Genomic DNA, 57,671 nt, shown 5'->3' with positions numbered 1-57,671 from the left:
TTGTTTATTTTGATTATTAATTTTAATCACAAATTCTATTATTTAATAGTTTTAAACTTAATTTTATTATCACTCTCTTTATAATTCTTTATTACATTATTTAATTTATTTACAGAATTTGAGTCTACAAATAAATCATTAATTACTAGATTAATTTCGTTACTATTAGTATCATAATACTTTATAGGTTCTTCTTTATTATTATTGAGTTTAACTTTATTAAAAATGATACTTCCTGTAACATTTCTAGTGAATTTATTTTTTCGATTCAACCAAAAAGATAATCCATATTTAGATTCATTATCTGTAAAATTAGAGATTGTAATCGAAACTTTTTTATTACTATTGTTATCTTTTCTTAAGTTAACTAAGTTTATAAGTAATCCCCAATTTTCATTTCGTTCTGTGGTAATATTATCTAACACAATTCCACTAATTTCATCACTAGAATTATTTGGTTCTATATCTATCCCACTTGAAGGTCCTTTTCCTTTTGAACTAACAAATTTACTATCGCAAACCTTTATATTAATTCCAGATGTTATAGAAAGACCATTCCTTCTACTGTTAGTTACATAACTATTTGATACGACTATATTTTCAGATATTTTTTTATTTAGCCTTCCAATATAAATGCCGTCTCCAAAACAATTATATATTTTTGCATTTTCAATCGTGATATTTTTTGATCCTCTAATACTTATTCCAAATCCCCATTCTCCATTAGTTCCTTTGTGCTGATCCTTATCTCCAACTAAAACTGCATTTATTATTTTTATATTTTCCTTTCCATTGCTATCTAGCATATTGTAACCAGATTTATCATTTGGATCCATTATTAATTTGGATTTACTTTGAAATTTGTAAACTGAATTACTTTTTAATTTTAAACCATTATAATTAATTCGAATCGGAAAATTTGGAAATAAAATATTATTATGAGTATCTATCATTTTCTGAAGATAAGAAGTGTAATCTACACTACCATCTTTTACATAATTTTTAGGCAATGAACTCGTTAAATCTAAATATTTTGTTTGAGAAAAAATAAAATATGGTAGAGTTAATAGGAATAATAAAAATACTTTTTTCATCTTAATTATTTTTTCAATTTGTTCTTAGTTAACTTTAATATGTAATCTGAAACACCAAATAGCCTACCACAATACATTTTCAAAACAATTATTACTTCTTTATACGCTTTTTGATTAAAGTAATCTATTAAGACTAATGCAACAAGTTTATCTAAATATTTTTTTTCCGATTTCGATTTATTTAGATAATTGTATTTTAAGAATCTTTTATCTAATGGCATTACATAATGAGCACTCCTGTTTTCTGCAGCAACAAAATAAATTGTAGTAATAGTATTCAAATAAATCAATGTATATTTTGAAAATAGTTTATACCAGAATTCAACATCTTCACCATATTTAAGACTTTCATCAAATAACCCCGTTTCCATTATTTTTGATTTCTTTACCATTAAAGTAGATGAGTTAAATCTTGGTATTGGAGAAGACATAAATTCAAAATAATCATCAATAATTAGAGGCTTATTTTTTATAAACTTTTTTTCATCAAATATTTTGTTTTCTGATTTATAAAAAGTAGTACCTATTCCTCCTATATCATTTTTATCTAATAATTCAATAGAATTTACTAAGGTTTCTAAATGCGTTTCAAACCATAAATCATCACCATCAAGAAAAGCTATATACTCATTTTGTGAATTCAGTATTCCAACATTTCTTGCGGAAGAAACTCCTCCATTCGGTTTATCTATAATTTTAATTCTCGGATCTTGAATATTACTAACAACTGATAGACTGTTATCTGTTGATCCATCATTAATGATTAATAATTCAAAATCATCATAACTTTGATTCAATACAGAATGTATTGTGTCCAAAATACTATTTTCCTTATTATATAAAGGTATTACGACAGAAACCATTTAATTATTATTTTGTTGCGGTAAAATTAAGACGTGATCTTTCTATTGTATCAATTAAATTGATTGGTACTTCAAATTTTTTGTGAAACAATATTTTTTCAATTTCTGATACTACTTTCCCAACCTCTACTTCAGCATCCATAATTCGATAATCTTCTAATTGTCCAACATCATTTAAAAAATCTGTACACTTACGATGATATTCTAATAAGAAAAATGGTGTATTACTATAACAAGCAAAAATGCTTGCATGTAATCTAGTAGAAACCACAACATCACAAGAAGCAATTAAATGATATGTTTCTTCAACTTTTGATAAATAAGGTATGATTTCAAAATTTAATTTGTCATCGGTATTAAGTTTCGTTATTATTTCTTTTGTTAACTTTTCATCACCCATTGTTAAGTTTCCATTAAAAATGAAAAATCTAAATTTTATACTTTCATTTTTCTTTAATTCGTTAACTAGATCTATAATAAATTTATTTCTACGTTCTTCGTTTGCTAAATTACCATTAGTATAAGATTCGTAATTACAAACACTAATTCCCACGATAGACTCTTTACTCGTTTTTATCTTTTCTTTATTTATATCGAAATTGTATATTTCTGGTAATAATGCAGCTAAATCAAATGCTTTTATGGGTTGATAAGGTAGATTATAACTTTTAGCTAAATCATATGATTTTTTATCTCTTAAGGCTAAAAAATCAAGTGTTTTTAAGTAATCTAATGTATTATTTTCAGCATTAGTATTTTTAAAAGGACCAAGAGAAATCCCAATTGCACCTGTTTTTCCTCCAAATTTTAAGGTCCTTTTTAACTTAGCATAGCTTCTAAGATCTGTTTTTGTTAAAGCAGAATGAAAAGTAGAACCTCCTGCAGAAACAAAAATATCACTTAAAAAAATATCTTTTACTGCTCTCGCAAAATTTATATAGTTTTTATGCGCAAAATAATGTGATGTATCTGTTCTAGTTTCAGGTAACTGATTGGCAAAAAATAATTGCTCATCAGAATTCCAATATTTTTTACTACCCCAAGCTGATACTTCTACAAAGGCATCATCTCCAGAATTCATTGCACCATAATAACCACTAAATATTGCTTTCATATTCTACTATTTTCATTTTAATTTTACCTTCTTGTTTTGTTTTTAGATAAAATTTACCTTCATGTTTTAATTTATCGTACTTATCTAAGTCTCTGTATTTTATAACTTTTCCTGGATTCCCTCCTACTATAGCTCCCTTAGGTACATCTTTAGTAACTACTGCACTTGCTCCAATAATTGCACCTTCACCAATTATAACTCCAGGAAGTATTGTTACATCTCCTCCTATCCAAACATTTTCTTCTATTGTAACTTCTTTAGAAATAGTAATTTCATCATATGGTATTAATTTATCACTATCATAATTATGGTTTCCTGTATATATCTTTAACCTAGGTCCAAAAATAGTTCCTGAGCCTATCTTCACTTTCCCATAAGTAGAAATCCAAGCTCCTGGGCCAATATACACATAATTACCTATTTCCAGGTTTTCTGGTTTGCTAATTGTTATTGGCAAAGATAGCTGTACACCTTTTCCTATTTTGCTGATTCTTTTTAAAGTATTTTTTGTTGTTAACAACCAATATAATTTTATAATTTTTTCAAACATTGTTTATATAATTTAGATATAGATACAATAATAAAACCAACAGTTATGATTGTCACAATAACTCTAATAATCAATTGATTATACATAAAAACATTACAACCTACCAAAATTAGTATTAAAGCCCATAATATAAAATTCCATTTGTTATAAAAGATAATTGACGGTGATATTTTTTGATGAATAAAATATGGTAAAAAAATAAGGTAGTTCATTAAATAAGAGGCCATGTAAGAAAAAGCAAACCCTAATGCTCCATATTCTTTCAAAAAATAAAAAATTAATAGATTAGTAATCGCCCATTGACCCATGCTAAAAACGCTTAGCCACATTTTGTTTTTTATTATAAGGTCTCTTGAAACACCAGCTCTATTAGTAATTATTAAAGTAGCTACTATTGACATACCTAATATTGGAACAATTTTGTCCGTTTCATATTTACTTCCCAAAACCAAAGAAACTAGTTCAGGAAAAACAATCAATGGAAGAGCAATAATTATTGATATAATCCAAGAACCGAAATAATTGAAAAACTCTTTTTTAGGGGATTTTTCTTCTGATTTTGACAAAAAAATTGGTAATAATACATTACTTATTGCTCCATTAAACATCTGTATAGCTGTAGAAAATATGATTACTGCACTATACAAACCTAGCTCTGAATATCCATCTTTTTGATTAACTAATATAGTGTTTAATATCCATATCGTTGGTGCTACAACTATTGTACTTAAAGATGCAGGAATCGCAAACTTATAAATTGTCTTAATATTTGTCTTCCAGTCATTTAAATTAATTTGTATATTAAATTTTTTACTTTCCTTTTTTAATAAGATTTGTAGAACAATTGATACAAAAAAAATCGCAATCAAATTGCCTAGTAAAGCACCTTCAACTCCAAACAAATATCCACCAACAATAAGCCCTATAAATAAAAAAACTCCCTGTAAGATATTAGATAAAGAGTTTTTTTGAAAAGCTTGAAAGCCAAGTAAAGCTCCCATTTGAGTTCCATTTATTGCAATAAATATTAATGTTAAACCTCCTATTGATAAAGGAATTGCTAATTCTTGATTATTCAAAAAAACAATAGCAATATTATTTGAAAATAAACAAACTAACAATGCTACTGATACACCCAAAATTGTAACAAGACTTAGCGATGCTCCCAACATAGAAGAGGCTTTATCTTTGTCAACGTCTTTTAATTCTGACATATATTTTGTCGTCGTGAGTCCTATCCCCATTGAAGCAAAAATTAAAAAATTATCGATTGTGGATTTTACCATTCCAAATTCACCATATTCTTTTAAAGTTAGTATTCTTGCAAGTACTATTGAAGCTAAAGCCAATAACCCTCTTGACATTAAAGTACCGAAGGTCATCCAAAAAGTTCCAAAAAGTAATTTTCTAGCAAAAGAAGAATTAAAAATTTTATTTTTGATGGACATAAGCGCCATATCAATTATACTGTTTCTTATAGTAATTTTTATAATCGCCGGAAGTTACATTATCCAACCATTCTTGATTTTCTAAAAACCAATCAATTGTTTTGGATAAACCCTCTTCAAAAGTGACGGATGGTTTCCATCCCAATTCTTCATTAATTTTAGTAGCATCAATAGCATAACGTAGATCGTGTCCAGGACGATCTTTTACAAACGTGATTAATTGTTCTGAAGTACCTACTTCACGTCCTAATTTTTCATCCATTTGTTTACACAATTCTTTCACTAAATCGATATTTTTCCATTCGTTAAAACCTCCTACATTATAAGACGCTCCATTTTCTGCCTCATGGAAAACTAAATCAATCGCTTTGGCATGATCAATTACAAACAACCAATCGCGTGTATATTTACCGTCTCCGTATATTGGAAGTGGATTATTGTTCAGAATATTGTGAATACACAATGGGATTAGCTTCTCAGGAAAATGATTCGGACCGTAATTATTTGAACAGTTTGTCATCACAACGGGTAAACCATACGTATCGTGGTAAGCTCTTACAAAATGATCTGAAGATGCTTTAGAAGCAGAATAAGGAGAATGCGGATCATAAGACGTTTCTTCCGTAAAGAATCCTTCATCTCCCAATGCTCCAAAAACCTCATCGGTTGAGACATGATGAAAACGTTTTCCCTCAAAATTACCATTCCAAATTGTTTTAGCTGCGTTTAACAAGTTTACTGTTCCGATAACGTTTGTCATCACAAACTCTAACGGATTAGTAATCGAACGATCTACATGTGATTCCGCTGCCAAATGAATAACACCATCCGGTTGATACTGTTCAAAAACCTCTAATATATGTTGTGCATCCACAATATCTGCTTTTACAAATTCATAATTTGGGCGATCTTCAATATCTTTCAGATTTTCCAAATTACCTGCATACGTTAAAGCATCTAAATTGATGATTTTTGTTTCAGGATAGTTTAAGACAAATTCTCGTACGACATGCGATCCGATAAAACCAGCACCTCCTGTTATTAAAATAGTTTTCATAGTTAATTACAACCTATTATCGCTCGCTGTTAAAATTCCTTTTACATCATAGATTATTCCATTTTCTTTTAAATATTGGTTCAAATCTAAATTTGTAAATTCTTTATGAGCAACGGTCAAAATGATCGCATCAAACTTTTCATCTGATAATTCATTGATGATATTCATCCCATATTCATGTTGAACCTCAGTAGGATTTGCCCACGGGTCAAACGTTGTGACGTCTAATGAATAATCTTGTAAGGCCTCGATTACATCTACGGCTTTTGTATTGCGGACATCAGGACAGTTTTCTTTGAATGTAATTCCTAGGTTCAACACTTTGGCACCATTTACTTTGATATTTTTCTTAATCATCGTTTTCACCACTTGTGAGGCAACATATTGTCCCATCGAATCATTCAGACGACGACCTGCTAAGATAATTTCCGGGTGATACCCTTTTTCTTGTGCTTTCTGTGCCAAATAATACGGATCGACTCCAATGCAATGTCCACCTACTAATCCCGGTTTAAATGGCAAGAAATTCCATTTTGTTCCCGCAGCTTCTAAAACCGCATGGGTATCGATGTCCAATAAATTAAAAATTTTAGCCAATTCGTTTACAAATGCAATATTGATATCGCGTTGTGAATTTTCGATCACCTTAGCCGCTTCAGCAACTTTAATCGTTGGTGCTAAATGGGTTCCGGCAACAATCACCGACTTGTAAATATTGTTTACGACCTCACCTATTTCCGGTGTAGAACCTGATGTTACTTTTAAGATTTTCTCAACAGTATGTTCTTTATCTCCCGGATTGATACGCTCCGGCGAATACCCAGCAAAGAAATCTTCATTGAATTTTAAGCCGGATACTTTTTCCAAAACAGGAATGCATTCTTCTTCCGTAACTCCCGGATAAACAGTTGATTCATAAATTACAATATCTCCTTTCGACAATACTTTTCCTACCGTTTCTGAAGATTTATACAAGGGTGTTAAATCCGGACGATTGTGTTTATCAACAGGTGTTGGTACCGTTACAACATAAATATTTGCCTCTTTAATGTCATCCAGGTTATTGGAACAATACAATCCATTTGAATCGCTGGTAAAAGGGTTTTCTTTTACTAAAACAGCTTGTAAAACCTCATTATCAACCTCTAATGTATGGTCCGTTCCTTGGTTTAATTCTTCGATTCGTTGTTGGTTGATATCAAATCCTACTACAGGATATTTCGTTGCAAATAAACGTGCTAAAGGTAAGCCTACGTACCCTAAACCTATAATTGCTATTTTATGTGATGTACTCATTGATTTTTTTTTGTTCGTTTATTTTTTTGGATTATTTCAAATTTTCCCAATACCATTTTACCGCTTCTTTTAAGCCTTTATCTATTGTATGAGTCGGTTCATACCCTAATAATGTTTTTGCTTTTTCAATGGATGCCAATGAATGTGGGATATCTCCCACTCGGTTAGGACCATGTATAACTTCTACCTTGGAAATTTCAGCGTCAAATTCACTTAAATATGCTCTTAAGTATTTGACTAAATCATTCAATGTAGTACGATCTCCTACCGCAGTATTGTATACTGTATTTGTTGCTTCTTCATTTTCGGTTAACATTGCACGTTCATTCATTTGAATAACGTTATCAATATAGGTAAAATCACGAGAGAAATCTCCCGTTCCATTAATTTTAGGCGATTCATGGTTCATAAACTGTTTGACAAATAATGGAATAACTGCAGCATATGCTCCATTCGGATCCTGGCGGCGTCCAAATACATTAAAATAACGTAATCCTATACACGATAAGCCATAGGTTTTACTGAAGATGTCTGCATACAACTCATTTACATATTTTGTAATGGCATAAGGCGATAATGGCTTTCCGATGATTTCCTCTACTTTAGGCAAATTTTCTGAGTCGCCATAGGTAGAAGAAGAAGCAGCATAAACAAATCGCTTAACTCCGGCATCACGAGCTGCAACCAGCATATTTAAAAAACCTGAAACATTCACTTCATTCGACGTTATCGGATCATTAATTGATCGGGGAACCGATCCTAAAGCCGCCTGATGTAACACATAATCTACTCCTGTAACTGCTTTATGGCACGTTTCTAAATCTCGAATATCACCTTCTATCAACGTATAATTCGAATTTTCAAAAAAAGGCTCGATATTATGACGATGTCCTGTTGCAAAATTGTCTAAACAAGTTACTTGATAGTTTTTGCTTAAAAAATATTCTGTTAAATTTGACCCGATAAACCCTGCACCTCCGGTAATTAATATGTGCTTCATTCTGATTTAGTTTCTATTATTTTATAATTTTCATCAAATATTCGCCATACCCACTTTTTTTTAAGGGCTCCGCTATTTTGATTAATTGTTCTTTATCAATGTATCCCATGCGATATGCAACTTCTTCAATTGCTCCAATTTTCATTCCTTGACGCTCTTCAATCACTTGTACAAATTGACCTGCCTGCATCAAAGAGTTAATAGTTCCCGTATCCAACCAAGCTGTTCCTCTGTTAAATACACCTACTTTCAATTTTCCCCTTTTCAGGTATTCAGCATTGATATCCGTAATTTCTAATTCTCCACGAAAAGACGGTCGTATATTTTTCGCAATCTCCACAACATCGTTGTCATAGAAATACAATCCCGGTACGGCATAATTAGATTTTGGTTCTTTTGGTTTTTCTTCAATCGAAACCACTTCATTGTTCTGATTAAACTCAACTACACCATATCTTTCGGGATCGCTCACTTGATAAGCAAAAACTACGCCACCATTTGGATCTGCTGAATCTTGTAGTAATTTAGACATCCCTGAAGCATAAAATATATTGTCCCCTAAAATCAAGGCAACTTTATCATTTCCAATAAAGTCTTCACCCAAAATAAACGCTTGTGCTAAACCATCCGGGGTAGGTTGTTCTTTATAAGAAAATTTACAGCCAATTTGTGATCCATCACCTAATAATTTTTCAAAATGGGGTAAATCATGAGGAGTGGAAATAATTAAAATTTCATGAATACCAGCCAGCATTAATGTTGAAAGCGGGTAATAGATCATTGGTTTATCATACACCGGCATTAGCTGTTTACTTACGGCTAAGGTTAACGGATGTAAACGAGTCCCGGAACCTCCTGCTAATATTATTCCTTTCATATTTTTAACGTTTTACGTTAAACGTTAAACGCTCAACGAGATTTATTAGAGTTTTAGTTGTTCTTATTTTTAAATATTTTAAATGATTGAGCTTCTTGATCTTTGTCCGAAATAATCATTTGATTCATTGGCACTTGCCAGTCTATTCCTAAGTCATTATCTAATGGATGTACTCCATCCTCTGATTCTTTATTGTATCCGTTATCGCATTTATAAAAAAAAGTTGCATGTTCAGATACAACTGAAAAACCATGTAAAAAACCTCTCGGAATAAATAATTGCTTTTTATTCTCTGCCGATAACTCTACTGCCACATACTGTCCATATGTATCGGAACCTAGACGAACGTCTACTGCCACATCTATGACAGTTCCTTCTATAACACGGACTAATTTTGCTTGCGCATGTTCTCCTGCCTGTATATGCAATCCTCGAACAACACCATAGGATGAACGGGATTGATTATCCTGTACGAAAGTTGGTTTATAACCTAAAACATTTTCTAACTTATTCTCATTGTAAGATTCAAAAAAATAACCTCTTGAATCTTCGAAAACAGTTGGTTCTAAAATAAAACATCCCTTCAATTTCGTTTCTGTAGCCTTCATTATTTCTTGTAATATTTCTTATACCAATCCACAAAATTAGAAACTCCTTTATTGACTGGAAATTTTGGATTGTAACCAAATTTATCTTTTAAATCTTGAACATCTGCCCACGTTTGATTGACATCTCCAGCTTGCATAGGATACATTTCTAAAATTGCTTTTTTTCCTGTTGAATTTTCTATTTCTTTAATGAAATCCATCAATTGCACAGGTTTACTATTACCAATATTATAAAGTTGATATCTTTCTATGATTGTATTATCTTCTAAAATTGCATCAATTCCTTGAATGACATCATCAATATAAGTGAAATCACGTGACAAATCACCATGATTGAATACTTTCAGTGGTTGATGATTTAAAATTGCATCAACAAATAAAAACATGGCCATATCTGGACGCCCCCATGGTCCATAAACTGTAAAAAAACGTAATCCTATGGTTTGAAAATGATATAAATGACTATAAGCATGTGCCATTAATTCATTTGCTTTCTTCGTTGCTGCATATAAACTGATCGGGTTATCAACATTCTGCATTGTAGAAAACGGAACATCAGAAGAATTACCATATATACTTGAACTACTTGCATACAGTAACTTTTTGACCTGATGATGACGGCAACATTCTAGAACATTCAGAAAACCAATTAAATTACTTTGACCGTAAGCATCAGGATTTTCAATACTATACCTTACTCCTGCTTGAGCAGCCAAGTTAATCACAACATCAAAGGAATATTGTTTGAATAAATTTGATAAAGCTTGGCGAGCTTCCAAATTCATTCGATAAAAAACCAGTTTTTCTTCATGTATTGAAGAGATTACTTCCTGATTAAAATTAGTAGCCAATTGTTGTTCAATTCCTAGTTCTTTTAATCGATCATATTTTAACTGAACATCATAATAATCGTTGATATTATCAATTCCAACAACCTGAATATCTTTCTTGACTAATTTTTCTGCTAAATGATAACCTATGAAACCTGCTACACCGGTTATGAGTATTGTCTTCATTATTTCTCCTTTTCAGAAGTTGCCACAACCTTTCTCAATCCTGAACTAGAAAAGCGATGAGTACGTTTGTTGTAGTAAATTTGGATATTGTTATCCAAACAATATTGTTTCCCTGTGAAATCTATATGTCTATATTCTTCTCCAATAATTCTAACATTTATTGGCAAAGCACTTAACATATCAAACAAATCTTGCTCTGTCTCGTAAGGAATAATTTCATCAACATAACGACAGCCTTCTAATTGAATGTATCGTTCTACAATTGATTGGGTGGGGCTGTTTTTAGAAGGATCAACAGATGTAGGGTCGGTATTAAGTCCTACAATCAAATAATCGCATTGTCTTTTGGATTCTTCAAGCATCATTACGTGGCCTGCATGAAGTAAATCAAATATTCCGAAAGTAATTCCAGTCGTCATTTATACTAATATTGTTGGAACCACAAATTTAAGGAATAAAATTGGATAAATTTTAAGGAATTGGACATTAAAAAAGCGCTAACTAACAGCGCTTTTTATATTATATTAATTCTGAATTTCTTTTTTCTAAATGCGTGTACACATTTTTAACTTCCTGAGAATATTCTTTTTGCAGAATTAAATTTGCTGTTGGTGTGTGTACAAAAATGGTATTTTGTAACCCCACAAAAGAAGTGTATACACCTGTTCCTATCACCATATTTCCATTTCTATCCACGTAATGACCATTTAACACAAAATAATCATACAAAGACTCAAAAGAACCCAAATCATTCCAAATAAATTTAGCCGGAACTACTTTTATTTTCTTGCTTCGCTCCATCACAGCATAATCTATACTGTTAGAGGGAATATTCATTGAAAGCTCTTCGTTCAACTCTCCATTTGTATTTTCTTTCCAAGCTATTTTTGAATTCTCGTAAATCTCTTTTTCAAATTTCTTCAGCTCCTTCAGTAAAACTTTTGCCTTAAAACAAAACATTCCACTGTTCCATAAAAAGTTACCTTGCTCTATAAAATCTTGTGCTGTAATATGGTTTGGTTTTTCCCGAAAAGAAAGTACATTATCTCCTTTATGCTCAATATATCCGTATCCTGTCTCCGGGCGGGTTGGATGTACACCAAATGTCACAATGTAATCTTTTTGAGCTAAATCAATCGCTTTTTTCATGGCATTTTCATAAGCCTTTAAATCTTCTATCAGATGATCTGAAGGTGTAACAATTAAGATATCATCATCATCAACTGCTAATGCAGCAAATGCAATTGCAGCAGCTGTATTCCGGGGAACTGCTTCTACAATTTTGGTATATTCTACATCAAGATTATTTAAAACTTCTTGACTTAAATGATCATTATCTTTATTTCCGATAACAATTAATTTATCTGCTATGGAACGATTGCGTTGAATCGTTAATTCAAACAATGACTGCTCATTAAACAACGGTAAATATTGTTTCGGATGACTTTTTCTTGAAAGTGGCCAAAGTCTACTCCCTACACCTCCAGACAATATCACATTATAAATACACATAGATTCTTCTAATTCGAACTAACAAAGATATGAAATCAATTTCAGTTTAAACCTGAATTAGAATAATTTATTTTGTTTATTTGAATCAATAAATCTCTATTAATTATTCTTTCTGAATTAGAAAAATACACTATTTCTTTAATAAAAATTACAAAAACCTGTCAACAATTATTTAAACCTCAAAAAGGTCAAATTATAAAAATAAAAAGCGTTCAAAATTGAACGCTTTCTTTATTCTATATATCTAATTTTTTAAATCATCGAAATACGCAATGTATTTGTAATTCCTTTTTCAAATGCCGGCATTGCATTTAAGTTGATAATATAATCACCATAATCAACATAACCTGCATTCTTAGCTAAGATGTTCACTTCTGTTACCGTTTGATCGGTAGAGGTATCTCTCGGGTCATAATTAATAGCTTTTACACCCCACAACAAGTTCAACATACGATTGATTCGTTTACTTGGATTAAACACCAAAATAAATGAATTTGGACGATGTGATGAAATCTGGAAAGCCGTATAACCAGAATATGTTAAGGTTGCGATTGCTTTTGCTCCTGTATCCTCAGCCATTTTAGCTGCATTATAACAAACCATGTCAGTTACAAAGCGTTCATTCTTAATTTTCGGTTTATGCTCAGGCACATGAACATGTTCGTCGTCCTCAACAGTTTGAAGAATCTTCGTCATTTTCTCTATCACTTGCACAGGATATTGACCAACAGACGTTTCTCCAGACAGCATCACTGCATCAGCTCCATCAAAAACTGCATTTGCAACATCTGAAACTTCTGCACGCGTTGGTGTTAAACTCGAAATCATTGTTTCCATCATTTGTGTTGCAACAATCACTGGTTTACGCGCTAATTTTGCTTTATCAATTAATTGTTTTTGGGCTTTTGGTACGATTTCAAACGGAACTTCAACTCCTAAATCGCCGCGAGCAACCATTAAACCATCTGAAAATTCTAAGATATCATCAATATTTTCTAATGCTTCCGGTTTTTCGATTTTAGAAATGATTGGAATTTTTAATGTTCCATTTTCTTTGATAAAATCTGATAAGTCTTTTACATCTTGCCCTGAACGAACAAACGATAATGCAAACCAATCGACACGGTTTTCAATCGCAAATTTTGCATCTTCTTTGTCTTTTTCCGTTAAAGCCGGTAATGATATATTTGTATTTGGTAAGTTAACTCCTTTTTTTGAACGTAATGGACCACCTTGAATAGTTTCTGCCTTTACAGTATCTGTTCCATTTGTTTCAATTACTTTGAAAATTAATTTTCCGTCATCAATCAAGATATTCTCTCCAACTTTCACATCTTGAGCAAATCTTTTGTACGTCATAAAAACTTTTTCTTTGGTTCCTACAACATCCTCGTTCGTAAATGTTAAAATATCTCCCGGATTGATCACGAAATCTTCGTGCTCCATTTTTCCAATACGCAATTTAGGCCCTTGCAAATCCGCTAAAATTGCTGTATTGTATCCATGATCGTTATTTAGTTGATGAATAGTCTCAATTTTACGTTTCACATCTGCATAATCTGCGTGTGAAAAATTGATACGGAACACATCTGTTCCTTTTCTCATCATTTCTAATAAAATCTCTGGACTTTCTGTTGCCGGACCCAAAGTCGCGACAATTTTTGTCTTTTTAAGAAATTGTCTATCGTAAATCATAATTTTTTCCCTTTTTTTATGCACAATATTTTGTTAGAAAACCAATCTATCAGCAACACCAATAAGATCAATCTCTATTTTTTTTATCTTTTTTATAAAATCTTTTTCTACAAATGGAAGTGGAAGATTCTGAATACCATCTTCCCATCCTGATACTTTCACAATATAGTTACAGTCCTTATAATTAGGCACAAGTATAATACTCTCTTTGAAAAGATTTGATAAATCTACTTCATTTTTTTGAGAATCAGATTGATTTGGTGTATTTTTAATGATATGATAATCTATTTTATTTGCTTCATCCAACCATTCATAAGTCTCGAAATAGTAGGTATGATCATCTAACCAGATATCCAAATCATTGATACGCTGAAATCGCGTATCAAAAGTAGAATTAAGATGGAAAATAAATTGTGTTGAAGTATTAAAACTAGAATTTACGCCTATCAGATGAAAATCTATCCAATCATCATATAAGAGTAATTCTGCCATTCTACTATACTTTTTCTATTTTCTTTTGTAGCGAATAATAAGCACGTTTTGCTGCGCTTTCTTCCGCTTTCTTTTTTGAAGTTCCCCTCCCTTTTGAGATGACTTTATCATTGAGACGAATGACAGACACAAAAACCTGAAGATCTTCAGCATTTTGCTCCTCAAACGTATTGAATCTTATCGTATTTCTCGTTTTCTGACTCCATTCCAAAATCAATGATTTATGACTTGTAATGGTATGTTCCAAACGGTCTAAATCCGCATAAGGGTCAATAATTTTGACTTGAATAAACTTCTGCACTGCATCTATTCCTCCATCTACGTAAATCGCCCCAACCAAAGCTTCTAACATGTCTCCATTCACATCTTCTCCTAAGTTATTGTGGTTATTCATTGGATCTAAATAATCCAATAGACCAAGCTGTTTCGAAACAGCATTCAATTGTTTACGAGAAACTATTTTTGAGCGCATTTTTGTTAAATAGCCTTCTTGCTGACCTGGTGCTTTATAGTATAAGTGCATTGCTGCAGAAGCACCAAGTAATGCATCTCCTAAAAACTCTAATCTTTCAAAATTTATACTGTTTCCGTTTTCATCTTTTTTCTGAGCCGATCTGTGCGTAAATGCTTCTTTAAAAACCTCAACATTCTGAGGAGTATAACCCAAAACCGACTTCAAAAATCTCAAAAAAGGATCAGATGAATTTGAATCACCACGATGATTTTTAAAAGAAAATAATTTTTTTAAGAAAGACATTACTTATACTTCTTAAATATCACACAAGCATTGTGACCACCAAAACCAAACGTGTTACTCAATGCGTATTCTACATTTTTCTCTTTGGCTTTGTTAAATGTATAATCAATTTTTGGATCAAGATTTTCATCATCCGTAAAATGATTAATCGTTGGTGGAACAACACTGTTATTGATTGCTCCAATAGTCGAAATCGCTTCGATAATTCCAGCACCACCCAATAAGTGACCTGTCATTGATTTAGTCGAATTGATCTGAATATTGTATGCGTGTTCTCCAAATAATTTTTGAATAGCTTTAGATTCAGCTATATCCCCTAATGGAGTAGAAGTTCCGTGCATATTAATATGATCGATATCTTCTACGTTGATATTTGCATCTAATAAAGCTTCTTTCATCACATTCAATGCCCCAATTCCTTCCGGATGTGGTGCTGTAATATGATGAGCATCTGCTGTCATTCCTGTTCCTACTAATTCAGCATAAATTGTAGCCCCACGTGCAATTGCATGCTCATACTCTTCTAAAACAATACATCCTGCACCTTCTCCCATTACAAAACCATCTCGGTCTTTGTCAAATGGTCTAGAAGCTGTTTGCGGATCGTCATTTCTAGTTGATAACGCATGCAAAGCATTGAATCCTCCAATACTAGATGCTGTAATTGCAGCTTCCGAACCTCCTGTAACTATTGCTTCAGCTTTTCCAAGTCTTAATAACATGTAAGCATCAATAATTGCATTTGTTGAAGAGGCACAAGCCGAAACAGTTGTATAATTAGGTCCCATAAGACCAAATTCCATTGAAATATGACCAGGTGTGATATCTGCAATCATCTTAGGGATAAAGAAAGGATTGAAACGAGGTGTTCCATTTCCTGTAGCATAATTAGAAACTTCTTCTTCAAAAGTTTTAATTCCACCAATACCAGATCCCCATATAACACCTATACGCTCTTTGTTTGCATTAGCAGCATCTAAAATACCACTATGTTTGATAGCTTCTCTTGCAGCCACAATTCCCAATTGGGCACAACGATCAATCTTGCGCGCTTCTTTTCGGTCAAAATGGTCTTCAATATTGAAGTTTTTGACCTCACAAGCAAATTGTGTCTTAAAAAGAGTTGCGTCAAAAAGCGTAATAGGCGCAGCGCCACTTACACCATTCACTAATCCATCCCAATACTCTTGGTATGTATTTCCGATTGGTGTCAGCGCGCCTAAACCTGTTACTACTACTCTTTTTAATTCCATAAAAATTAGGAACTATTACTTGTTTAAGTCTTCGATGTATTTAACAGCTTGACCTACTGTAGAAATTTTTTCTGCTTGATCGTCTGGAATTTGGATGTCAAATTCTTTTTCGAACTCCATGATTAATTCTACAGTGTCTAATGAATCAGCTCCTAAATCGTTAGTGAAACTTGCTTCTAGAGTAACTTCGCTTTCGTCAACTCCTAATTTATCTACGATAATTGCTTTCACTCTTGATGTAATGTCAGACATAATTTTCTAATTTTAATTGTTGTAAACTAGTGCAAAAATATAAAACTTATATTAAATACAAGCTTTTTTTTATATGCACGCATAAGAACTTACAAATATAACGTGAATAAATTTTTACGAAAACGTTTAAGTGAATGACATAAGTCAAATTTTTCACGCTTTTTTTTATTGTAACTTTGCACAAAGTTTTTACCTTTAATCTTATAAAGATACTATAAAATCACAAAAATGAGCATAGAATTGGCATCTTACGGAATAAAAAATTCCAAAATCAACTATCAATTATCTCCTGAAGAACTTACCAAGAAGATGGTAGAGTTAGGACAAGGAGAAATTACTTCTTCTGGAGCAGTGAATATGCTTACAGGAGAATTTACAGGACGATCGCCTAAAGATCGTTTTATTGTAAAAGACGAAATTACAGAAGATAACGTATGGTGGGATGGAAATATTAATATTCCTTTCGATTCTGAAAAATTTGATGCGCTGTATGACAAAGTTGTTGCTCACTTAAGTAACCGTGAAGTTTATGTACGCGATGCTTTTGCTTGTGCAGATGACTCATACAAAACAAAAATCAGAGCGATTACTGAAACTCCTGCAGCTAATTTGTTTATTTACAATATGTTTATCCGTCCAACAGAAGAAGAGTTAAAAAACTTCGGAGATTCTGAATGGACGATTATTAATGCGCCAACTTTTGTTGCAAATGCAGAAGAAGACGGGACAAGACAACACAATTTCTCGATTCTAAACTTCAAACGCAAAATCGTTTTGAATGGTGGAACAGGCTATACAGGAGAAATGAAAAAAGGAATTTTTTCTGCATTAAACTTTATTATGCCAGTATTTAGAAAAACTTTGCCAATGCACTGTTCTGCTAACTCTGGTGAAAACGGAGATACAGCCATGTTTTTTGGTTTATCCGGAACAGGTAAAACAACCTTATCCGCTGATAAAAACAGACGTTTAATTGGTGATGACGAACACGGTTGGACTGAAGACAATACTGTATTCAATTTTGAAGGTGGCTGTTATGCAAAAGTAATCAACTTATCTCCGGAAGGTGAACCTGAAATTTTTGCAGCGATTAAAGACGGAGCTTTATTAGAAAACTGTAAATTGGTTCAAGGAACAAACGAAGTAGATTTCACAGACACTTCTATTACTGAAAATACGCGTGTTTCTTACCCGATTGATTATATCGAAAATATTGCCGTTCCATCTGTTGGGAAAAATCCTAAAAATATTTTCTTCTTATCTTTTGATGCTTATGGTGTTTTCCCTCCAATCGCAAGGTTAAATCCGGATCAAGCTGCTTATTTGTTTATTTCAGGATACACATCTAAGGTCGCGGGTACAGAAGCTGGTGTTACAGAACCTCAAACAACTTTCTCTACATGTTTTGGCGCACCATTTATGCCATTACATCCAACTAAATATGCAGAAATGTTAAGTGATAAAGTAGAGAAAACAGGTGTTAATGTTTGGTTGATCAACACTGGATGGAATGGTCAAAAACAACGTATGTCTTTAAAAGATACACGTGCCGTTATTAATGCTGCACTGAATGGAGACCTAAATAATGTCGAGTTCAGAAAAGATCCATATTTCGGATTCGAAGTTCCGGTTGCTATTGAAGGTGTTGCACAAGAAAAATTAAATCCTGCTACATCGTTTACAACTGAAGAAGCTTATAAAGAAAATGCTCAAATATTAGCTGCTAAATTTAAAGAAAACTTCAAAAAGTTTGAGGAATTTGCAACTGCTGATTTATTAGCCGGTGGACCGACAATTTAAAAATTGACTTTCAAATAAAATAAAAAAACCGAGCAATTTGCTCGGTTTTTTTATTTCTAATCTATTCTAGATATAGATTACATTTTTAAATAAAAATCTTTTGTAAGGCTGATGTATTCGTTGGTGTATTGATGACGTTCTCGTTCTATTACCAACTCTTCTTTTCTAACTATTCGCTCTTGAAAACTAAATTCCAATAAGACACGTTTAATTGGTGAACTAGAATTTCCCTTTACATAAACTATTCTAGATAGTTTTAAATCATTCTGAGCGGTTTTCTCACAAAAAATATCCATTTGGTCGTATGGAATAATAAAGTTTGCTACACCTTCTTTATGAAGTAATTTCGCGGATTTTTCTATTAACTCCGCAAAAGTTAACGTTTCTTGTTGACGAGCCTGCTTGCGTGCATCAAAATCAACCGAATTATTAACGGTAAAAAATGGAGGATTACTAACAATTAGATCATATTTTTTATCATTTGAATAAACTTGAAGTGATGTATTCTTTATCTTTAATCGTTCAGAAAAAATAGAATGCTCGAAGTTTTCTTTCGCTTGCAAAAAGGCATCATAATCAATTTCTATTGCGTCTACTCTTGAGTTTGGAAAACGTTGTGCCAGCATCAAAGAAATTAAACCGGTGCCAGCCCCGATATCCAAAATATTATCTCCTGTTTCGAGATTTGACCATGCCCCAAGTAGAACTCCATCTGTTCCTACTTTCATTGCGGTTTTATCTTGAAAAATTTCGAATTGTTTGAATCGAAAAGGTTTTCTATTCATTGTAAGGAATCAAAATATAAAACGTTGTCCCAACTGAAACCTCTGTTTCAAAACGAATTGTTCCATCGTAATCATCTATAATTTTTTTGACCATTGGTAAACCAATCCCCATCCCACTATTCTTCGTTGTAAATTTTGGAACAAAAATAGAGTCTTGAGATTCTACCGGAATTCCATCCCCATTATCTTTTATACTGATATGCAGAAAACCATCTATCAGTAGAACATCAACTTTTACTTTTGCCTTACGTGATTTGGGAATAGATTGAAATGCATTTTTCGTAATATTGGTGATAACCCTGTTTAAATATTGTTTATCAAAATGCATCATAATGATTTCGGGAGAATAATTGAATTCAATATATTCCATTGGAAACACATACAGTGTATTTTTTATCACATCAATCACATCAATTTTTTCATCATTACGAGAAGGCATTTTTGCAAAGTCAGAAAAAGCTTCTGCTATTGCTGAAATGGTATCAATTTGTTGCAATAAAATATTTCCTGTACGCATTGTTTTTTCTTCAATATCAGGATCATTTGGGTCAAATCTTCGCATGTAATTCTGAATCATCAATCGCATTGGAGTTAATGGATTCTTAACTTCATGTGCAACTTGTCTCGCAAAATCTCGCCAAGCCTCTTCTCTTTCTTGTTTGGCTATTAAATCGGATTGATCTTTTAAACGATACAACATATCATTGTAAGAATCGACCAAAACTTTGATTTCGTCATTTCCGTCATAGCGAATAGGCATATTGTTTACAATAACTTCTGTCTCCCGAATGCGATCTGCAAATGACCAAAGTTTATTCAGTGTACGTTTTGTAACAAAATATACCGCTAATGTTCCAAACAACAAAATCACGCCAAATGCTAAACCATAACTTCCTATCAATGTAAACATATCCTGCTGCAAAAAGTCTTGATTTGACTGATACGGCAAGCATAGAATAGCTATGTTTTCGTTGTAATAGTTTTTGATATTACTATAAGACGAATAAATGTCATTTTCATTGTTCGTATCTTTATTCGTTACGATAAAATCATTTGAGTCTTTGAGTTTATCGAGTATTTTTTGAGGTAAAACATCATAAGTTGTAGAAACGGGTTGTGTCGTTAATATTTTATTTCCCCTCAGATCATAAATCACAATATCTGTTTTGTTGATATCCCCTATTCGAAGAAATCCATCTTCCAAAATAGTATGAATATTATTCTTGGTTGCGACTCCAGGATAATTATCCATTTCGTAATCTATTGCAGATTCTACCGCTCTTACTTTTCTTTTTAGAATATCTTCATGATATTGTTTTGTTTGTTCATTAAAATGATTGGCTGTAATTAACAGGATTGCTCCAGCCGTAAATAACAAAATCGTTACCATATAAATGATAATACGAACAGGCAGCGATAGGTTATTTTTTTTTCTAATCATTTTTATTTTTGGAATAATCTTTTGACGTATTTTCCTAATATATCAAATTCTAAATTCAACGTATCACCAACTTGCAGGTGATTCAAATTTGTAAATTCCCAAGTATATGGAATAATCGCGACAGAAAACTGACCTACTTTACTGTCTACAACAGTCAAACTAATTCCATTAAGACAGATCGATCCTTTTTCTACTGTAACATTCCCTGATGAAGCCTCATCATATTCTACAGTAAGAAAAAAACTTCCGTTTTGGTTTTCAATTGAAACAATTTTTCCTGTCTGATCAACATGTCCTTGAACAATATGACCATCGATACGTCCATTGAATTGCAAACATCGTTCTAAATTAATCAAATCGCCATCTTTTAATGTGTTAAAGTTTGTTTTTTGAAGTGTTTCCTCTATAGCAGTGACTTTATAAAGATTATCTTTAAAATCAACAACAGTTAAACAGACTCCATTATGAGCAACGCTTTGATCAATTTTTAATTCATCACAAAAATCAGCCTCAATCCATAAGTGTAAATTTGACTGATCTTTCTCTGTTTTAATAAGCTTTCCAACTCCTTCAACGATTCCGGTAAACATGATGATATTTTTTGTGAAAATAATAATTAATTTAAACTTATAAAATGAAAAAGGGATGATTTTAAAACATCATCCCCTCAAATTTATTTTTCTACTATTTTTTTACTCAACAGTAACTGATTTTGCTAAGTTACGAGGCTGATCTACATTCTTTCCTAACTTAACAGCAATCCAATATGACAATAATTGTAAAGGAATCGCAGTTAAAATCGGAGAGAACTCTTCTGCTGTTTCAGGAATTACGACAAAATCATCTGCCATTCCTGTTACCTGCTCATCACCTTCATTTACAATTGCAATTACTTTAGCGCTACGAGATTTAATTTCCTGAATATTAGAAACTACTTTTTCGTAATATCCTTTTTTCGTCGCAATAACAATTACCGGCATATTTTCATCCAATAACGCAATAGGTCCATGCTTCATTTCTGCTGCCGGATATCCTTCTGCATGGATATACGAAATTTCTTTTAATTTTAATGCTCCTTCTAATGCAGATGGATAATTGTATCCTCTTCCCAAATAGATCGCATTTCTATTGTCTTTGTATTTATCTGCAATTTGATCGATAACTCCCTCACAGTTATCTAATATTTGTTGAACCAATTCAGGAATACGTTCTAACTCGCGAGTTAATAAGTTGAATTTCTCTGTCGATAATTCTCCATTGTGTTTTCCTAATTTTAAAGCAATTAAAGCCAAAATTGTTAATTGAGCCGTAAAAGCCTTTGTTGACGCTACTCCAATCTCCGGTCCGGCATGTGTATAAGCACCTGCATCTGTAATACGAGCAATCGAAGAGCCAACAACATTATTAATTCCGAAAATAAATGCTCCTGCTTCTTTTGCTAATTTAAGCGCAGCTAAGGTATCTGCTGTTTCTCCTGATTGAGATATAGCAATCACCACATCATGTTTATTGATAATCGGATTACGGTAACGGAACTCAGAAGCATACTCAACTTCCACTGGAATACGGGCAAAATCTTCAATCATATATTCTGCTACTAAACCTGCATGATAAGAAGTTCCACACGCTACAATGATAATACGTTTAGCATTCAAGAATTTTTCTTGATGATCCCAAATACCGGCCATTTTGATTACTCCTTCGTCTACGAGTAAACGACCACGCATTGTATCACGAATTGAACGAGGTTGTTCATTGATTTCTTTTAACATGAAATGCTCATACCCTCCTTTTTCAATTGCCTCTATATTCAATTGTAACTCCTGAACATCTAAAGAAACTGCTTCGTTATTTTTAATCGTACGTACATCAACTTCTTTGTTTAAAGTAATTGTTGCCATATCGCCATCTTCTAAATACACAGCATCTTTAGTAAATTCAATAAATGGAGAAGCATCAGATGCTACAAAGAATTCATTTTCACCAATACCGATTGCCAATGGAGACCCTAAACGTCCTACTACAATTGTATTTGGTTGTTCTTTATCTAAAACAGCAATTGCATAAGCTCCTACCACTTCATTCAAAGCTAAACGAACTGCATCTGTTAAGTTTAAGTTCTGCTCATCTTGAAATAATTGAATAAAGTTTACCAAAACTTCCGTATCGGTATCGCTGTGAAAAATATATCCTTTCTCTGCCAGCAATTGTTTGATTGCTTCATAATTTTCAATAATTCCATTATGAACTAAAACCAAGCGTCCATTGTTCGACATATGCGGATGCGAATTTACATCATTTGGCACACCATGTGTAGCCCAACGTGTATGTCCGATTCCCAAATGAGGTGTTTTATCTAAGCTTACTGACTTTTCTTCTAAATCAGATACTTTTCCTTTTGTTTTTACCAATTCAAAATCTGTCCCGGTAGAAAGGACCAAACCTGCACTATCATACCCTCTGTATTCCAGTCTTTTTAGTCCATTTATAATAATTGGGTACGCTTCGCGATGACCAATATATCCTACAATTCCACACATAACGTTATATAGTATTTTTAAGTTAAATCCTTATTTTTTTGAATAATATACTAACAATTTTAATTTTTTAGCATCATCCTCCGTTTTATTTCCATGCAACACAACTCTATAAGGATTGTATGCTCTATTATTTTGATATGGATTTGTACTATTGATTGTTGTTGCATCAGAAACTGATGTTATAAAATTACCCATTGTAATGTACATCACTTGATCTTTAAATTCATTTCCTTTTTCTAACATACTTTTCAAATGTTTCGTAATGTCAATCGTATAAAAATCCGTTTTTCCTGTTACTTTAGGATTAAAATGTACAGAATTAGGATATGAATTGTAGAACTCTAAAACATCAGCATACAATTCACTGATTTTTTTATCATCTTTCGTATAGTTATTCCAAGCAACTAAATATGGAGGTTTAGGAAAGCCATATGAATCATCAATATAGAATTTTAATTTTGCCCCAAGAATGGTAATGTTACTTTCAGTCATCTCAGTTTTTAAATCATTCAATTGTTGTGAATCTATTTTTAACTGGGCATAATTTCCACTCATTCCACTTAAATACAGTCTTGCATCACCTGCAGTAGTATCTGGTTCTACCGTAGAATAAACAGATCCTGTTGTGTTATTTACAATCTGAGAGGCAATTATATTGGCATTATTTGCTGTGCCTGAATTCCATTGATTGGTAAAATCAAATCCATATGTTACATTCAAACGCTCTTTATAATCTTTGTCCGAATCTTTTTTAGGTGTAGGATTTTTATACGAATAATACATCTTCAAGTCAATTTTATTCGGGTTAAAATTGACAATAAATCCATTCGATTCTTCTACAGAAAACTCTAATCCTTTTATATTTTCACGAATAAAGGTTGCATAATCAGACAATAAGCCTGTTTTAGCATTTTTAATTATCTTTTCATCAAAATAGTCTTTATCTAAGGAAACTTTATATCCTGCTATCTGTTCAGAAATATTACTAGAACCGTTTCTTTGTTTGACAACTTTACCAATAACAGTATTTCCAATTGTTGCAGTACCAATAACTCTCTCATTCGTTGAGATTGGAGATTCTTTACCGTTTAATGTTGAAAAATATTTAGAATCTCGGTATAAAATAGTATTAATATCCTTAATTTTCAACGTCATTTTCAGATCTTTATTTCCATATAAAGAATCTACAGCATATTTTGTTGTAATCTGAATTGTATCTGTTTCACCCGGTTTTTCACCCGGTTTAGATAAATTGATTGTGTCTTTAGAAATAGGATCTTTTGTTGTATTGTAATAAACCGGAATAATCAAGTTAACAGAATCTACTTTTGTTTCTGTACCAAAATCCTGATCTCCTATAGATGACGGCCTAAGCTGTGTATAGAACTTAGAAGATGTCGATCCAAAAATAGGTTCACTATACACGCCAAAAGCACCATTTTGTAATACAAACCTATCTGTACGAAGTGTATCAAATTCAGCATTAAATGCAATAACGTCCAATGATTTTACATTTCCGTCTGCCTCACCACCAATTACATTGTTATCTAATCCTAATGTTTCGTTTTCACACGAAACAACTGCTCCCATTCCAATCATCATTGCAACAGATACAGAAAGGACATTCAAAAATTTTTTCATTAACCTCAACGGATTTTAATTAGAGTTCATTACTTCCTCGCTATAGAAGTTGTTATACACTTCTTTTGCTTGCTCTTTTGAGCAATAATCTAATAAAGGAATATTTTGTTGGTTGATATAGTTTTTAACATTTTCAGGAATTATTTCTTCTCCTTTTGCTACTGCATCAGCATAGTACAAAGAAGCCTGGATCATTCCTAAATGTGTAGGTTTTTCTAAGTATTGTTTTACATCAGCTTCTACATTATCGAAAGCCAATTTTTTCACCAATTCATTGTCCAATTCACCTTCAAACTCGTTGTCAAATAATGAGACCACAACTTTGGCGTCTTGAAAAAACGGATCATCAGAATAGTATTTTTTCAGATACAACGGAACCAAACTAGACATCCACCCCATTACATGAACAACATCTGGTTTCCAGTTTAATTTTTTTACGGTCTCTAAAACTCCTTTTGCAAAAAAGATTGAACGTTCGTCATTATCAGAAAATAAACCATTATCTTCTCCATAAATCTCTTTGCGTTTAAAATACTCTTCGTTATCTATAAAATACACTTGTAGTCTTTCCCCTGGCACTGATGCTACTTTAATGATTAAAGGTTGATCCAAATCATTAATAATCATGTTCATACCTGAAAGTCGTATTACTTCATGTAATTGGTGTCTTCTTTCGTTAATTGCTCCAAATCTTGGCATAAAGATTCTTACATCTGCACCACTACTTTGCATGATTTTTGGCAAATCTAATGCTTGTGAAGACATCGGATTTTCAGGAAAGTAAGGTACCATTTCTGTTGTTACATACAATATGCGCTTTCCTTCCATAATTTCTACTCTCTTTTCCTAATGAATAATAAGGTACAAATTTACAAAAAAATGTTGATATATTATTTGCTTATAGTAGCTTTGCCAGATATTAGTTTTTTTTTAACATCAATGTTATGGTTATATTTAACGAAAAGGAAAAATTAACTCCCGCAATCGTCGAGTTAAAAAACCAAAACAAAACCATTGGATTTATCCCTACAATGGGCGCTCTGCACGAAGGACATATGTCTTTGGTAAAAGCATCTAAAGCTCAAAATGACTACACAATCGTTAGCATTTTTGTCAATCCTACTCAATTTAATAATCCGGAAGATTTAGCAAAATACCCTCGAACTGAGGAAAATGATAAAGAATTGTTAATGAAAAATGGGTGCGATTTTGTCTATATGCCGACTGTTCATGATTTATATGCTGCAAACGAAGGCGCAAAACATTATGATTTTGGTACAATTGACAAAGTAATGGAAGGCTCATCTCGTCCGGGACATTTTGATGGAGTTGCAACAATTGTATGCAAATTATTCAAAGCAGTACAGCCAACAAAAGCCTATTTCGGGGAAAAAGATTTTCAACAAATTCGAATCATTCAGGAAATGGTCAAACAAGAGAATTTAGATGTAGATATTGTTCCGATGCCAATTTATCGTGCTGATTCCGGTTTAGCTTTTAGTTCTAGGAATGCTCGATTATCACACCAACAAACAACTGACGCTCCACAAATTTATGAGATTTTATCTAAAGCTGTTGAGCTAAAAAAAGGAGGAAAAGATGTTGCCGAAATTAAAGTATTTGTAGAGAACGAATTCAAAAATTCTCCATTCGAATTAGAATATTTTGAAATCACAGATGAGGAGACATTATTGTCTATTCAACATTTTTCTGAAGCGAACCATATTCGAGGATTTGTCGTTGCTTATGCCGGCGATGTTCGTTTAATCGACAATATACAATTCTAAAATAAAATTTAACACAACCTTGAAATGATTTGAAAATTATTGGAATAGGTTTTGAAATTCATAAGTTCAGCGTAACTTTGCAAAATTATGATGGTAGAAGTTTTTCACTCTAAGATACACAGAGTTAAGGTAACAGACGCAAAATTAAACTACATTGGAAGCATTACAATCGATGAAGACTTGATTGATGCGGCAAATATGGTAGTAGGACAAAAAGTACAAATCGTTGTTCAGGAGAACGGGGAACGTTTTGAAACCTATATTATTAAAGGAAAACGTGGAAGTGGTGAAATTTGTTTGAATGGACCAGCGGCACGCAAAGTACAAGTAGGTGATACGATAATTATTATTACGTATGCGATGATGGAGTTTGAAGAAGCTAAAACATACGAGCCTACAATTGTTTTCCCTAACGAGAGCAACCTATTAAATTAAGAAATTAATTTTTAAAACATAGAATGAAGAGTAAGATTAAACAATCGCTCTTCTTAATCATTGCTTCATTGTTAGCTGTTTTTTTTATTGTGATAACAGTGAAGCAAATTGATTTCGAACGAGTTGCAGAAGTTTTAAAACAAACCAATTATTTTTGGATTTTTGCATCTATGGCAATCAGTATTTTAACGTACTGGATACGTGCCGCTCGTTGGAATCTTCTTTTAAAACCTATGGGCTACCACACCCAAACCTCATCAGGTTTTTGGGCAATTGCTTTTGCTTATTTTATGAATTTGACCATTCCTAGAAGCGGTGAAGTAGCTCGCGCGACAAGTTTTTATAAAATGGAAAACGTTCCATTCGAAAAATCTTTTGGAACAGTTGTACTAGAACGAGTAATAGACGTCTTATTTTTGGGATTTGTTTTTGGATTAACTCTTCTCTTTAATTATGAAACTTTTATCCGTTTTGTTGAATTGGGTCATAGCGAAAAAGCACATCACACGAATACAGAACCTTCTTTCCTAAACTATTATATCACCTTAGGAATCATTATTTTAGGAATCATTTTAATTATCTTCTTTCGGAAAAAAATGACTCAACTCGCATTTTTTGATAAGATTAAAACTTTTTTCTTAGGACTATGGGAAGGAATAAAATCGATTTCAAAATTAGAAAAAAAAGGATTATTTCTTTTTTATTCTTTTGCGCTTTGGATTTGTTATTTCTTGATGACTTATCTTGTCTTTTTTGCTTTTCCTGATACCAAAGAATTTGGAATTCCTGAAGGATTATTTTTATTAATTGCCGGTTCCTTAGGAATGATTTTACCTGTTTCAGGAGGCTTAGCTTACCCTTATATCATGTCCATCGCTTTTTCAGCCGTTTATCTTGCCAAAGGTGGTGATCAACATGAAGGAAGAGCAATTGGTGATTATTTTGGATTGATTCTTTATATAGCTCAAGTTATTTCGATGATAAGCTTTGGATTAATTGCAATTTATAAAATAGCTCGAATCCGGAGAGATTCAACAGTATAACTCCATTTATTCGAATTCATTCATCCGTAAATTTTCTGTTACATCATTTTATTGATCTGCAAAGATTTATTTTATAAGAAACCTATTTCGTTATCATTCCTAAATATTTAGGCGCTTGTTCTTCTAATATTTCTGTTATTTTGTCGTATCTATTTTCCTTTACAAGTTTCTCCAATTCGAAATTACTATAACAATATGTCACAAAGTCTGTAACTTTCCCTTCCGGAATTTCAAGGTTGTCGATAAAATAATTGCGGGTAAAATAATTTTCTAAACTTTTTATTTTATCTACCCTTTTAAAATACAGATCTTGTTGTTTTGCTTTTTTCTTTTGTCCTGTAATGATAGAGATCCATTGTGTCGGATCCATCAATCCATTACTATTTAGCATGGATGATGCATTAGGATTAACCTTATGATATTGCATATTTGGATTAAGCCCCAACCCTTCGTACAATTTTGTAACTGAGGTCTTTTCAACTTTTACATTCTTTTTCCAATCTTTGTTTAACGTATTTATTCTCGCTTCAGTTAATTCAATTGTTTCAATATTCAAATGAACGGTAATCATCCCTTTTGTTAAGATATCAGCTGTTATTTTCAATGACCTTTCTTTGTAAAAATCATGTGTAAAAACCAATTCATCTCCTACAGAGGCTTTAATCGAAAACATCCCTCTGTCATTGGTAAATGTTTTGGCATTTGTCATCTCATTGGTAATCATAATACGGTCAACAGCATCTTGTCCAATCACTCCGTCATCAATTACAACCTTTCCTGTAATCAAAGTCGTTTGAGCAAATGTAAAAACACTGATCAAAGCAATTATTATTGTGTAAAGAGTTCTATTCATTTTCTTTTATTTTTGAACGATATCCTGGCGCTTGTTCTTCTAGTATAAAAAGAATTTCATCATAATTGTTTTCTTCTAACAACTTAGAAAAATTAAAATTCGAATAACAATAATCTAAAAATTCAGTGATCTTTCCTTCCGGAATTTTTAAATCATGTACAAAATAATATGTTGTATAAAATTGATGAAGAGCAGCTAGTTGTTCTTCTTTTATTTTCTTTTCCGGAATAGTATTCTTTATTTTTTTATGCGATTTTGTAAGCAACCCAATCAAGCCTATTACACTAACACCTCCTACTTGTTTGATCGTTCGATTCACTTTCTCTTCTTCTCGCTTCAGATTTAATTGTGCTTTAAACTCCGAAGAACTTATACCCATTTCATCATTTATTCTTTCTTGAAACGATTTGTTTTTTCCTAAATTTTTGAGCAGATCTCTATTTAGCTTCTGAATATTCGCTTCGGCCAACTCTATTATCTCCTCATTCACATGAATCGTTATAAAACCTTTACGAAGCATCGTTTCAGAAACATTCAATCTTCTTTCTTGAATCCCGCTATGCTTTACCAACAACTCATCATTTAGATGAACTTTTATCGAGAAAAGTCCGCTAGTAGTTGCTACTGTCTTCGCATGAGTGTTTAAATTTTCTATCGTTGCTCCATTCAAATCTATGATTTCTTCCGCATCATCCACTATAATCTTACCCGAAATTAGGATTGATTGTGCATGTATCGAAATCGTTAAAATAAAAAATAAACTAAAAAGTAAAATTCTTTTCATCAGCCTTCTAATCTGATTTAAAAATAATAGAGAAATGAATTAAAAATCAATATTTAACTCAACTTTATCTAAAGTTTATTATTTGTTAAAAAACCATTTTATAATTAACGTTTTTTAGTTGTTGTATTAAAATTTTTCACACTTATAGCTCCATATCTTGTCGCGATAAAACATTATTTTTGTCTAAATTTGAAACTATGGCTAAAACAAAAACGACCTATTTCTGCCAAAACTGTGGCACGCAAACCTCTCAATGGATGGGACAATGCAAAAGTTGTGGCGAATGGAATACCATTGTGGAAGAAATTGTGGACAAAGGCGACGAAAAAAAATCGTGGAAAGAAAAATCGGACAAAAAAGAGAAAACTTTTGCACTGAATATTCGCGAAATAAATCCGTTGGGAGAAATTAGAATTTCGACAAAAAACCAAGAATTAGACAGAGTTTTAGGCGGCGGAATTGTTCCTGGATCGGTGATTTTGGTTGGTGGTGAACCAGGTGTTGGAAAATCGACGTTAATGTTGCAAGTTGCCTTAAAATTAGATACGATTAAAATCTTATATGTTTCCGGGGAAGAATCTGTTTCTCAAGTAAAGCTTCGTGCGGAGCGAATTGGAATAGAATCAGATCAATGTTTTATTTTACCTGAAACCAATACACAGAAAATTTTTGCTCACGCCAAAGAAATTCAACCTCAGCTCATTGTTGTCGACTCGGTACAAACGCTTCAAACTTCTTATGTTGAATCGTCTCCAGGAAGTATTTCTCAGATCCGTGAAACAACTTTTGAATTAATTCAATATGCAAAAGAAACCAATACGCCGATTATTCTAATTGGTCATATTACGAAGGAAGGTGTCATTGCAGGACCAAAAATTTTGGAACATATGGTGGATGTTGTGTTGCAATTTGAAGGAGATCGCAATCATATTTACCGTATTTTGAGAGCGAACAAAAACCGATTTGGTTCGACTGCAGAAATTGGAATTTATGAAATGCAAGGTGCAGGATTGAGAGAAGTTACCAATCCGTCCGAAGTATTAATCACTAAAAAAGATGAATTGCTAAGCGGAAATGCAATTGCAGCAACTCTCGAAGGTGTTCGTCCAATGTTAATTGAAATTCAGGCATTGGTTTCTACAGCTGTTTACGGAACTCCACAACGTACCGCAACAGGATTTGATGCAAAACGGCTGAATATGCTACTGGCTGTTTTGGAGAAGCGGGCAGGTTTTCGGTTAAACATGAAAGATGTTTTCCTGAATATTACCGGAGGAATCCGTGTAGATGATCCTGCAATTGATTTAGCTGTAATCGCTGCAATTCTTTCTTCGAGTGAAGATTCTGCTGTTCCCGATAATTGCTGTTTTGCCGGTGAAGTAGGTTTGAGTGGAGAGATCAGGGCTGTTAACCGTGTTGAGCAGCGAATTACAGAAGCCGAAAAATTAGGTTTTGATGCTATTTTCATTTCAAAATACAACAAAATAAAGGATACGGATTACGGAATTAGAATTGTTCGTATTTCAAAGGTGGAAGATTTGTATCGAATGTTATTTCAATAAGAGTATTAAATATTTGTTCAACAGATCAATTAATACGTATTTTTTTATACTTTTATTTGAAAACTAAAAAACATTATTATGGATTATTCAAACCAATCAAATTTAGATTATAACCAACCCCCACAATCTTCTTTCGAAGAAATAAAACCAAAACCGGAAAACAACCTTGTTTTGGCCATTATAGGAACTGTTTTAGGTCTTTGCTCTCCTTGTTGTGTAGGAACCATTGTTGGGATTGTTGCTATTGTTTTTGCAAATCAGGTCAATACAAAGCATACTATTGGTGATTACACAGGTGCGGAACAAGCCGCAAAAAACTCTAAAATTCTAGCTTATATTGCTGTTGGTTTAGGAGTATTAGGTGTTATTATTAATGTTGTGATGTTAGTTACAGGAGGAATGGATGCCTACATGGAACAATATAAAAGTATTTTAGAAAGTTCTGGCGGAGGAAGTATTGATGACTAAAATAAAAAGATGAAACGGATTTTGGTTTATGGTTTAGCCACATTAGCACCTCTTTTGGTTATTGTATATTTTTACAGTTATTACAGCAACCAAAGTCCGTTTTCTATCAAATGTATGTTTCATGAATTAACGGGCTTGTGGTGCCCCGGTTGCGGAGGACAACGGGCATTTTCTTTACTTGTACACGGGCATATTCTGCAATCATTACGGTACAATCTTTTGCTTCCTTTTGCACTTTACATTTGTGCACAACTCTATTATTCGATCATTGGAAATATCTTTTTAGGAAATACAATGACAGGTAAACTACATCTTCCTGCAAATTTTGCGCGCAATTTTCTGATCTTCCTTTTGGTTTATTCTATTTTAAGAAATATTCCGATTTCTCCTTTTATCTATTTGGCTCCAGAAGTTTAATTTTTATGTACTAATAGCATAATTAATTTCAGCCTGATATAAAGATTTGCGAGTTGATAAAACAAAAAAATCAGAGCAACTTATTCCTCTGATTTCTTATTTTCTGTTTTTGAACGACTAGACTCTTCTCCTTCTTTCAGTTGTCCTTTCTTAATTCTGTTTTTATCCGAATCGGCAGCGTCATTTGGCAGCGAAACAGGTTGGTTTGCTTCTCCTAATACCCATGTTTCCTCTGCACTCCACATCGCGCGTATCTTAATTGGTTCCGGATACAGATAAATTGGTTCCGGTTGTTTCCCTGATAAATAATCACCCGTATCCCATTTACCATTCTCATTTTCATCAACCAGTAGCCTAAATAAATATTCTCCCGGCTCAATAAAATTGAATTCGAAATAATTTTTGTTGGCAGGATTATATAATTCTTCAATTACAGTATAATCTTTATCCGTTTTCAAAAATTGTAAAATGAAGGGTTTATTCGGTGCATTTTGAACCGTTAATTTCAAATGTCCAAAATCTCCGCGAGTTCCCATTTTTATCGGATAGGCAAGCGTATCATTTTTTTCCCCTAAAACATCTGTTACTGCATTTGGGTACATATTCACTTCAAATTTTTCATCCAGATTTTTATCAAATACAAAGCTTAAGCGTTGAGCTGTTATCGAATCGATTGAAACTTTGAAAGGAATTGAAACAGAATCCTTAAATACATGAATTTTAGAAACATCAACGGCTTGAATTGGAGCATTTGCTTGAATTTGAAAATCTTTATTCGGTGCTAATTTTTGATCATTCAACGGTTTAAACTCCAATTTACGCTCTGTATTTGATTTCGTATACAAGGCACTTACTTCATCGACTTGATCTTTATGTTGAACGTTAAAATTCAGCTTGGCACTTCTTCCTGAAATTGTGTCAACCTTTGGATTGAACCAAAAATTAATCGAATCTTGTTTTGGAAACTTTTGTATATAAGCTGTTTTAAATTCTTTTGTTACGGATGTTATCGATACATCATCAGTCGCTCCTGCAATTTTGAAAACAATCAGACCTTGTTGTTTAAAACTAGCTTCCGGTTTACGATAAGCTGGTTTTTGATTAAATAAATTAAGGTTAATTTCCTGATTTTTTTTCACTTCAATCGGTTCATTATGAAAAGCCAAGCGTTCTTTCCCATAATCATACATCACATTTTCTACTTTGTCTTCAAATGCAATTAACTTATATTTTCCTGCTGCCAGATAATTTAACTGGTACTCGCCTTTATCATTAACACGCGCAATGTAATAAGGTTTTTTTTGTAGAATAACACTGTCTTTATAAGTACTATCTACTTTATATAGCCCGACCAATATTTTTTCAGGTAACTTGAAATCATAAGACGAATTTACACGCCCCGTAACCTTCAAAGAATCAATAAAACTCCCTGTAGAAAAAACATACTGAAAATTCGAAAGTTTATTATTTTCATTAAAATCTTGAATCGCATCACCAAAATTGAAACTGTAAGTTGTATTTGGTAACAAAGGTTCTTGAAATTTTATCGAAATATTTTTCTTTGCCAATGCTTGCGGAGTTACAATTGGCGGTATTTGAAATGATGGTGAAACAACCACATTTTTGCTATACTCTTTCAAAAGAATATACTCGTCAAAAGTTATTGTCACCTCTTGCAGATTGACATCCACATTTGTTGCCAAGGTGTCCGGATTAGCTTTTATAAAAACCGGAGGAGTTTCATCTTTAGGTCCGCCTGTAGGTGAACCCTGTCTTGCACAAGAAATAACCAGTAAAATGGTTAACATCAAAAGCGAAAAACGTGTCGTCTTATTCATGGGCGCAAGTTAAGAAAAAGCTTGTTATTAAGCACAAGTAATGGTAATTACACTTATCTTAAAATTATCAGAAAGATTAAACTTTTTAACAGCAGAAGCAATTGTTGCCCCAGTCGTCAAAACGTCATCTACCAAAATATAATGTCCAGGCTGCAAATTGGAATTGATTTCAAATGCGTTTTTCAAGTTATTTAACCGGTGAGTTTTATCTTCGTTTACCTGTGAAGAATGGTATTTTGTCCGGATTAATCCATCTGAAAAATAATTGATTTGATTGATTTCTGCCAATTGACGTGCAAAACCTTCTACTTGATTGTACCCTCTTGTTTTCAAGCGTTTAGGATGAAGGGGAATAGGAATGATGCCATCGTATTCTCTCAAATCAAACGTGATGAGTTGTGCTAAATCAATTCCAATCTCAGGACGATTTCTGTATTTCATCTCATGTAAAATGGCTGGCGTTGTATTGTAATGTTTAAATTCTAACAAAGAAAAAACTTGTTCTACCCGGCAATGATTTCTCAATTTGGTGTAAGCCATATTGTTTTGATCAAATTCCCAATGAGTCAAAACGAGTTTGGTTGAACATGAAACACACAGAAACTGCGAAGGTTGAATAATGTTTTGACAATTCAAACACCGCATCGGAAAAAATAAATCAATCAAAGAATTTACGATTGTTTTGATTTCCATTACCTTTGCAAATTAAAGTTTAGTATTAAATTTAATGAAAATCATTCGACTTACAAAAGCTTTTACGTTTGAAACTGCACATGCTTTGCATGGTTATGACGGGAAGTGTAAAAATATACATGGGCATTCGTACAAATTATTTGTAACAGTAAAAGGTGTTCCATCAGAAGATCCAAACGATGTTAAACTTGGAATGGTGATGGATTTTGGAGATTTAAAGAAAATTGTGAACAAGGAAATTGTTCATCTTTTTGATCATGCCATTTTATTGAACGAGAACTCTCCGCACAAAAGTTTAGGAGAAAAGTTATTAGCAGAAGGACACAATGTTGTCTTTACTGATTATCAACCATCTGCTGAAAATATGATTTTGTGGATTGTGGAGAAAATAAAGCCGCTTTTACCAAAGAATATCGATTTGGTCGCTTTGAAATTACATGAAACTGAAAACTCTTACGCAGAATGGTTAGCGGAGGACAACCAATAACAATTCAGTTAGAAGCGAATAAAAAAGTCTATTTTTCATCGGATCATCATTTTGGCGCTCCGAATGAAAAAGAGAGTTTAGTACGCGAAAAACTGTTTGTAAAATGGCTTGACGAAATAAAGGACGATTGTGGTGTTTTATTTCTGATTGGAGATTTATTCGATTTTTGGTTTGAGTATAAACATGTCGTTCCAAAAGGCTTTGTTCGTGTTTTAGGAAAGTTAGCTGAAATTTCGGATCGTGGTATTCCCATTTATTTCTTCGTCGGAAATCATGACTTATGGATGAAAGATTATTTGGAAGAACAGATTAACGCTATTGTTTTCCGGGATAAGCAAGACTTTATCATCAATGGGAAAGAATTCTTTATTGTTCATGGAGATGGAAAAGGACCTGGTGACAATGGTTACAAACGCATGAAAAAAGTCTTTACAAACAAAATTTGTCAATTTCTTTTTTACCTGTTGCATCCGGATTTAGCGATGTGGTTAGGCATTACGGTTTCCCGAAAAAATAAGATGATTTCGGGGGATGAAGATGTTCATTTTCTTGGGATTGATAACGAATGGCTTATCATGTACAGCCGCAAGCAATTGAAACGAAAATATTACGATTACCTTGTTTATGGTCACCGTCATTTACCAATGGAAATTGCCATAGGCAAAGCGCGGCACATTAACCTTGGTGATTGGATCAACTATTTTACCTATGGTGCTTTTGATGGAAATAAATTCGAATTAAAAACTTACTTCAGTAATCAAGGAGAAGAATCTAGGGATTCGATCATAAAAATTATAGATTAGCAAGCAAATCATAAAAATCCAAAGAAGTGCTTCTTTTAGCCATTCTATTTTTGGTTTGCTTTCGCTAAAAAATCTTGTTAGCATAATCATGATACTAAACCCTAAAAAAGCAAGGTAAGTGTCATTATTACCTCCATATAATAGATATGTAATCAGAATTGCAAGGAACATAAGATGCATCAATAAAAAGATTCTTTTCTTTTGTGCAGTCAGTTTATTGATATTCTTGAAATGGTTGACAATCGAATAGATTAAAATGATAATTACAGGAATTAAAAACAATTGTTTTAACTCGAAATGTATCATTCTCAACATCAATTGCTCTTTGTAAAAGTTTAACATAAAATAGTAGTCAAGTAGAAAACTTACCTGCGCAACAATTAATATTGGAAGAATAAATCCTAAGATTCCAAGTATTGGAATTTTAGGCTCTACAACTCTTAGCGTCAAAAAGTAAGTAAACACTACAGCTCCTAACAAAATAAGCGGCGGATTCAGTAAAATGGCAAAACTCATAAAAACACCTATATCAAAGGCATTATATGTATCGTTTTTTTCTGACTCAAAGTAGAGTAATTGTGCTGTAACATAAGTTATAAGCAGTAAGCTTCCTGAAATCCGATAATCCGATAATCCGGCTATGAATGGCATGATCCATAAAATATACACAAATGTCGAATAGGAAGAAGTACTGATTAAATCGTTTCGATAATCTGTGTATCCCACAAAAGCAATCGTTAAAAGTGTAAGAATTGCTCCTAATTTTTCTAAATTACTCAGGTCAATACTGTTAAAATTCGCTGCTCCAAACAGCGTAAACAGTATGATGATAAAAATCTGTATAAAAAAATTCCTTTTGCCAAGTAGATTAACCAACATTTTATTAACTTTGATGCAAATTAAGCAATAAACTAGGATATGGGAATTATAACTGATTTATTTTTTGCGATTGGTGATTTTTTTAAATGGACTTTCGAAAATTTATTATCTCCTATAGGAGTTATTTTCGCATGGTTATTTACAATCATTGGTACAGCATTAATGGCTTGGTGGTTAGTAAAAATCGCTAGCTTTGGAACCGAAAATGAAAAGAAATACAACAGATAATTTATCATTGTTCGTATAAAAATATATTTTCGAATTTTTTCGAGAAACCTCTTATAAAATTTATAAGAGGTTTTTTTATTCGGTTAGATCATATCGCATTTTCATCTCCTTTGAAAACCAATACAACCGTCTGATAAATAATTTGTATATCTAAAAGAATTGACCAGTTTCGTACATAGAAAATATCGGTACGTATACGATCTTCCATATCTTTATCACAATCTATTGCACCTCTATAACCTTTTACTTGTGCTAAGCCCGTTATTCCTGGTTTGACATAATTTCTAAGATTATACTTTCTTATGATTTCGCTATAGTACATATCTTGCGATATCATATGAGGTCTTGGTCCTACAATAGACATATCTCCATTTAAAACGTTAAAGAACTGCGGCAATTCATCCATACTTGTTTTTCGAAGAAAATTTCCAATTCTAGTTATTCTATTATCATTAACGACCGTCGCCTTTATAGAGTTCGTTCCATCATTACGCATCGTTCTGAACTTAAAACAATCAAATTCTTTTCCATTGAGCCCTCTTCTTTTTTGTATAAAGATTATTGGCCCTTTTGAATCTAATTTGATTAATAAAGCGATAATTGGAAATAACCAACTTAAAATAAACACACACACAAACGAAGAAAAAATTATGTCAAATAAGGTTTTTATTATTTGACTTGAGTAATGATCTAAAGGATGTCTTCTTATACTATAAATTGGCATAGTGTCAAAATAATCAATTTTCAAACTCAATAATTTTTCTTCAAATGAAAAAGGTATAAAGAATAACTCTAAATGATACTTTTCACTAAGCTCTTTTGCGAATACATACACATCTTGATTATTGTTCGGGTTTTGTGCAATATAAATTGATTTTATGTTATTTTGAAGAATTAAATCTTCATATTTTTCAATTCCTTCATTTAAATGTAAAAATTCTATATGCATTAATATATTTACCCCAAAATCTTTTCGTTCTTCCGTTATTTTTTTAAATTTTAAAACATTACTATTATAACCAAAAATCATCACATTCGTGATATAATTACCTTTTTGAAAAATTTTCTTTTGCAATAAAAATGAAATTAGTTTCACTAAAAAAATTAATAAAAATGTACTGACTAAGTAAACAAATATTAACTCTTTTGATAATAAATCTTCATTTTTTAATCCTGAAATAGTAAAAACTATAAATGAAAAAGGTAAAAAAACTTTGAATAAACTTGTTAATATTCTATAAAATTTCCAAAATCTTAGATTATAAAATTTAAAATTATAAGACAACAGAAACCAACTTATTAAAATTAAAATAAATGCTTTATAATGCAACCCTAGCAGTTCATTATAAGTTGGAACAATATATTTTATATGTAATTTATACTGTATCTTTAATAAGACTAAAAGCACTGATGTTAGAATAATACTATGTAAAATTGCTTCAATTAGAGTAAATCTTCTTTTTAACTGCATTTTGATTAGAACCAATCTTTTTGAATAAGATTGATGGTATTTATTTGATTAAAATTTAATTTATAACAAATTTACATTATAAATATTATTCCTCTATATACATATTTTAAGTATATTTGGCTAAAATTAACATTTCTTATAATAAAAAAGTATGGATAAAGAAAAAACTAATCAGGAAATAGATTTATATGTTTTATGGCAATATTTTTTATCAGTGGTTAATAATTTATTTTCTTTATTTTTTAGAGTCATTAAATTCTTCATTAAACATATTTATATTGTTACTACTTTAATTGTTTTAGGTTTTGTAGTGGGATATTTTTTAGATCTAAATAAAAGTAAAAAGTTTGAACATCAAATTATTTTGATTCCAAATTTTGAGAGTTCAACCTATTTATATGAGTATATTTCAAATTATAAATTATCAAAAGATTCACCTATAGTTAAAGTTGACATTGAACCTATAATAGATGTATATCAATTTGTTTCTACAGATGGCAATTTAAAAATAGCTGAATACCTTAGTGAAAATAATGTAAATATTATTAATCATAATAAGGGTGGCCAAAGTGAAAAGATTTACAAATACCACTTACTTACTATAACAACAATAGGTAAAGATAAAGGCGAAAGAATTATAAAATCTTTCTTATCTAAATTAAATAGTCAACCCCATTTTTTAAAAGCACAACAAATTTCAAAGAGAAATACAGAACTTAAAATTGTAGAAACTTTGGCTTCTATCAAAAATACTAATGGTGTTTTTGAAAAATTAAGCGGTCTTCAACTTGCTCAAGGAAAAAGTGATCTAAATATTGAGATGTATCCTGATATTAATGGTTTATTATTAAGTAAACAAGGGTTGGTAGATCAAATTGGTAGATTAAAATTAAACCAAATTGAGCAAACTAAAACTTTTTATGATATTTCTATACTATCAGATATAGAAGTTAAATCTATACCATATAAAATTATTTTCCCACTATTATTTCTTTTCTTTTTTACAATAATTGTAATTTATTCAAATAAAAAGAAGATTTTTTTACAAAATTAACTCTTAACTCTTGTGTATAAAATAATTGAATTGATTACTAAAAAGGACTATAAGGTTTTAATTTCTAATTTAGTATCTCTTAGTATTCTACAAGGTTTAAATATAATTCTCCCTTTCCTTACTTTTCCTTTTATCATTAAAAAAGCAGGTATTGATGGTTTTGGTACTATAACCTATGCATCTACTATTGTTATTTTCTTTATTATGTTGATTGAATTTGGATTCAATACAATTGCAACTAGAGAAATCTCAGTGAATATTCATAATTCCACTAAGATTCAGAAAATATTTAATGATGTTATTTCTACTAAACTAATGATTTTTGGAGCTTGTTCTATCATTTTTTTTCTTTTATTAATCCTGATTCCTAAATTTAGAGAGAATTCCCTAATATACTTTTATAGTTATTTAAGTACAATAGGTTACGTTATTTTTCCTTTATGGTTATTTCATGGTACTCAAAAGATGAAATTTGTAACTTATATAAATGTTTTTTATAAAACAATATTTACTATTTGTATTTTTATTTTTCTAAAATCGAAAGATACCCTTTGGGTTGTTCCCCTTTTTAATTCTCTAGGATTAATAGCCTCTGGTATAACGTCTATCATATTGGCGTATAAAATTTTTGATTTGAGATTTACCTTCAGTCCTTTCAATAATATAAAAGAACAATTAAAAAGTGCATTCCCTCTTTTTTCTTCAGAATTATATGTTACATTAACCGCATATACTAATATTTTAATTTTAGGAACGCTCTCCGGCGATTATGCTGTCGGAATTTATTCAGCTGCAGAGAAGCTGATTAGAGCAATAGGAGGTTTAGTTCTGCCTATAATTAACACTTTATTTCCATATATATCAAACCTATTTAAAGTTAATTATAATAAAGCAAAAAATGAACTAGTAAAAATTGTAAAATATGGTTCTTTAGTTCTAATAATTTCAATCATTATATTATTTTATTCAAGTGAATTAATCTTTGATATTGTTTACAAAAATTCAAACAAACTAAATATAGAGAAAAGTATCCTTGTATTTAAAATTATGATAACATTTCCCTTATTCTCTTTCATAGACTTAGTTTTTGGAAGATTAGTGTTACTGACTAATAGAAGAGAAAAAGATTTTTTTAAAGTTTTTTCATTAAGTTTTATAATAGGATTGGCTACCAGTTTACTTTTAATTTATAAATTTAATTATATAGGAGCAGCAATTGCTAATAGTTTTATACAAGTATTCATAGCTATAGGGATGTTATATTATGCTCTACCTATTTTGAAAAAAAATAATTAAATTTCTTCATAAGTTTTCTTACATACAAAAGGAATGTTACAAAAAAATAGATTTGTTTTTGCTCAAGTAATAATAATACTTTTTGAAAATTAGTTAAAACTTTAGATCGTATGACGTAATCATAAGTTTCAGGATATATATTTTTAAACTCTTTCCTATCACCAAATAGAACTAAATCCCTACGTAATTGTAATTTATATTCAGTTAAGAATGATTTATATTCAGATAATTCAGTTTCTAAGCTAGATACAACCCAAAACATACTTACAAAAGAATTAGAATTTCTATTATAACTATAAGAATGGATATTATAACGATAATTATATAAGGGTTTATTTACAAAATGTATATTACTGGATTTAAGTAAATAACGAATTGTAAGATGTAAATCCTCACACATGTTAATTTGATTTTGAACATTAAGTCCATATTTTTTAAGTATATCAGTTCGCATTAATTTATTCCATAATACACCTAATTGATTACCTAATAAAATTTCTTTAATAAGGTCTATTGGACTATAGCATCCTTCAATATTTTCAATAACTAATTTATTATCATCATATAATCTATTAAAATTACAAAAAACCATGTCAAATTGTTTAGCTTCTATCTCATTGTAAAGAATTTCTAAATATTCCGATTCAACATAATCGTCTGCATCCACATGTATTATGTACTTACCAAGAGCAGATTTTATGCCTAAATTTCTAGCATTACCAACTCCTTCATTGGCTATATGAAAAACTTTAAATCTATTATCATCTTTTACATATGAATTACATATCTCAGCAGAAGAATCTAAAGAACCATCATTTATTAAGATTACTTCAAAATTTTTAAATGTTTGTTCTTTAATCGAATCAAGACATTTTTCAAGAAATTCTTCCGCATTATAAATAGCAACAATTACAGAAATTTCACAATTATCCATTCAAAAAATAGTTTATGAATCAAAGATAGCACTTATCTAATAAAGTTATTTAGCCGTTTTTTTATTTTGTAATACTAATGGACAATGCTATATTTGTTCAATATGGTCATTTCATGAAAAAAATTGCTATTATAATTGATAATATTTCTAACAAAGCTGGAACTGAAAGAGCTGTTTCAAATCTTACTAATGGCTTAATAAGCTTTTATCCAAAGGCATACGATATAACTATAATAAGTATATTTACAAATCCAACTGAAACCTCTTTTTATGAACTTAATTCATCTATTAAAATTATTCATTTAAATAAAAAAGAAGGCTTTAAACTTTATAATAAAATTTTCTGGTATAACTCATTTATTAAGAATATAAAAAGTATTAATAACGAATATTTATTTGATGTATTAATGGGTACAACCTATGTGCATAATATTTTATTACCCATTATTTGTAAAAAAACTTCTACTAAAATGATTGGTTGTGAGCATGTGACTTACCACTATCCTTCCAAGTTAATACAAAAAATCAGAAATTATGTTTACAAAAGACTAGATAGTCTTGTCGTTTTAAGTGAAGAAGAACAAAAATTTTTCAATAAATTATCAAATACTTTTGTTATTCCAAATAGCCTTCCTTTTGATTCGAAAATAAAGTCAAACCAAAATAATAAAACCATAATTGCAGTAGGAAGATTAACCCATCAAAAAGGTTTTTCAGACTTAATACATATTTTCGAAAAAATTCATTCAGTTTTTCGTGATTGGCAATTAATTATTTTTGGTGAAGGAGAAGAATACAACCATCTTTTATCCATTATTGAAAACAAGAACCTAACGAAGGTTATTAAAATACATAAAAATGTTCAAAATATTTCAGATTTTTATCAAAAAAGTAGCATATTTGCTCAAACCTCTTATACAGAAAGTTTTGGTTTAGCTCTTTTAGAAGCTATGAACCATGGTTTAGCAGTTATCTCGTATGAAAATGAAGGAGCAAAAAAATTAATTAAGCCTAACATTAATGGGCTTTTAGTTACATTATTTGATAAAGATGACTATGAAAAGAAACTCATACAATTGATTGAAAGTAAAAATTTTAGATTTGAACTAGCTAACCAAGCAATAGAAAGCACATCTATTTATAAAGAAATTAATATTATCCCACTTTGGAACAAACACATTCATTCAATAATAAAAAAAGCTTAAAAATTAAAATAACCTATAGAGAATTAGGTGTTTTTTTGTTGTTATTTTTTTTAAATTTAAAATTTATTTCTATCACTGTCTTACAAGATCGTTCGTTAATTGTTGATCTATTTGTTTATTTTTTATTAATTGTAACATTTAATTATTCAAATTGGACATATAAATCTTTACTCACAATATCAATTATATTAGGCATTTATACTTTAATTAACTTTTCTCCGTATAAACTAAATGTATTAATGCCATTATTAATTATACAATCCGCTTCAGCTGTAAGATTTAAGAAATTTTTACTTTTTAGTTTTATTATTACAGCTATTACCCTTGTTTTAATGTTTATTTTTTATGGGGAAGGGGATAATATTGGAGGATACTCTTACATGATTGATAGAACAACACGAATGTCATTTGGGTTTATGCATCCTAATGCAGCCACTTTATATTATTACTGTTTGATTATAAATGGTCTACTATTGGTTTATTATTCTGATTATAAAAAATATATTCCTTGGTATTTACTATTAATTACTCCTTTATGGGTATACATATATATAAAAACAACTTCAAGAAGTTTTCTTTTGTCTTTAATAATGCTCTATTCTTCATTTTCTTATTATTATATAGGAGGATTAATAAACAAAAAAAATATTTTAAAAATATCTAAATTTCCTTTTATTTTATTAGTACTTATTCTAACTTCAATTACAGTCTATTTTTCTCTCAATAGAGACAAGTACTTATTTCTTGATCGTGTATTCAGCAAACGTTTGACTTATTATGATCGTTTTTTTGATAAAATTACCATTAAAGATTTCTTTTTTGGTAGTAGTTCTTATGATGATTTAATTATCGACAGTAGCTATGTACATTTATTATTTGAAGGAGGTATTTTATTTTTTATTGGTTTTTGTTTATTTTACATTCTAGCCTCTATTAATATGACAACTAAAAAGGCTTTAATTCCAATCTGTGTTGTTATCAGCTTTTTATCGTATGGTTTAATGGAGACCAATTTACTATATAGTATGCTAATTGGTACAAATATTTTGTGGGTATTACTCTACTTTTATTATAAAAATGGTAAAATGGCACTTTAAGCTATTTTTACTTCTGTAATAATCTCTCATAACTTTTTTTGGTTTGCTTCGCTGTTTCTGACCAAGTATAATGCGCTATGATGTATTCTCTAAATTCTTCATTGAAAGTCTTAGAATAAGCTTCTAATATCGCTTTACGTATAGAATTTATATCGTCCGGTTCACAATAAAAGGCATAGTCTTTAAAGTATTCTGTTTGATCTCCCTTTTTTGTTATTACTATATTACATCGGTAGTAATAAGCTTCTAAAGAAACTAACCCTGTTGTTTCAAACCAACTAGGTAGAACATGAACTTTAGCTGCTTTCATAATTTGATAGATTTCTCGTTGTGGCATACCATCAATAAAAAATGTATTTTCCCCTGCCTCCTCTTTACATAATTCATAATATTTTAAATCATTAATAGCAGGTTTACCTATTATATAACACGGAATATTAAGATTTTTTACAGCTTTAATTAATTTTAACTGATTTTTTCTTCTTTCAATTCTTCCGACGCATATAATTGCATCTCTATATTTATAATTCGATTCAATGTATTCGATAGGTTCAATTGCATTCACTATTTTTTCAAAAAAAGCAGATGTCTGACCATATTTTGATATTAATCTCTTCTTTTCACTTTCAGAATTTGGCAACAAAGCTGAAGCATTGTTGTATAAATATTTAATGGAGCGATAATTTCCCCAATACCAATACTTTTTACTTATGATTTGTTCTTTACCAAGAACATGTCTTGCTACAACTTTTAAATATTCAATAAAATCTCCTCCTAAATATTTTGTTAGATTAGATCGTATAAAATTTCCTGATTTTATTTCAGCCTCTTCATAATCAACAAAAATTGTAGAAATAACACTTTTTTTTGAGAATTTAAAATGATATAAAATATCAGCTGGTCGTATTATATTAAAGAAATGAACAATATCATATAAGTCATAGTTAATTTCTTTATTATTAGCCAAATAAATATCTACATTAACTTCTAATTTTCTTAATTCTTCAGCTGTTTTTAAAATTTGAACAGTATCACCTCCTGGAGATTCATACAGTGTTGCTCTAGCTATAAATAATACATTCATTTAATTTCATTTTTAGCTTCTGAAATTGCTCTTCCTAAAAATTCACCCGACTTCATTTTCGATATATAACCACCTTCTCCATATTCATTCCATGCATTAATGAATATTATTTCATGCTTGTTTCTTGTATGATAATCCTTGTTAAACATATAAGCATTTAAAATAGAAGTCTTCAACTCTTCTTTAGTCGCTCTCTTATACCATATATCAGTATTCCACTCTCCTAGTTCATTCTTTCCTTTCCAAGGTCGAACATCCCAACCAGATGTTACTGTTGGTATAAAAAATTTCCTTTTATTCAAATAAACTAAAGATTCATACCAACTAATTTGCTCTCCTTTTTGTAAATCTTCATACAAATATTCCTTTTGATCACATTTATTACATATTCTTTTAGCTGCATTAGGATCATTATAGGTACTAAAGAAATCTACATTCCTCATCTTTTTAAAATACTGTTGATCAATATTCATTATTCCTATTATGGGTTTTCCTAAACCTTTCGCTATAGACTCTTCCTTCAATTCCTTTAAAGCTCTATCAAATAATTTAAGATTACTAAAAGAGTTTATCATTCTATTTCCTTGGTAAATTAATAGTAAAGGTCTTCCTTCTATTTTATAGTATGTCGTATTTGAAAATTGAATAAATAAATTATTTTTCGTTTCAATCCACTGATCTGGTCCAATATCAAAAGTATCATTTGTTATCATAGAACAAAATAAAACTTTATGTCTATTCTTTGCTTTCATATAATATTGTAAAGCATTATTCATAAAACAATTTGAATACCCAACCCCTTCGCAATAATACCAGTTAAAAATAAAGAAATCTAAATTTGCTTCACTCGCATCATTTATCTGTTGTTCAATTTTTTTTTGACTTGATGTTACCCACCCGTAAGCAGGTTCTCTAATAAAAAAGTCGTTAACTAGTACATCATTGTACGCACCTTTTTGAAATCCCTTATTTATGTAATTATCCCATTGAAATTCAGTCCAGGCGTCAAAATAAAAAGCACCTATTTGAGGCTGAGATTTCACAAAAATTGGAATAATAAAAAATAAATATATAATACATTTTATATGCTTAAAATAGTTAATGAGTTCTTCTTTCATAGATATCAGGAGTAAATAACTTTACTATTTTTTTATTAAACAATTCATTTCCTCTTATTTGAGGATCAAAACTATGCTGCTTAGACTTAAAACGATATAATAAACTATCGCTATCAAAATAAATATCTTCATTAGTTACAAACCATTGTTTATATTCTCCATCTTTAGCAGATAATTTATGATTTCTATAAATCAAGCTTATATTATATAGACCAATTGAATCATGATAATTCTTCTTATCTCCAAAATCAATTCTTAAATTTTTAGGTTTCACTCTAGGGGGTAATATGAATTCAATATTTTGAATAGAATTAAGTCCTTTTACAAATTTTTTAATACTTAACTCTTCTGAATAGGAATCATCAGCATTTAATAAATAAAAAAGTTGTAATGAATCGTCTTTATAAACTGACATTTTTAGCCTCACAATCAAACTTTCTTCAACTATAGGTTTCTTTTGTTCACATCCTAGAATAATCAAAGACATGCAAAATCCAAACAAGAAGATTTGCAATATTCCTAAATTCATACAAAATAGATTAAAGGTTCAAAGTTAAATAAAACTTATTACTGATTGCTCTATTTAAGAATATAATAACTTTTATAATTATAAAAAATGTACTTTTGTACGAATATTGAAAAAAATCTGAATGAAAATAGCTATTTTAGGAACTAGAGGTATTCCTAATTTTCATGGTGGTTTTGAACAGTTTGCAGAGTTTTTCTCTACTTTCTTAGCTGAAAATAATCATGAAGTTTATGTGTATTGCTCATCTCTTCATCCTTATCAAAAAAAGATGTTTGGAAAGGTAAATTTAATTCATTGTAAAGATCCTGAGGATAAAATCGGTACTGCTGGACAATTTATTTATGATCTAAATTGTATTTTAGATTCGAGAAAACGGAAATTTGACCTAATTCTTCAATTAGGTTATACAAGTAGTAGTATATGGCATTTTTTGTTACCTAAAAGTTCAACTATTATTACAAATATGGATGGATTAGAATGGAAAAGATCTAAATATTCATCAAAAGTTAAATTTTTTTTAAAATATGCTGAAAAATTAGCTGCAATCAATAGTGATTTCTTAGTAGCTGATTCAATTGGTATACAAGAATATATTCAAAAAAAATATAATAAAAAATCAAAATACATTGCATATGGAGCTGAAGTTTTTAATGCCCCTAACGAGAATATTTTAACTGAATTTCAGCTAAAAGCATACAATTATGATCTTATCATCGCACGAATGGAACCTGAAAATAATATAGAAGTTATTATAAAAGGTTACATTAAAAGCAATACGCATCGGAGACTATTTATCATCGGAAATCATAAAGGGACAAAATTCGGAAATTATCTCTACAAAAATTATTCATCTTACGATAACGTTATATTTCACGGAGGTATTTATGATTTAAATAAATTAAATAATCTTAGATTTTTTTCAAATATCTATTTTCATGGCCATTCAGTAGGAGGTACAAACCCATCTTTGTTAGAAGCTATGGCTTCTAATTGTTTGATTATTGCAAACCGAAATATTTTTAATCAATCTATATTAGGTCAGGATGCACTATACTTTGATAATGATTCAGATATTATTAATCTTTCTAATTCCTCCAAAAAAGAACATAAAAGTTTTATTTTGAATAACATACAAAAAATACATGATTTATATTCTTGGAAAAAGATTAACCAAAACTATTTAGATTTTATTATAGAATGCCAACAAAAAGCCAAATATTAAAATTAATCGAACAAAATAAAACCCTAATTTGGGGTTTGTTCTTAAGTTCATTAATCCCAGGTCATGCCATTAATAGTATTCTCTTAATAATTGTTTCTACAATATTTTTTATCACAATTTTTCTTAAGAAAAAAATCAACCTATATTTATGTATATTGCCATTTATAGTTTTGTTTATGTGGGGAATATTATCTTATTTTTGGTCCACCTATCCTCCTCAAACATTATCTTCTTTTGGAAAAACAATTGGTTTATTAATTATACCTTTAGCTATTAGCCAATATAAAAAATTCTCAATAAAAGAATTAAATATAACCATTTCAATTTTTAGTTATTCATTAATAGCATATTTTTTTATATCATTAATCCATTCTACTTATCTATTCATTCTGCATAGATCGATAAATGTTTTTTTTTATCATGACCTCGTTTCAATATTTAATAACAATGCTATTTATATAGCCTTATTTAGTAGTATTTGCCTTTTAATAAAATTTAACCTTCCAAATAAAACAAAATTAGATTATTGTATTGTAATCTTGCTATTGATTTTTTTGATTCTACTATCATCAAAAAACTTAATAGTAACTACTGCATGTTTATTGATAATTTCCTCTCTATATAAGAAGAAAAATTTATACTTAAACAAGAAATTCGCATTTCTATTTATCATTTTATGTGGTGTAATTTTATTTGTAGATAATCCTATAAAACAACGATTCTTAGATGAAACTATTCTCAATTTAGATCAAATCCTTTATGGTCAAGATTTTTCTGATTTTGAATTTAATGGCTCCAATCTAAGAATTTTTCATTGGAGAATAGTGTTTGAAATGATTAATAACAATCAATTAGGTTTCTTAGGAACAGGTCTTGGGAATATAGATTATCTTACAGAACAATACTTTCATTATTATAATTTATACAAAGGATACTTTGCTATGAATTTTCATAATCAATACCTTCAAACATTTGGAGAATTAGGCGTAGTAGGTTTATTCATTTTATTATTCATTTTTGTTTTCTCTATTTACAAATCAATTAAAACAAATAATATTTTTTTATTCACTGTTGCAATTATTTTAATTCTTGCCTTCTTTACAGAATCTTATCTGAATAGACAAAAAGGGCTTATTGTATTTACATCTATAATATGTTTACTGTCTATTTTGACATATACAAAAAATCACCCTAAATTCAATAAAGAGTGATTTTTTGTACCGTAAAATATAGATTTTCTCGAGTTAATTATTTATCTTCTTTTAACTCATTATATATTTTGTTCAATCCTTTCTTCACTTTATCATTTCCAAACAATACAGGATCAAATGTCCCATCTTCATTTGGTTTCAAATTGTACTCTAATGAAACCTGATCAAATTCTACACTAGGTGTTGGTTGAAAATAATCTCTGAAAGTATCTCCTTCCATAATTAATATTTGATCTTTATAATTAATTTCCATCTTCTTTATAGTCACTGATGTCTGATTAGGATTACTACCCAAATCTAACCGCAAACTTTGAGGTTTTACCTCTTTTGGTAATTGAAACAAAACCTTTTGTAAAATAGATTGACCATATACAATTGTTTTTATGGACTTTTGTTCACTAAAAGTTGTATCATTACTATAAAATAACTGAAAAATATCATTCTTCAAAAAAGTTCCCTCTAATATTACAACTACCCCTTCTGAATTGCTATTTTCAATTTCATCTTTTTCAGACAAATCATTTCTTCCTCCTTTTTTATCTCCACAAGATGATAAGGTTAAAAATGATGAAATTAATAAGATACTTAATAAAATTTTTTTCATAATTGTATGTCTATTGGATCATTTTTTCTTTACAACGCAAAAGTATTACTTTTCTTATAATTCTTTTATGATTAACTCGTTTTATAACCATTCAAAATTATACATCAATAATTCCCAATACCATTGATTTTTTGATCAGTTGGGCATTATTTATTACTCCAAGCTTAAAAAAGATATTTTTCTTGTGCGTTTCTATGGTATGTTTGCTCAAAACTATTTTGTTCGCAATTTCATTTACCGTCAACCCTTCTCCGATCAAATTAATGATTTGTTTCTCTCTTTTACTCAGGAAAGAAGAATGAATAACGTTAAAATTCTGCATGTTAACTTTTTGTTTATATGTATCATTATAAACAGTTCGAATCGTTGTAAATAATTCTTTTTCGGATATTTCCTTTAATAGTGCTGCGTCAACAAAAGAGCTGTCTATACTATTAGCATAAGAACTTAGAACAATTATTTTTAGTAAGAATTCTTGTTGTTTGATTTCATTTATCAATTCCAACCCGTTCATCTCCGGCATCGAAATATCAACAATCAAAATATCAACCGCAAGATCTTTTAACTGAACAACAAAATCCGTCGCTTTGGTGGATGTATAAATGATTTCAAAATCTTTTTCTTGTTGAAGTAATGTTGTTAAACCATCTAAAAAAAGTTGATGATCATCAATTAATGCTATTCTTATCTTATTTTTCATCGAGCTCTATTATTATTGTTGTTCCATTCCCTATGGCTGAATCTATGATTAAACTTCCTTTTATAAGTTGCATTCTTTCCTTCATATTTAAGATACCTACACCCGGACTCTTTTGAGTTACATCAAATCCATTTCCATCATCTTCTAATACTATGATTAGCCTCTTTTCACGTTTTGTCACAGTGATGCTAACGTTATACGCATTAGCATGCTTTTCAATATTATGAAGAGCTTCCTGAAAAACTCTATACAGATGCATCTTTTGTTCTTCATTCAAAAAATCAAAGGCTTCTTGCGGGTAAAATACAAACTCGGTCTTAATAGATGTTTTTTGCTTAAAGGTTTCAACCAATTCTGTGATTAGTTCCATCGGTCCTTTTTGAACAATGATAGAAATACTCAGGTTATGTGAAATCTCTCGAATTTCTTTCATTAAATCTTTTGTTCCGCTTTTTAAATCATCAACATCTTTCTCAGAAAATGTTTTTTGATGAAGAATATTTTTAATCACAGATAGCTTATTTCCTACTCCATCATGCAACTCTTTTGCAATCCTATTACGTTCGTTATCTTGAGTTTTTACGACATCTTGCATTCGTTTTATATCATTCTGTTGTTGTTCTACTAAATGTCTCTTTTTTTCTCTACTTCTGTAAATTATTCCAAAGCCTAATAAACCACTAATGCTTATAAGCGAAACAATAATCGTCCAACTATTTTCTATTTTTTGATTCTTCCGCTGAAGATGTAGCAAGTTGATCTGAAAATCTTTTCTTTCTACATCAAATTTTGTTTGAATTTCATGAATTTGTTTACTTTTTTCCAGATTCGAAATACGATCTTTTAAATTATTTTCTAAATCCTTAAAAACAAATGCTTTTTCAAAATCTGATAACGAATGATAAACTTCTGCTAATTCCTTATAGAGAGCCAAATTATATTCTTGGTCTTTATTTTGGTCAATAAATGATAGTGCTTTTTCAAAATAATGTTTAGATTTTATAAAATTCTGTTTCGCTTTTTTATAATAAATGCCCAAATATAAATTTCCCTGAAATTTATACCGAGTCATCTTATTTTTCTCGGCAAATTCTAATGCTTTTATGAGATTATATTTAGCCTTGTCATAATTATCAGCATCATTAAAATTAAGATATATCACACCTATATTAAGGTATCTGTTTACCAAGTCATATTCTAGTTTATTGTTTAATGCTAAGGTTAATGATTGATTGATATAATACAACGCACTGTCTTTGTTTGTATCCATAAACAAAACCCCTAAACTGTTGTACGTATTACTCAATGACTTATCTAACTTGTTTTTTCGCTGAATTTTTACAGCTTCGTGATAATATTTTTTAGCATTGATGGTATCCTGTTGTGTGACATAAATATCAGCAATATTATTCAAAACATTGGCCGTATTATTGGATAACTTTGCAGATTTTTCTGAATATTTTATGGATTCATGGAAATATTCAAGCGCTTTCTTATTCTTATTTTTATATGAATAAATACTTCCTTTCACATTAAGTGCTTTCGCTAAAATTGCTTTGTCATTTATTTTTTTCGCATAATTAATTGCCTCGTCAAGATAGACTTCACTTACAGAATCTTTTTCATACAAATAATAACAATAACCTCTAGCATATGCTGCTTTTGCTCTCCAATTTTCATTGTTTATGTTCTTACTCAAATCATATGCCTTCCTTGCACCTATATATGCCTTGTCTAAATCTGAATCTGCGTTGTCTTTGTAAATAGTATAATAATGTCGGATAGCATCTTCTCCTTTGTTTTTTTGACCTAAAACAATTGATGAAAATATAAAAAAAATATAAATATAACGTGTCATAGTAGCCATGTAAAAATACCATATTTATGGTATTTCATCAAAACAATATAGTATATAGTTTTATCAAAAAAAAAATGCATCAATTTTTACTCATTCTCCTACTCATTTTTTCAATCTACTCCTATGCCCAATCATCAGATGGTTCAATCACCGGAAAAAGACCCAATACTTTTTTATCTTATTATAATGAAAATGTAACCATCACAACAGAAGGAACTGATACAGAATTCAGTGGAATAATTAACTTTACATCAAATCAGGGAAGTGTAAGAATTATACCACAAGCGTCTCATAAAATCATTTTAAAACCTATTTCCCAAAATAATAACTTTGTAGAAGAAGAAGATTCTACAGTAGTTGGCTCTCGTAACAAAGGAACGGAAACAATTCCTTGGCTATCTACAAAATCAAATAAAACAGTAACCTTTCCGATTCCCGCTAACCAATATCTCAACATCTCCTCAGACCAAGAAATCTGTAAATACATTATTTATGATGCGAATATTAATAAAAAGGATCAAAGGGTAATAAACTGTACTACAAGCTTCCGGATAACTGTTTCTTTTTTATCAAAAGGAAATTACATTTTAGTATTGGAAACAAAAAACTCAAATCATATAACTAAATATTTTATTAAAAATTAAACAAAACAAGTATGAAAAAAAATTTATTATCAGCTTTAATGGTATTTATTGGCTCAACCTCTTTATTTGCACAATCAAATGTATTTCCAACGTCAGGAAATGTTGGAATTGGAACATCAGCACCGACAGAAAGCTTAGAAGTTAAAAATGGAAACATCAAATGGGCGAATTCTAAATTAACTACGGATCAAGGAGGTGCTATTCAATTAAGCGCTAGTAATGTGAATACTAGACCATATATAAGCTTTGAAAACACATTTAACCAATATAGTTTTATGATTATACCAAATAATCAACGAAAAACTTTAGTTTTATCGGGAGGTTTAATCGAGTCTTATAATGGCTTTCATTTTACAAACTCAGAATCAGGTTCAGGGTATTTTACTAAAATAGTTCCATTAGATCAAGGAAATGGTATAACTGGCTTAAACTTTTTATCTAAACATGGAAATTCTAATGACTGGAGTACATCTTTGTATATCAGATCCTCTATTAATAATACAAATGGATATATAGGCATAGGAACTACAAATCCTGATGAAAGGTTAACTGTTAAAGGAAAAATACATGCAGAAGAAATCATTGTAGACCTAGCTGTACCTGCAGATTATGTATTCCAAAAATACTTTACTGGAAAATCTGAGTTGAAAGCAGATTATGAGTTCCCTAAATTAGAAGAAGTAGAAAAATTTGTCAAAGAAAATAACCATTTACCGGGTATTCCTTCTGCAAAAGAAATCCAAGAAAAAGGTTTAAAAGTTGGCGAAATGAACAATCTTCTTTTACAAAAAATAGAAGAATTGACTTTGTTACTAATTGAGCAAAACAAAAAAATGGCACAACAAGAAGAAAGAATTAATGAATTAGAGACTAAAAAATAACAACATGAAAAAATTATTTAGTTTTTTACTCTTTCTAATTACGTTTCAAGTTTTTTCACAAAATACTGAATTATATTTTGTAGATCCCAAAACAAATAATAGAGTCAATAATTTTGTTAATATTGATGTAAAATATGGTACCCCTACAAAAGTTACTTTAAAATTAAAGTATATAGGAAGCATGGGACAAGCTGATTCTTATAATTGGTGGATAAAAGAACAATTGTCAAGCAGTTCGGTAAATACAACTACGATAACAAACTCAAGTGGAGCTTTCACTAGCTTTTCGTCATGGTCTAAAGACATTACTTTCACGATTAACAACAACGTTAATAGCAATTCTCAAAAACAACTAACATTTAACTTTACTAGTAATAGTACACGTGCTCCATATGCAGAAAGCTACACATTATATATTAATGTCAATAACTTATATAATAGTACTGGTGGTGGAACTGGAGGAGGAACATCTAGTGGTACTGGTGAATATTTGACTGATGGAACTGGAACTTGTTCGAGTGCTCCAAGTGGAGGAACTCAACAAATTATAAATAATAGACATCATATATTTAGATGGAATTCTGTCAATGATGGGACAATGCCATATACAATTGCTTTAAAGATAGGAAATGAAAATTGGAACTTCTTTACAACAAATATGAATAGTTTTTCTAAAACTCTAGATCCTTATACAGACGTTGTTTGGGCAGTTAGAGCCAACTGTAAATTATGGAGTAGCGTGACATATAATACATGTACTCAAAATGCTACTTTTGATAACGCAAATTTAACTAGCCTAAATATTCAAGCAAATAATATTTTAACTATTTCAAATTCTACGCTTAAAAATTCAAATGCAAGAGGAGGTAAAGTGATTGTAAAAAATTCTAAAATTCTTCCTAAAACTAGAGTTTATGTGCAAGGGTGTAATGTAAGAAAAAATGAAAATAGTATAGATAATATTACCTATAGTGATATCCTATCGGAAATTTCAGATTCTACAACTATTACCAACAATATTATTCCTACTTCAACTTTTAAAACAACTACAGGAAACACTTTCACGATCTCTCCTAACCCAACATCAAATCAAGTACAAATTAACAGTACGGTCGGGATTAATGAATGGTTCGTGTATGATATCAATGCAAAAGTTGTTTTATCAGGAAATAATAAAAATACAAACACGCTTAAAGTTAACCTCCAGAGCTTAGCTGCCGGCTTATATTATTTCAAATTCACAGATACAACTGGTACATTACATGAAAAAACAATTATAAAAAAGTAAATCTCTCCAATACTTAAATAGGAATTCTAAAGCCAAGTATTACAACTTGGCTTGTTTACAAATTATTAAACAAAACAATTATGAAAACAATTTTATTATCAGCTTTAATGGCATTTATTGGCTCAACCTCTTTATTTGCTCAAATTAACACAAATGCTTTTGACTTATCATCAAATGATGGAAATTTTTTACTTAGAAAACCAAGTCTTGGAGATACTAATTGGAAAATCGCTTTTGCTCCTTATAAAAATAATTTAATCATTAACCCTTCAAATAGTTTCAGTGATGGAGTTGTTATAGAAAGTAATTTGAGCTCAAAAAATTTAGAATCTAATGATAAGTTTATAGCATTCAATACATGGTTAAATCTTACATACAAAAATGAAACAATTGCTTCGCATGGTATGACTAGAATTGGTGATTATCTTAATATCTCTGGAGCTGATGGACAGCGTTTTTTTACAGAGGGAAGTTTAAGATTTCTTATTCATAGAAATGGAAATATTGGTATAGGAACAGAAAATCCGGATGAAAAACTAACTGTAAAAGGAAAGATACACGCAGAAGAAATCATTGTAGACTTAGCTGTACCTGCAGATTATGTATTCCAGAAATACTTTACAGGAAAATCTGAGTTGAAAGCAGATTACGAGTTCCCTAAATTAGAAGAAGTAGAAAAATTTGTCAAAGAAAATAACCATTTACCGGGTATTCCTTCTGCAAAAGAAATCCAAGAAAAAGGTTTAAAAGTTGGCGAAATGAACAATCTTCTTTTACAAAAAATAGAAGAATTGACTTTGTTACTAATTGAGCAACAAAAAGAAATCAATGCCTTAAAACAAGTTGTAAATAAACAATAGTAGTATGAAAAAATTATTTAGCTTTTTACTAATTTTCTTTTTAGGAATTTATGTCTTTGCTCAATCATTTTTACCTACATATGATTCTAAAACTGGAACTTTAAAATTCAACTCTTTACAAGAGCTAAATTCATTTATTGATTATTATAGTGTGGAAGAAAGAGAATCACAGCTAACTAGTATCATAAATAATTTTAAAATTCTTGGGTTTAAAAGTTTGTTAGATGAATCATGGAGGTTACAACAATATTCTGAAGGTTTAATAGAAATTCCTAATGAAGATATTGAAGAAGATATATATATAGCTGACGATCGTTTAGCAATGCTCTTAAATTCTAATAGAGAATTAATTGTCAACAATCAATTCTACTTATATAACGATGTTGGTGTATTTTTTTCCAATACAACGAATATTCAAAGCTTAAAAAATGAAGTTGTTTCAGCTAATTTAATGGGCAAATCCTCTCTTATTAATGAACTCACAAAAAAAGAGACTGTTTTACATAACAACCTGCCTGTTTATGCATTAAATAGTAATGTTTACTTTTTCCCTTTTGATTATAAAAATAGTGTTACTTATCATTCTGAATTCATAGGAGAAAATAAAGGAGGTACACCTTCAAATGTACTTAATCCTTACAATTTAGTTAGTTGTGAATTTGATGATAGTGGCTTCTTTGAAAGTTTACTTCCTGGAAGCTCAGAAAAATGTATAGATCATTTTGAAGATAAAAAAAGAATTGTCACGAAATTCAGCAATCAAAACTATCTGATTTTTTCTTCTGCTTATGCAAAAGTAAAGTCTCAAGAAAAAAAGAAATTTATTATTAATTATTGGAATAAAACCAAATATGCTGATTTTTTGGAACTAGGATTAAGTAATGTTGCCTTAAAGTACCCCAAACAACTTCCTTCTCTTCCTACACAAGCAAGAAATGCAAATATTGTCATTAGAAATAATTTTTCAGGATCTATTATTTCTAATAATGGTTTAGATTTCAAGTATGATCCTAAAAACTTTTTTGACAATTGGCCTTTCAAAAGAGATATTGTTAATTATGAAATTTATTATTTTGCTGGATCTACAAAAGTTGATAGTAAAGTTTTGAATAATCTTATTAAAACTGGAATAGACCAATTAATAAGAGTTACTGGAAAAAGTTTTGAAGATTTATTCTCTAGTACAAATAATACAAAAGTTGGAATGGCTATAGATACTCCTGATGGTATTTATTTTGTAAATTATG

At 30.5% G+C, this 57,671-nt stretch carries 59 protein-coding genes (2 of these 59 cut by a window edge); 21 read left to right on the top strand and 38 right to left on the bottom strand.

Annotation, left to right across the window (positions count from 1 at the left end; genetic code table 11):
* From H277_RS0110525 to H277_RS0110435, 19 genes are all read right to left on the bottom strand, one after another.
* On the bottom strand, positions 1-30 hold the 5' portion of the coding sequence (locus tag H277_RS0110525; RefSeq protein ID WP_146810502.1) for a hypothetical protein. 1,164 nt of this gene lie to the left of the window's left edge; the window shows 30 of its 1,194 coding nt (coding positions 1-30); it begins with the start codon at positions 28-30; its stop codon lies off the left edge, out of view.
* Positions 31-38: 8 nt separating this feature from the next.
* Positions 39-1,094: a right-handed parallel beta-helix repeat-containing protein gene (locus tag H277_RS19745; protein ID WP_019975558.1), complete on the bottom strand. Its 1,056-nt coding sequence runs from the start codon at positions 1,092-1,094 to the stop codon at positions 39-41.
* Positions 1,095-1,099: 5 nt separating this feature from the next.
* A complete protein-coding gene (locus H277_RS18945) occupies positions 1,100-1,957 on the bottom strand; it encodes a glycosyltransferase family 2 protein (RefSeq protein WP_019975557.1) in 858 nt (285 codons plus the stop codon).
* Between the two features lie 7 nt (positions 1,958-1,964).
* Positions 1,965-3,071, bottom strand: coding sequence for a polysaccharide pyruvyl transferase family protein (locus H277_RS0110510; protein ID WP_019975556.1), 1,107 nt, complete (start codon positions 3,069-3,071; stop codon positions 1,965-1,967).
* Positions 3,055-3,621 carry an acyltransferase gene (locus H277_RS0110505; protein ID WP_019975555.1) on the bottom strand — a complete coding sequence of 189 codons (567 nt, stop codon included), beginning with the start codon at positions 3,619-3,621 and terminating at the stop codon, positions 3,055-3,057. The genes H277_RS0110510 and H277_RS0110505 overlap by 17 nt, the downstream gene beginning before the upstream one ends.
* Positions 3,603-5,069, bottom strand: coding sequence for an oligosaccharide flippase family protein (locus H277_RS0110500; RefSeq protein WP_169337519.1), 1,467 nt, complete (start codon positions 5,067-5,069; stop codon positions 3,603-3,605). Before H277_RS0110500 ends, H277_RS0110505 begins: the two co-directional genes overlap by 19 nt.
* Positions 5,070-5,079: 10 nt before the next feature.
* Complete coding sequence (gene rfbB, locus H277_RS0110495; RefSeq protein WP_019975553.1) at positions 5,080-6,126, bottom strand: dTDP-glucose 4,6-dehydratase; 1,047 nt, start codon at positions 6,124-6,126, stop codon at positions 5,080-5,082.
* Between the two features lie 6 nt (positions 6,127-6,132).
* Positions 6,133-7,422 carry a nucleotide sugar dehydrogenase gene (locus tag H277_RS0110490; RefSeq protein ID WP_019975552.1) on the bottom strand — a complete coding sequence of 430 codons (1,290 nt, stop codon included), beginning with the start codon at positions 7,420-7,422 and terminating at the stop codon, positions 6,133-6,135.
* A gap of 31 nt (positions 7,423-7,453) precedes the next feature.
* Positions 7,454-8,422 (bottom strand): SDR family oxidoreductase, encoded by a 969-nt coding sequence (locus H277_RS0110485; protein WP_019975551.1) that lies wholly within the window; start codon positions 8,420-8,422, stop codon positions 7,454-7,456.
* A gap of 16 nt (positions 8,423-8,438) precedes the next feature.
* Positions 8,439-9,299, bottom strand: a complete 861-nt coding sequence (rfbA, locus tag H277_RS0110480; RefSeq protein ID WP_019975550.1) for a glucose-1-phosphate thymidylyltransferase RfbA — start codon at positions 9,297-9,299, stop codon at positions 8,439-8,441.
* 53 nt (positions 9,300-9,352) lie between these two features.
* Positions 9,353-9,907, bottom strand: coding sequence for a dTDP-4-dehydrorhamnose 3,5-epimerase (gene rfbC / locus H277_RS0110475; RefSeq protein WP_019975549.1), 555 nt, complete (start codon positions 9,905-9,907; stop codon positions 9,353-9,355).
* Complete coding sequence (locus H277_RS0110470; RefSeq protein ID WP_019975548.1) at positions 9,907-10,923, bottom strand: NAD-dependent epimerase/dehydratase family protein; 1,017 nt, start codon at positions 10,921-10,923, stop codon at positions 9,907-9,909. Before H277_RS0110470 ends, rfbC begins: the two co-directional genes overlap by 1 nt.
* Entirely contained in the window at positions 10,923-11,342 is a 420-nt protein-coding gene (locus tag H277_RS0110465; RefSeq protein WP_019975547.1) for an adenylyltransferase/cytidyltransferase family protein, read from the bottom strand. Before H277_RS0110465 ends, H277_RS0110470 begins: the two co-directional genes overlap by 1 nt.
* 100 nt (positions 11,343-11,442) lie before the next feature.
* Positions 11,443-12,435 (bottom strand): mannose-1-phosphate guanylyltransferase, encoded by a 993-nt coding sequence (locus H277_RS0110460; RefSeq protein ID WP_019975546.1) that lies wholly within the window; start codon positions 12,433-12,435, stop codon positions 11,443-11,445.
* A 252-nt stretch (positions 12,436-12,687) separates the two neighbouring features.
* Positions 12,688-14,130 carry a pyruvate kinase gene (pyk, locus tag H277_RS0110455; RefSeq protein WP_019975545.1) on the bottom strand — a complete coding sequence of 481 codons (1,443 nt, stop codon included), beginning with the start codon at positions 14,128-14,130 and terminating at the stop codon, positions 12,688-12,690.
* A gap of 33 nt (positions 14,131-14,163) precedes the next feature.
* Positions 14,164-14,622 carry an IPExxxVDY family protein gene (locus H277_RS0110450; protein WP_019975544.1) on the bottom strand — a complete coding sequence of 153 codons (459 nt, stop codon included), beginning with the start codon at positions 14,620-14,622 and terminating at the stop codon, positions 14,164-14,166.
* Positions 14,623-14,626: 4 nt separating this feature from the next.
* Positions 14,627-15,379, bottom strand: coding sequence for a ribonuclease III (gene rnc / locus H277_RS0110445; RefSeq protein WP_019975543.1), 753 nt, complete (start codon positions 15,377-15,379; stop codon positions 14,627-14,629).
* Positions 15,379-16,632: a beta-ketoacyl-ACP synthase II gene (fabF, locus tag H277_RS0110440; RefSeq protein ID WP_019975542.1), complete on the bottom strand. Its 1,254-nt coding sequence runs from the start codon at positions 16,630-16,632 to the stop codon at positions 15,379-15,381. The genes rnc and fabF overlap by 1 nt, the downstream gene beginning before the upstream one ends.
* 15 nt (positions 16,633-16,647) lie before the next feature.
* Complete coding sequence (locus H277_RS0110435) at positions 16,648-16,884, bottom strand: acyl carrier protein (protein WP_019975541.1); 237 nt, start codon at positions 16,882-16,884, stop codon at positions 16,648-16,650.
* Between the two features lie 228 nt (positions 16,885-17,112).
* Here H277_RS0110435 and pckA point away from each other — a divergent pair, with 228 nt between their 5' ends.
* Positions 17,113-18,684: a phosphoenolpyruvate carboxykinase (ATP) gene (pckA, locus tag H277_RS0110430; RefSeq protein ID WP_019975540.1), complete on the top strand. Its 1,572-nt coding sequence runs from the start codon at positions 17,113-17,115 to the stop codon at positions 18,682-18,684.
* Between the two features lie 77 nt (positions 18,685-18,761).
* On the opposite strand, the gene H277_RS0110425 is transcribed toward pckA, so the two are convergent.
* From H277_RS0110425 to H277_RS0110400, 6 genes are all read right to left on the bottom strand, one after another.
* Entirely contained in the window at positions 18,762-19,469 is a 708-nt protein-coding gene (locus H277_RS0110425; RefSeq protein WP_019975539.1) for a tRNA1(Val) (adenine(37)-N6)-methyltransferase, read from the bottom strand.
* Positions 19,462-20,910, bottom strand: coding sequence for an ATP-binding protein (locus H277_RS0110420; protein WP_033422667.1), 1,449 nt, complete (start codon positions 20,908-20,910; stop codon positions 19,462-19,464). The genes H277_RS0110425 and H277_RS0110420 overlap by 8 nt, the downstream gene beginning before the upstream one ends.
* Positions 20,911-20,912: 2 nt before the next feature.
* A complete protein-coding gene (locus tag H277_RS0110415; RefSeq protein WP_019975537.1) occupies positions 20,913-21,500 on the bottom strand; it encodes a riboflavin synthase in 588 nt (195 codons plus the stop codon).
* A 102-nt stretch (positions 21,501-21,602) separates the two neighbouring features.
* A complete protein-coding gene (gene glmS / locus H277_RS0110410) occupies positions 21,603-23,450 on the bottom strand; it encodes a glutamine--fructose-6-phosphate transaminase (isomerizing) (protein ID WP_019975536.1) in 1,848 nt (615 codons plus the stop codon).
* Positions 23,451-23,480: 30 nt separating this feature from the next.
* Positions 23,481-25,091 carry a DUF4270 family protein gene (locus tag H277_RS0110405; RefSeq protein WP_019975535.1) on the bottom strand — a complete coding sequence of 537 codons (1,611 nt, stop codon included), beginning with the start codon at positions 25,089-25,091 and terminating at the stop codon, positions 23,481-23,483.
* Positions 25,092-25,106: 15 nt separating this feature from the next.
* Positions 25,107-25,919, bottom strand: coding sequence for a glycogen/starch synthase (locus tag H277_RS0110400; protein ID WP_019975534.1), 813 nt, complete (start codon positions 25,917-25,919; stop codon positions 25,107-25,109).
* A gap of 116 nt (positions 25,920-26,035) precedes the next feature.
* Here H277_RS0110400 and panC point away from each other — a divergent pair, with 116 nt between their 5' ends.
* The 3 genes from panC to H277_RS0110385 all read left to right on the top strand — a co-directional run bounded on the left by panC (position 26,036) and on the right by H277_RS0110385 (position 28,356).
* Complete coding sequence (panC, locus tag H277_RS0110395) at positions 26,036-26,878, top strand: pantoate--beta-alanine ligase (protein WP_019975533.1); 843 nt, start codon at positions 26,036-26,038, stop codon at positions 26,876-26,878.
* Positions 26,879-26,965: 87 nt separating this feature from the next.
* Complete coding sequence (gene panD, locus H277_RS0110390; protein WP_019975532.1) at positions 26,966-27,313, top strand: aspartate 1-decarboxylase; 348 nt, start codon at positions 26,966-26,968, stop codon at positions 27,311-27,313.
* A gap of 23 nt (positions 27,314-27,336) precedes the next feature.
* On the top strand, positions 27,337-28,356 hold the full coding sequence (locus H277_RS0110385; protein ID WP_019975531.1) for a lysylphosphatidylglycerol synthase transmembrane domain-containing protein: 1,020 nt from the start codon (positions 27,337-27,339) through the stop codon (positions 28,354-28,356).
* A gap of 82 nt (positions 28,357-28,438) precedes the next feature.
* On the opposite strand, the gene H277_RS0110380 is transcribed toward H277_RS0110385, so the two are convergent.
* Entirely contained in the window at positions 28,439-29,209 is a 771-nt protein-coding gene (locus H277_RS0110380; protein ID WP_019975530.1) for a hypothetical protein, read from the bottom strand.
* Positions 29,202-29,993, bottom strand: a complete 792-nt coding sequence (locus tag H277_RS0110375; protein WP_019975529.1) for a hypothetical protein — start codon at positions 29,991-29,993, stop codon at positions 29,202-29,204. Before H277_RS0110375 ends, H277_RS0110380 begins: the two co-directional genes overlap by 8 nt.
* Positions 29,994-30,190: 197 nt before the next feature.
* On the opposite strand from H277_RS0110375, the gene radA reads away from it, so the two are divergent.
* The 3 genes from radA (at position 30,191) to H277_RS0110360 (ending at position 32,440) form a co-directional block, all read left to right on the top strand.
* Positions 30,191-31,555, top strand: a complete 1,365-nt coding sequence (gene radA, locus H277_RS0110370; RefSeq protein WP_019975528.1) for a DNA repair protein RadA — start codon at positions 30,191-30,193, stop codon at positions 31,553-31,555.
* A 78-nt stretch (positions 31,556-31,633) separates the two neighbouring features.
* A complete protein-coding gene (locus tag H277_RS0110365; RefSeq protein ID WP_019975527.1) occupies positions 31,634-32,023 on the top strand; it encodes a CD225/dispanin family protein in 390 nt (129 codons plus the stop codon).
* A 9-nt stretch (positions 32,024-32,032) separates the two neighbouring features.
* Positions 32,033-32,440 carry a DUF2752 domain-containing protein gene (locus H277_RS0110360; protein ID WP_019975526.1) on the top strand — a complete coding sequence of 136 codons (408 nt, stop codon included), beginning with the start codon at positions 32,033-32,035 and terminating at the stop codon, positions 32,438-32,440.
* Positions 32,441-32,520: 80 nt separating this feature from the next.
* Here H277_RS0110360 and H277_RS0110355 read toward each other — a convergent pair whose 3' ends face one another.
* Both H277_RS0110355 and H277_RS0110350 read right to left on the bottom strand, forming a co-directional pair.
* A complete protein-coding gene (locus H277_RS0110355) occupies positions 32,521-34,278 on the bottom strand; it encodes an Ig-like domain-containing domain (protein ID WP_019975525.1) in 1,758 nt (585 codons plus the stop codon).
* A 27-nt stretch (positions 34,279-34,305) separates the two neighbouring features.
* Complete coding sequence (locus H277_RS0110350; RefSeq protein ID WP_019975524.1) at positions 34,306-34,971, bottom strand: ComF family protein; 666 nt, start codon at positions 34,969-34,971, stop codon at positions 34,306-34,308.
* A 34-nt stretch (positions 34,972-35,005) separates the two neighbouring features.
* On the opposite strand from H277_RS0110350, the gene H277_RS0110345 reads away from it, so the two are divergent.
* Both H277_RS0110345 and H277_RS0110340 read left to right on the top strand, forming a co-directional pair.
* The gene (locus tag H277_RS0110345; protein ID WP_019975523.1) at positions 35,006-35,458 is read left to right on the top strand and encodes a 6-pyruvoyl trahydropterin synthase family protein; all 453 of its coding nucleotides are present in this window, start codon (positions 35,006-35,008) and stop codon (positions 35,456-35,458) included.
* On the top strand, positions 35,434-36,261 hold the full coding sequence (locus tag H277_RS0110340) for a UDP-2,3-diacylglucosamine diphosphatase (protein WP_019975522.1): 828 nt from the start codon (positions 35,434-35,436) through the stop codon (positions 36,259-36,261). The genes H277_RS0110345 and H277_RS0110340 overlap by 25 nt, the downstream gene beginning before the upstream one ends.
* Here the strand turns inward: H277_RS0110340 and H277_RS0110335 are convergent.
* Entirely contained in the window at positions 36,196-37,140 is a 945-nt protein-coding gene (locus H277_RS0110335; protein ID WP_019975521.1) for a DUF6427 family protein, read from the bottom strand. The genes H277_RS0110340 and H277_RS0110335 overlap by 66 nt on opposite strands.
* 39 nt (positions 37,141-37,179) lie before the next feature.
* On the opposite strand from H277_RS0110335, the gene H277_RS0110330 reads away from it, so the two are divergent.
* Positions 37,180-37,368, top strand: a complete 189-nt coding sequence (locus H277_RS0110330) for a hypothetical protein (protein WP_019975520.1) — start codon at positions 37,180-37,182, stop codon at positions 37,366-37,368.
* A gap of 88 nt (positions 37,369-37,456) precedes the next feature.
* Here the strand turns inward: H277_RS0110330 and H277_RS0110325 are convergent, their stop codons facing one another.
* Entirely contained in the window at positions 37,457-38,839 is a 1,383-nt protein-coding gene (locus tag H277_RS0110325; protein WP_019975519.1) for an exopolysaccharide biosynthesis polyprenyl glycosylphosphotransferase, read from the bottom strand.
* Between the two features lie 151 nt (positions 38,840-38,990).
* On the opposite strand from H277_RS0110325, the gene H277_RS0110320 reads away from it, so the two are divergent.
* Together H277_RS0110320 and H277_RS0110315 are read left to right on the top strand one after the other, a co-directional pair.
* Positions 38,991-39,893, top strand: coding sequence for a hypothetical protein (locus tag H277_RS0110320; protein WP_019975518.1), 903 nt, complete (start codon positions 38,991-38,993; stop codon positions 39,891-39,893).
* Between the two features lie 30 nt (positions 39,894-39,923).
* Positions 39,924-41,189 (top strand): oligosaccharide flippase family protein, encoded by a 1,266-nt coding sequence (locus H277_RS0110315; protein ID WP_169337518.1) that lies wholly within the window; start codon positions 39,924-39,926, stop codon positions 41,187-41,189.
* Here the strand turns inward: H277_RS0110315 and H277_RS19740 are convergent.
* A complete protein-coding gene (locus tag H277_RS19740; protein ID WP_019975516.1) occupies positions 41,167-42,123 on the bottom strand; it encodes a glycosyltransferase family 2 protein in 957 nt (318 codons plus the stop codon). The two genes, H277_RS0110315 and H277_RS19740, sit on opposite strands and share 23 nt — an antisense overlap.
* Positions 42,124-42,236: 113 nt before the next feature.
* Here H277_RS19740 and H277_RS0110305 point away from each other — a divergent pair, with 113 nt between their 5' ends.
* A complete protein-coding gene (locus tag H277_RS0110305) occupies positions 42,237-43,328 on the top strand; it encodes a glycosyltransferase (RefSeq protein WP_169337517.1) in 1,092 nt (363 codons plus the stop codon).
* Positions 43,289-44,425, top strand: a complete 1,137-nt coding sequence (locus tag H277_RS0110300; RefSeq protein WP_019975514.1) for an O-antigen polymerase — start codon at positions 43,289-43,291, stop codon at positions 44,423-44,425. Before H277_RS0110305 ends, H277_RS0110300 begins: the two co-directional genes overlap by 40 nt.
* Positions 44,426-44,432: 7 nt before the next feature.
* On the opposite strand, the gene H277_RS0110295 is transcribed toward H277_RS0110300, so the two are convergent.
* The 3 genes from H277_RS0110295 to H277_RS0110285 are packed head-to-tail and all read right to left on the bottom strand — an operon-like array spanning position 44,433 to position 47,156.
* Entirely contained in the window at positions 44,433-45,509 is a 1,077-nt protein-coding gene (locus H277_RS0110295; RefSeq protein WP_019975513.1) for a glycosyltransferase family 4 protein, read from the bottom strand.
* Entirely contained in the window at positions 45,506-46,627 is a 1,122-nt protein-coding gene (locus tag H277_RS0110290) for a glycoside hydrolase family 99-like domain-containing protein (protein WP_019975512.1), read from the bottom strand. Before H277_RS0110290 ends, H277_RS0110295 begins: the two co-directional genes overlap by 4 nt.
* Positions 46,608-47,156: a hypothetical protein gene (locus tag H277_RS0110285; RefSeq protein WP_019975511.1), complete on the bottom strand. Its 549-nt coding sequence runs from the start codon at positions 47,154-47,156 to the stop codon at positions 46,608-46,610. The genes H277_RS0110290 and H277_RS0110285 overlap by 20 nt, the downstream gene beginning before the upstream one ends.
* A 121-nt stretch (positions 47,157-47,277) precedes the next feature.
* On the opposite strand from H277_RS0110285, the gene H277_RS0110280 reads away from it, so the two are divergent.
* A complete protein-coding gene (locus tag H277_RS0110280; protein WP_019975510.1) occupies positions 47,278-48,378 on the top strand; it encodes a DUF1972 domain-containing protein in 1,101 nt (366 codons plus the stop codon).
* On the top strand, positions 48,354-49,589 hold the full coding sequence (locus H277_RS0110275) for an O-antigen ligase family protein (RefSeq protein ID WP_019975509.1): 1,236 nt from the start codon (positions 48,354-48,356) through the stop codon (positions 49,587-49,589). The genes H277_RS0110280 and H277_RS0110275 overlap by 25 nt, the downstream gene beginning before the upstream one ends.
* Before the next feature lie 37 nt (positions 49,590-49,626).
* Here H277_RS0110275 and H277_RS0110270 read toward each other — a convergent pair whose 3' ends face one another.
* The 3 genes from H277_RS0110270 to H277_RS0110260 all read right to left on the bottom strand — a co-directional run bounded on the left by H277_RS0110270 (position 49,627) and on the right by H277_RS0110260 (position 52,760).
* Entirely contained in the window at positions 49,627-50,193 is a 567-nt protein-coding gene (locus tag H277_RS0110270; RefSeq protein WP_019975508.1) for a hypothetical protein, read from the bottom strand.
* A gap of 97 nt (positions 50,194-50,290) precedes the next feature.
* Positions 50,291-50,893: a response regulator transcription factor gene (locus H277_RS0110265; RefSeq protein ID WP_019975507.1), complete on the bottom strand. Its 603-nt coding sequence runs from the start codon at positions 50,891-50,893 to the stop codon at positions 50,291-50,293.
* On the bottom strand, positions 50,883-52,760 hold the full coding sequence (locus H277_RS0110260) for a tetratricopeptide repeat-containing sensor histidine kinase (RefSeq protein WP_019975506.1): 1,878 nt from the start codon (positions 52,758-52,760) through the stop codon (positions 50,883-50,885). The genes H277_RS0110265 and H277_RS0110260 overlap by 11 nt, the downstream gene beginning before the upstream one ends.
* A gap of 65 nt (positions 52,761-52,825) precedes the next feature.
* Here H277_RS0110260 and H277_RS0110255 point away from each other — a divergent pair, with 65 nt between their 5' ends.
* From H277_RS0110255 to H277_RS0110235, 5 genes are all read left to right on the top strand, one after another.
* Positions 52,826-53,395, top strand: coding sequence for a hypothetical protein (locus H277_RS0110255; RefSeq protein ID WP_019975505.1), 570 nt, complete (start codon positions 52,826-52,828; stop codon positions 53,393-53,395).
* An 11-nt stretch (positions 53,396-53,406) separates the two neighbouring features.
* Positions 53,407-54,276, top strand: a complete 870-nt coding sequence (locus tag H277_RS19735) for a hypothetical protein (protein WP_019975504.1) — start codon at positions 53,407-53,409, stop codon at positions 54,274-54,276.
* Positions 54,277-54,280: 4 nt separating this feature from the next.
* Positions 54,281-55,564, top strand: a complete 1,284-nt coding sequence (locus tag H277_RS0110245) for a T9SS type A sorting domain-containing protein (protein ID WP_019975503.1) — start codon at positions 54,281-54,283, stop codon at positions 55,562-55,564.
* Between the two features lie 80 nt (positions 55,565-55,644).
* Complete coding sequence (locus tag H277_RS20380; RefSeq protein ID WP_019975502.1) at positions 55,645-56,424, top strand: hypothetical protein; 780 nt, start codon at positions 55,645-55,647, stop codon at positions 56,422-56,424.
* Between the two features lie 4 nt (positions 56,425-56,428).
* Positions 56,429-57,671 carry the 5' portion of a T9SS type A sorting domain-containing protein gene (locus tag H277_RS0110235; RefSeq protein WP_019975501.1) on the top strand. 875 nt of this gene lie beyond the right edge of the window, so only the first 1,243 of its 2,118 coding nucleotides appear in the window; the start codon lies at positions 56,429-56,431; its stop codon lies beyond the right edge, outside the window.

This window comes from Empedobacter brevis NBRC 14943 = ATCC 43319 (genome assembly GCF_000382425.1).
In the GTDB taxonomy this organism is placed as follows: Bacteria; Bacteroidota; Bacteroidia; order Flavobacteriales; family Weeksellaceae; genus Empedobacter; species Empedobacter brevis.
The sequence above is the reverse complement of the archived record's forward strand: the minus strand, read 5'-3'. Positions and strand labels throughout refer to the sequence as shown.

Excerpts from the sequence above, each read along its gene's own strand:
- H277_RS19745 (WP_019975558.1), bottom strand. The coding sequence starts at position 1,094 with ATGAAAAAAGTATTTTTATTATTCCTATTAACTCTACCATATTTTATT.
- H277_RS18945 (WP_019975557.1), bottom strand. The coding sequence starts at position 1,957 with ATGGTTTCTGTCGTAATACCTTTATATAATAAGGAAAATAGTATTTTG.
- H277_RS0110510 (WP_019975556.1), bottom strand. The coding sequence starts at position 3,071 with ATGAAAGCAATATTTAGTGGTTATTATGGTGCAATGAATTCTGGAGAT.
- H277_RS0110505 (WP_019975555.1), bottom strand. The coding sequence starts at position 3,621 with ATGTTTGAAAAAATTATAAAATTATATTGGTTGTTAACAACAAAAAAT.
- H277_RS0110500 (WP_169337519.1), bottom strand. The coding sequence starts at position 5,069 with ATGTCCATCAAAAATAAAATTTTTAATTCTTCTTTTGCTAGAAAATTA.
- rfbB (WP_019975553.1), bottom strand. The coding sequence starts at position 6,126 with ATGAAAACTATTTTAATAACAGGAGGTGCTGGTTTTATCGGATCGCAT.
- H277_RS0110490 (WP_019975552.1), bottom strand. The coding sequence starts at position 7,422 with ATGAGTACATCACATAAAATAGCAATTATAGGTTTAGGGTACGTAGGC.
- H277_RS0110485 (WP_019975551.1), bottom strand. The coding sequence starts at position 8,422 with ATGAAGCACATATTAATTACCGGAGGTGCAGGGTTTATCGGGTCAAAT.
- rfbA (WP_019975550.1), bottom strand. The coding sequence starts at position 9,299 with ATGAAAGGAATAATATTAGCAGGAGGTTCCGGGACTCGTTTACATCCG.
- rfbC (WP_019975549.1), bottom strand. The coding sequence starts at position 9,907 with ATGAAGGCTACAGAAACGAAATTGAAGGGATGTTTTATTTTAGAACCA.
- H277_RS0110470 (WP_019975548.1), bottom strand. The coding sequence starts at position 10,923 with ATGAAGACAATACTCATAACCGGTGTAGCAGGTTTCATAGGTTATCAT.
- H277_RS0110465 (WP_019975547.1), bottom strand. The coding sequence starts at position 11,342 with ATGACGACTGGAATTACTTTCGGAATATTTGATTTACTTCATGCAGGC.
- H277_RS0110460 (WP_019975546.1), bottom strand. The coding sequence starts at position 12,435 with ATGTGTATTTATAATGTGATATTGTCTGGAGGTGTAGGGAGTAGACTT.
- pyk (WP_019975545.1), bottom strand. The coding sequence starts at position 14,130 with ATGATTTACGATAGACAATTTCTTAAAAAGACAAAAATTGTCGCGACT.
- H277_RS0110450 (WP_019975544.1), bottom strand. The coding sequence starts at position 14,622 with ATGGCAGAATTACTCTTATATGATGATTGGATAGATTTTCATCTGATA.
- rnc (WP_019975543.1), bottom strand. The coding sequence starts at position 15,379 with ATGTCTTTCTTAAAAAAATTATTTTCTTTTAAAAATCATCGTGGTGAT.
- fabF (WP_019975542.1), bottom strand. The coding sequence starts at position 16,632 with ATGGAATTAAAAAGAGTAGTAGTAACAGGTTTAGGCGCGCTGACACCA.
- H277_RS0110435 (WP_019975541.1), bottom strand. The coding sequence starts at position 16,884 with ATGTCTGACATTACATCAAGAGTGAAAGCAATTATCGTAGATAAATTA.
- pckA (WP_019975540.1), top strand. The coding sequence starts at position 17,113 with ATGAGCATAGAATTGGCATCTTACGGAATAAAAAATTCCAAAATCAAC.
- H277_RS0110425 (WP_019975539.1), bottom strand. The coding sequence starts at position 19,469 with ATGAATAGAAAACCTTTTCGATTCAAACAATTCGAAATTTTTCAAGAT.
- H277_RS0110420 (WP_033422667.1), bottom strand. The coding sequence starts at position 20,910 with ATGATTAGAAAAAAAAATAACCTATCGCTGCCTGTTCGTATTATCATT.
- H277_RS0110415 (WP_019975537.1), bottom strand. The coding sequence starts at position 21,500 with ATGTTTACCGGAATCGTTGAAGGAGTTGGAAAGCTTATTAAAACAGAG.
- glmS (WP_019975536.1), bottom strand. The coding sequence starts at position 23,450 with ATGTGTGGAATTGTAGGATATATTGGTCATCGCGAAGCGTACCCAATT.
- H277_RS0110405 (WP_019975535.1), bottom strand. The coding sequence starts at position 25,091 with ATGAAAAAATTTTTGAATGTCCTTTCTGTATCTGTTGCAATGATGATT.
- H277_RS0110400 (WP_019975534.1), bottom strand. The coding sequence starts at position 25,919 with ATGGAAGGAAAGCGCATATTGTATGTAACAACAGAAATGGTACCTTAC.
- panC (WP_019975533.1), top strand. The coding sequence starts at position 26,036 with ATGGTTATATTTAACGAAAAGGAAAAATTAACTCCCGCAATCGTCGAG.
- panD (WP_019975532.1), top strand. The coding sequence starts at position 26,966 with ATGATGGTAGAAGTTTTTCACTCTAAGATACACAGAGTTAAGGTAACA.
- H277_RS0110385 (WP_019975531.1), top strand. The coding sequence starts at position 27,337 with ATGAAGAGTAAGATTAAACAATCGCTCTTCTTAATCATTGCTTCATTG.
- H277_RS0110380 (WP_019975530.1), bottom strand. The coding sequence starts at position 29,209 with ATGAATAGAACTCTTTACACAATAATAATTGCTTTGATCAGTGTTTTT.
- H277_RS0110375 (WP_019975529.1), bottom strand. The coding sequence starts at position 29,993 with ATGAAAAGAATTTTACTTTTTAGTTTATTTTTTATTTTAACGATTTCG.
- radA (WP_019975528.1), top strand. The coding sequence starts at position 30,191 with ATGGCTAAAACAAAAACGACCTATTTCTGCCAAAACTGTGGCACGCAA.
- H277_RS0110365 (WP_019975527.1), top strand. The coding sequence starts at position 31,634 with ATGGATTATTCAAACCAATCAAATTTAGATTATAACCAACCCCCACAA.
- H277_RS0110360 (WP_019975526.1), top strand. The coding sequence starts at position 32,033 with ATGAAACGGATTTTGGTTTATGGTTTAGCCACATTAGCACCTCTTTTG.
- H277_RS0110355 (WP_019975525.1), bottom strand. The coding sequence starts at position 34,278 with ATGAATAAGACGACACGTTTTTCGCTTTTGATGTTAACCATTTTACTG.
- H277_RS0110350 (WP_019975524.1), bottom strand. The coding sequence starts at position 34,971 with ATGGAAATCAAAACAATCGTAAATTCTTTGATTGATTTATTTTTTCCG.
- H277_RS0110345 (WP_019975523.1), top strand. The coding sequence starts at position 35,006 with ATGAAAATCATTCGACTTACAAAAGCTTTTACGTTTGAAACTGCACAT.
- H277_RS0110340 (WP_019975522.1), top strand. The coding sequence starts at position 35,434 with ATGGTTAGCGGAGGACAACCAATAACAATTCAGTTAGAAGCGAATAAA.
- H277_RS0110335 (WP_019975521.1), bottom strand. The coding sequence starts at position 37,140 with ATGTTGGTTAATCTACTTGGCAAAAGGAATTTTTTTATACAGATTTTT.
- H277_RS0110330 (WP_019975520.1), top strand. The coding sequence starts at position 37,180 with ATGGGAATTATAACTGATTTATTTTTTGCGATTGGTGATTTTTTTAAA.
- H277_RS0110325 (WP_019975519.1), bottom strand. The coding sequence starts at position 38,839 with ATGCAGTTAAAAAGAAGATTTACTCTAATTGAAGCAATTTTACATAGT.
- H277_RS0110320 (WP_019975518.1), top strand. The coding sequence starts at position 38,991 with ATGGATAAAGAAAAAACTAATCAGGAAATAGATTTATATGTTTTATGG.
- H277_RS19740 (WP_019975516.1), bottom strand. The coding sequence starts at position 42,123 with ATGGATAATTGTGAAATTTCTGTAATTGTTGCTATTTATAATGCGGAA.
- H277_RS0110305 (WP_169337517.1), top strand. The coding sequence starts at position 42,237 with ATGAAAAAAATTGCTATTATAATTGATAATATTTCTAACAAAGCTGGA.
- H277_RS0110295 (WP_019975513.1), bottom strand. The coding sequence starts at position 45,509 with ATGAATGTATTATTTATAGCTAGAGCAACACTGTATGAATCTCCAGGA.
- H277_RS0110290 (WP_019975512.1), bottom strand. The coding sequence starts at position 46,627 with ATGAAAGAAGAACTCATTAACTATTTTAAGCATATAAAATGTATTATA.
- H277_RS0110285 (WP_019975511.1), bottom strand. The coding sequence starts at position 47,156 with ATGAATTTAGGAATATTGCAAATCTTCTTGTTTGGATTTTGCATGTCT.
- H277_RS0110280 (WP_019975510.1), top strand. The coding sequence starts at position 47,278 with ATGAAAATAGCTATTTTAGGAACTAGAGGTATTCCTAATTTTCATGGT.
- H277_RS0110275 (WP_019975509.1), top strand. The coding sequence starts at position 48,354 with ATGCCAACAAAAAGCCAAATATTAAAATTAATCGAACAAAATAAAACC.
- H277_RS0110270 (WP_019975508.1), bottom strand. The coding sequence starts at position 50,193 with ATGAAAAAAATTTTATTAAGTATCTTATTAATTTCATCATTTTTAACC.
- H277_RS0110265 (WP_019975507.1), bottom strand. The coding sequence starts at position 50,893 with ATGAAAAATAAGATAAGAATAGCATTAATTGATGATCATCAACTTTTT.
- H277_RS0110260 (WP_019975506.1), bottom strand. The coding sequence starts at position 52,760 with ATGGCTACTATGACACGTTATATTTATATTTTTTTTATATTTTCATCA.
- H277_RS0110255 (WP_019975505.1), top strand. The coding sequence starts at position 52,826 with ATGCATCAATTTTTACTCATTCTCCTACTCATTTTTTCAATCTACTCC.
- H277_RS19735 (WP_019975504.1), top strand. The coding sequence starts at position 53,407 with ATGAAAAAAAATTTATTATCAGCTTTAATGGTATTTATTGGCTCAACC.
- H277_RS0110245 (WP_019975503.1), top strand. The coding sequence starts at position 54,281 with ATGAAAAAATTATTTAGTTTTTTACTCTTTCTAATTACGTTTCAAGTT.
- H277_RS20380 (WP_019975502.1), top strand. The coding sequence starts at position 55,645 with ATGAAAACAATTTTATTATCAGCTTTAATGGCATTTATTGGCTCAACC.